This window comes from Variovorax sp. 10L426, assembly GCF_056395305.1.
The window spans coordinates 1-56,240 of the sequence record NZ_JBFTJF010000017.1 but is presented as its reverse complement, the minus strand read 5'-3'; the positions used below and the strand labels follow the sequence as shown (position 1 = coordinate 56,240).

50 protein-coding genes (1 of these 50 running past the window's edge) are annotated in these 56,240 nt (G+C 64.3%); 29 read left to right on the top strand and 21 right to left on the bottom strand.

From position 1 onward, the window contains the following. A protein-coding gene (locus tag AC1DHL_RS22935; protein WP_478163475.1) for an autotransporter outer membrane beta-barrel domain-containing protein crosses the window boundary here: on the top strand, window positions 1-4,045 show its 3' portion. The gene continues 44 nt to the left of window position 1, outside the view; 4,045 of the gene's 4,089 nt are visible here — the last part of the coding sequence; its start codon lies beyond the left edge, outside the window; the stop codon is at window positions 4,043-4,045. Between the two features lie 123 nt (window positions 4,046-4,168). Continuing rightward, a complete protein-coding gene (locus AC1DHL_RS22930) occupies window positions 4,169-4,585 on the top strand; it encodes a hypothetical protein (protein ID WP_478163474.1) in 417 nt (138 codons plus the stop codon). 15 nt (window positions 4,586-4,600) lie between these two features. On the opposite strand, the gene AC1DHL_RS22925 is transcribed toward AC1DHL_RS22930, so the two are convergent. Next, on the bottom strand, window positions 4,601-5,698 hold the full coding sequence (locus AC1DHL_RS22925) for a M14 family metallopeptidase (protein ID WP_478163473.1): 1,098 nt from the start codon (window positions 5,696-5,698) through the stop codon (window positions 4,601-4,603). A gap of 41 nt (window positions 5,699-5,739) precedes the next feature. Next, on the bottom strand, window positions 5,740-7,026 hold the full coding sequence (locus tag AC1DHL_RS22920) for an MFS transporter (RefSeq protein ID WP_478101132.1): 1,287 nt from the start codon (window positions 7,024-7,026) through the stop codon (window positions 5,740-5,742). 199 nt (window positions 7,027-7,225) lie between these two features. Between AC1DHL_RS22920 and AC1DHL_RS22915 the strand changes: the two genes are divergently transcribed. The 7 genes from AC1DHL_RS22915 to AC1DHL_RS22885 all read left to right on the top strand — a co-directional run bounded on the left by AC1DHL_RS22915 (window position 7,226) and on the right by AC1DHL_RS22885 (window position 14,635). After that, window positions 7,226-8,143: a LysR substrate-binding domain-containing protein gene (locus tag AC1DHL_RS22915; protein WP_478163472.1), complete on the top strand. Its 918-nt coding sequence runs from the start codon at window positions 7,226-7,228 to the stop codon at window positions 8,141-8,143. Between the two features lie 10 nt (window positions 8,144-8,153). Further along, window positions 8,154-8,810 carry an alpha/beta hydrolase gene (locus AC1DHL_RS22910; RefSeq protein ID WP_478163471.1) on the top strand — a complete coding sequence of 219 codons (657 nt, stop codon included), beginning with the start codon at window positions 8,154-8,156 and terminating at the stop codon, window positions 8,808-8,810. An 88-nt stretch (window positions 8,811-8,898) separates the two neighbouring features. Continuing rightward, the gene (gene gshA / locus AC1DHL_RS22905) at window positions 8,899-10,476 is read left to right on the top strand and encodes a glutamate--cysteine ligase (RefSeq protein WP_478163470.1); all 1,578 of its coding nucleotides are present in this window, start codon (window positions 8,899-8,901) and stop codon (window positions 10,474-10,476) included. 125 nt (window positions 10,477-10,601) lie between these two features. Continuing rightward, complete coding sequence (locus tag AC1DHL_RS22900) at window positions 10,602-10,976, top strand: response regulator (RefSeq protein ID WP_478101035.1); 375 nt, start codon at window positions 10,602-10,604, stop codon at window positions 10,974-10,976. A gap of 43 nt (window positions 10,977-11,019) precedes the next feature. After that, complete coding sequence (locus AC1DHL_RS22895; RefSeq protein WP_478101037.1) at window positions 11,020-12,432, top strand: MFS transporter; 1,413 nt, start codon at window positions 11,020-11,022, stop codon at window positions 12,430-12,432. An 84-nt stretch (window positions 12,433-12,516) separates the two neighbouring features. Next, window positions 12,517-13,434: an SDR family NAD(P)-dependent oxidoreductase gene (locus AC1DHL_RS22890; RefSeq protein ID WP_478101043.1), complete on the top strand. Its 918-nt coding sequence runs from the start codon at window positions 12,517-12,519 to the stop codon at window positions 13,432-13,434. Window positions 13,435-13,477: 43 nt separating this feature from the next. After that, complete coding sequence (locus AC1DHL_RS22885) at window positions 13,478-14,635, top strand: alpha/beta fold hydrolase (protein WP_478163469.1); 1,158 nt, start codon at window positions 13,478-13,480, stop codon at window positions 14,633-14,635. A 19-nt stretch (window positions 14,636-14,654) separates the two neighbouring features. Here the strand turns inward: AC1DHL_RS22885 and AC1DHL_RS22880 are convergent, their stop codons facing one another. After that, the gene (locus AC1DHL_RS22880) at window positions 14,655-15,779 is read right to left on the bottom strand and encodes an adenylate/guanylate cyclase domain-containing protein (RefSeq protein WP_478163468.1); all 1,125 of its coding nucleotides are present in this window, start codon (window positions 15,777-15,779) and stop codon (window positions 14,655-14,657) included. 115 nt (window positions 15,780-15,894) lie between these two features. Between AC1DHL_RS22880 and AC1DHL_RS22875 the strand changes: the two genes are divergently transcribed. From AC1DHL_RS22875 to AC1DHL_RS22865, 3 genes are read left to right on the top strand one after another with little or no spacing between them, the layout of a single operon-like run. Then, window positions 15,895-17,460, top strand: coding sequence for a sensor histidine kinase (locus tag AC1DHL_RS22875; protein WP_478163467.1), 1,566 nt, complete (start codon window positions 15,895-15,897; stop codon window positions 17,458-17,460). 55 nt (window positions 17,461-17,515) lie between these two features. Continuing rightward, window positions 17,516-17,890, top strand: a complete 375-nt coding sequence (locus AC1DHL_RS22870) for a response regulator (protein ID WP_478101051.1) — start codon at window positions 17,516-17,518, stop codon at window positions 17,888-17,890. Window positions 17,891-17,911: 21 nt separating this feature from the next. After that, complete coding sequence (locus AC1DHL_RS22865; RefSeq protein ID WP_478101053.1) at window positions 17,912-18,358, top strand: desulfoferrodoxin family protein; 447 nt, start codon at window positions 17,912-17,914, stop codon at window positions 18,356-18,358. 5 nt (window positions 18,359-18,363) lie between these two features. Here the strand turns inward: AC1DHL_RS22865 and AC1DHL_RS22860 are convergent, their stop codons facing one another. Continuing rightward, complete coding sequence (locus tag AC1DHL_RS22860) at window positions 18,364-19,047, bottom strand: carboxypeptidase regulatory-like domain-containing protein (protein WP_478163530.1); 684 nt, start codon at window positions 19,045-19,047, stop codon at window positions 18,364-18,366. Window positions 19,048-19,052: 5 nt separating this feature from the next. Next, a complete protein-coding gene (locus tag AC1DHL_RS22855; protein ID WP_478101135.1) occupies window positions 19,053-19,427 on the bottom strand; it encodes an HPF/RaiA family ribosome-associated protein in 375 nt (124 codons plus the stop codon). A gap of 109 nt (window positions 19,428-19,536) precedes the next feature. On the opposite strand from AC1DHL_RS22855, the gene AC1DHL_RS22850 reads away from it, so the two are divergent. Next, the gene (locus AC1DHL_RS22850) at window positions 19,537-20,460 is read left to right on the top strand and encodes an aminotransferase class IV (protein WP_478101055.1); all 924 of its coding nucleotides are present in this window, start codon (window positions 19,537-19,539) and stop codon (window positions 20,458-20,460) included. On the opposite strand, the gene AC1DHL_RS22845 is transcribed toward AC1DHL_RS22850, so the two are convergent. After that, window positions 20,387-21,610: an acyltransferase family protein gene (locus AC1DHL_RS22845; RefSeq protein ID WP_478163466.1), complete on the bottom strand. Its 1,224-nt coding sequence runs from the start codon at window positions 21,608-21,610 to the stop codon at window positions 20,387-20,389. The genes AC1DHL_RS22850 and AC1DHL_RS22845 overlap by 74 nt on opposite strands. Before the next feature lie 184 nt (window positions 21,611-21,794). Here AC1DHL_RS22845 and AC1DHL_RS22840 point away from each other — a divergent pair, with 184 nt between their 5' ends. The 3 genes from AC1DHL_RS22840 (at window position 21,795) to AC1DHL_RS22830 (ending at window position 24,784) form a co-directional block, all read left to right on the top strand. After that, window positions 21,795-22,685 carry a LytTR family DNA-binding domain-containing protein gene (locus AC1DHL_RS22840; RefSeq protein WP_478163529.1) on the top strand — a complete coding sequence of 297 codons (891 nt, stop codon included), beginning with the start codon at window positions 21,795-21,797 and terminating at the stop codon, window positions 22,683-22,685. Window positions 22,686-22,740: 55 nt separating this feature from the next. After that, window positions 22,741-23,688, top strand: coding sequence for a ribosome biogenesis GTPase YlqF (gene ylqF / locus AC1DHL_RS22835; protein ID WP_478101061.1), 948 nt, complete (start codon window positions 22,741-22,743; stop codon window positions 23,686-23,688). A gap of 118 nt (window positions 23,689-23,806) precedes the next feature. Beyond that, window positions 23,807-24,784, top strand: coding sequence for a GSU2403 family nucleotidyltransferase fold protein (locus tag AC1DHL_RS22830; protein ID WP_478101063.1), 978 nt, complete (start codon window positions 23,807-23,809; stop codon window positions 24,782-24,784). A gap of 68 nt (window positions 24,785-24,852) precedes the next feature. Here AC1DHL_RS22830 and AC1DHL_RS22825 read toward each other — a convergent pair whose 3' ends face one another. Beyond that, the gene (locus tag AC1DHL_RS22825; protein WP_478163465.1) at window positions 24,853-25,539 is read right to left on the bottom strand and encodes an ankyrin repeat domain-containing protein; all 687 of its coding nucleotides are present in this window, start codon (window positions 25,537-25,539) and stop codon (window positions 24,853-24,855) included. A gap of 228 nt (window positions 25,540-25,767) precedes the next feature. On the opposite strand from AC1DHL_RS22825, the gene AC1DHL_RS22820 reads away from it, so the two are divergent. The 3 genes from AC1DHL_RS22820 to AC1DHL_RS22810 are packed head-to-tail and all read left to right on the top strand — an operon-like array spanning window position 25,768 to window position 28,664. Then, the gene (locus AC1DHL_RS22820) at window positions 25,768-27,504 is read left to right on the top strand and encodes a PQQ-dependent dehydrogenase, methanol/ethanol family (protein WP_478163464.1); all 1,737 of its coding nucleotides are present in this window, start codon (window positions 25,768-25,770) and stop codon (window positions 27,502-27,504) included. 1 nt (window position 27,505) lies between these two features. Then, window positions 27,506-28,096, top strand: a complete 591-nt coding sequence (locus tag AC1DHL_RS22815; RefSeq protein WP_478163463.1) for a c-type cytochrome — start codon at window positions 27,506-27,508, stop codon at window positions 28,094-28,096. Then, window positions 28,068-28,664 (top strand): cytochrome b, encoded by a 597-nt coding sequence (locus AC1DHL_RS22810; RefSeq protein ID WP_478101071.1) that lies wholly within the window; start codon window positions 28,068-28,070, stop codon window positions 28,662-28,664. The genes AC1DHL_RS22815 and AC1DHL_RS22810 overlap by 29 nt, the downstream gene beginning before the upstream one ends. 11 nt (window positions 28,665-28,675) lie before the next feature. Here AC1DHL_RS22810 and AC1DHL_RS22805 read toward each other — a convergent pair whose 3' ends face one another. Next, window positions 28,676-29,614 (bottom strand): RNA polymerase sigma factor, encoded by a 939-nt coding sequence (locus AC1DHL_RS22805; RefSeq protein WP_478163462.1) that lies wholly within the window; start codon window positions 29,612-29,614, stop codon window positions 28,676-28,678. Beyond that, window positions 29,595-29,900 carry a hypothetical protein gene (locus AC1DHL_RS22800; protein ID WP_478101075.1) on the bottom strand — a complete coding sequence of 102 codons (306 nt, stop codon included), beginning with the start codon at window positions 29,898-29,900 and terminating at the stop codon, window positions 29,595-29,597. Before AC1DHL_RS22800 ends, AC1DHL_RS22805 begins: the two co-directional genes overlap by 20 nt. Before the next feature lie 157 nt (window positions 29,901-30,057). Here AC1DHL_RS22800 and AC1DHL_RS22795 point away from each other — a divergent pair, with 157 nt between their 5' ends. The 6 genes from AC1DHL_RS22795 to AC1DHL_RS22770 all read left to right on the top strand — a co-directional run bounded on the left by AC1DHL_RS22795 (window position 30,058) and on the right by AC1DHL_RS22770 (window position 37,293). After that, a complete protein-coding gene (locus tag AC1DHL_RS22795; RefSeq protein ID WP_478101077.1) occupies window positions 30,058-31,101 on the top strand; it encodes an aldo/keto reductase in 1,044 nt (347 codons plus the stop codon). A 144-nt stretch (window positions 31,102-31,245) separates the two neighbouring features. Next, entirely contained in the window at window positions 31,246-32,475 is a 1,230-nt protein-coding gene (locus tag AC1DHL_RS22790; protein ID WP_478101079.1) for an ABC transporter substrate-binding protein, read from the top strand. Between the two features lie 218 nt (window positions 32,476-32,693). Beyond that, the gene (locus AC1DHL_RS22785; RefSeq protein ID WP_478101081.1) at window positions 32,694-33,569 is read left to right on the top strand and encodes a branched-chain amino acid ABC transporter permease; all 876 of its coding nucleotides are present in this window, start codon (window positions 32,694-32,696) and stop codon (window positions 33,567-33,569) included. A gap of 24 nt (window positions 33,570-33,593) precedes the next feature. Then, window positions 33,594-35,546: a branched-chain amino acid ABC transporter ATP-binding protein/permease gene (locus tag AC1DHL_RS22780; protein ID WP_478163461.1), complete on the top strand. Its 1,953-nt coding sequence runs from the start codon at window positions 33,594-33,596 to the stop codon at window positions 35,544-35,546. A gap of 10 nt (window positions 35,547-35,556) precedes the next feature. Further along, entirely contained in the window at window positions 35,557-36,282 is a 726-nt protein-coding gene (locus tag AC1DHL_RS22775; protein WP_478101085.1) for an ABC transporter ATP-binding protein, read from the top strand. Window positions 36,283-36,336: 54 nt separating this feature from the next. Further along, window positions 36,337-37,293: a hypothetical protein gene (locus tag AC1DHL_RS22770; protein WP_478101087.1), complete on the top strand. Its 957-nt coding sequence runs from the start codon at window positions 36,337-36,339 to the stop codon at window positions 37,291-37,293. Between the two features lie 80 nt (window positions 37,294-37,373). On the opposite strand, the gene AC1DHL_RS22765 is transcribed toward AC1DHL_RS22770, so the two are convergent. Both AC1DHL_RS22765 and AC1DHL_RS22760 read right to left on the bottom strand, forming a co-directional pair. Continuing rightward, entirely contained in the window at window positions 37,374-38,552 is a 1,179-nt protein-coding gene (locus AC1DHL_RS22765) for a restriction endonuclease subunit S (RefSeq protein WP_478163460.1), read from the bottom strand. Then, the gene (locus tag AC1DHL_RS22760) at window positions 38,549-40,198 is read right to left on the bottom strand and encodes an HsdM family class I SAM-dependent methyltransferase (protein ID WP_478163459.1); all 1,650 of its coding nucleotides are present in this window, start codon (window positions 40,196-40,198) and stop codon (window positions 38,549-38,551) included. The genes AC1DHL_RS22765 and AC1DHL_RS22760 overlap by 4 nt, the downstream gene beginning before the upstream one ends. A 128-nt stretch (window positions 40,199-40,326) precedes the next feature. On the opposite strand from AC1DHL_RS22760, the gene AC1DHL_RS22755 reads away from it, so the two are divergent. After that, entirely contained in the window at window positions 40,327-41,283 is a 957-nt protein-coding gene (locus AC1DHL_RS22755) for a M14 family metallopeptidase (RefSeq protein ID WP_478163458.1), read from the top strand. On the opposite strand, the gene AC1DHL_RS22750 is transcribed toward AC1DHL_RS22755, so the two are convergent. The 4 genes from AC1DHL_RS22750 to AC1DHL_RS22735 are packed head-to-tail and all read right to left on the bottom strand — an operon-like array spanning window position 41,284 to window position 46,198. Next, on the bottom strand, window positions 41,284-41,979 hold the full coding sequence (locus AC1DHL_RS22750) for an MAE_28990/MAE_18760 family HEPN-like nuclease (RefSeq protein WP_478163457.1): 696 nt from the start codon (window positions 41,977-41,979) through the stop codon (window positions 41,284-41,286). It lies immediately after the preceding gene. Between the two features lie 11 nt (window positions 41,980-41,990). Next, window positions 41,991-43,121, bottom strand: coding sequence for a GmrSD restriction endonuclease domain-containing protein (locus tag AC1DHL_RS22745; protein WP_478163456.1), 1,131 nt, complete (start codon window positions 43,119-43,121; stop codon window positions 41,991-41,993). Beyond that, window positions 43,118-44,383, bottom strand: coding sequence for a DNA methyltransferase (locus AC1DHL_RS22740; RefSeq protein WP_478163455.1), 1,266 nt, complete (start codon window positions 44,381-44,383; stop codon window positions 43,118-43,120). The genes AC1DHL_RS22745 and AC1DHL_RS22740 overlap by 4 nt, the downstream gene beginning before the upstream one ends. A gap of 18 nt (window positions 44,384-44,401) precedes the next feature. Then, window positions 44,402-46,198, bottom strand: a complete 1,797-nt coding sequence (locus tag AC1DHL_RS22735) for a glutamine--tRNA ligase/YqeY domain fusion protein (RefSeq protein WP_478163454.1) — start codon at window positions 46,196-46,198, stop codon at window positions 44,402-44,404. 135 nt (window positions 46,199-46,333) lie between these two features. Here AC1DHL_RS22735 and AC1DHL_RS22730 point away from each other — a divergent pair, with 135 nt between their 5' ends. Then, complete coding sequence (locus AC1DHL_RS22730) at window positions 46,334-46,654, top strand: hypothetical protein (RefSeq protein ID WP_478163453.1); 321 nt, start codon at window positions 46,334-46,336, stop codon at window positions 46,652-46,654. A 91-nt stretch (window positions 46,655-46,745) separates the two neighbouring features. On the opposite strand, the gene AC1DHL_RS22725 is transcribed toward AC1DHL_RS22730, so the two are convergent. The 6 genes from AC1DHL_RS22725 to AC1DHL_RS22700 are packed head-to-tail and all read right to left on the bottom strand — an operon-like array spanning window position 46,746 to window position 51,452. Then, window positions 46,746-47,579, bottom strand: a complete 834-nt coding sequence (locus tag AC1DHL_RS22725) for a LytR/AlgR family response regulator transcription factor (protein ID WP_478163452.1) — start codon at window positions 47,577-47,579, stop codon at window positions 46,746-46,748. Beyond that, on the bottom strand, window positions 47,576-48,625 hold the full coding sequence (locus AC1DHL_RS22720; protein ID WP_478163451.1) for a sensor histidine kinase: 1,050 nt from the start codon (window positions 48,623-48,625) through the stop codon (window positions 47,576-47,578). The genes AC1DHL_RS22725 and AC1DHL_RS22720 overlap by 4 nt, the downstream gene beginning before the upstream one ends. Beyond that, window positions 48,622-49,512, bottom strand: coding sequence for a sterol desaturase family protein (locus AC1DHL_RS22715; protein WP_478101103.1), 891 nt, complete (start codon window positions 49,510-49,512; stop codon window positions 48,622-48,624). Before AC1DHL_RS22715 ends, AC1DHL_RS22720 begins: the two co-directional genes overlap by 4 nt. After that, a complete protein-coding gene (locus AC1DHL_RS22710) occupies window positions 49,509-50,546 on the bottom strand; it encodes an alpha/beta hydrolase family protein (protein ID WP_478101105.1) in 1,038 nt (345 codons plus the stop codon). Before AC1DHL_RS22710 ends, AC1DHL_RS22715 begins: the two co-directional genes overlap by 4 nt. Continuing rightward, complete coding sequence (locus tag AC1DHL_RS22705) at window positions 50,540-50,821, bottom strand: 2TM domain-containing protein (RefSeq protein ID WP_478101107.1); 282 nt, start codon at window positions 50,819-50,821, stop codon at window positions 50,540-50,542. Before AC1DHL_RS22705 ends, AC1DHL_RS22710 begins: the two co-directional genes overlap by 7 nt. Window positions 50,822-50,849: 28 nt before the next feature. Further along, a complete protein-coding gene (locus AC1DHL_RS22700; protein WP_478101109.1) occupies window positions 50,850-51,452 on the bottom strand; it encodes a DUF6622 family protein in 603 nt (200 codons plus the stop codon). A 155-nt stretch (window positions 51,453-51,607) separates the two neighbouring features. On the opposite strand from AC1DHL_RS22700, the gene AC1DHL_RS22695 reads away from it, so the two are divergent. Together AC1DHL_RS22695 and AC1DHL_RS22690 are read left to right on the top strand one after the other, a co-directional pair. Beyond that, entirely contained in the window at window positions 51,608-52,879 is a 1,272-nt protein-coding gene (locus AC1DHL_RS22695) for an efflux RND transporter periplasmic adaptor subunit (protein WP_478163450.1), read from the top strand. Window positions 52,880-52,892: 13 nt separating this feature from the next. Continuing rightward, a complete protein-coding gene (locus AC1DHL_RS22690; RefSeq protein WP_478163449.1) occupies window positions 52,893-56,018 on the top strand; it encodes an efflux RND transporter permease subunit in 3,126 nt (1,041 codons plus the stop codon). Window positions 56,019-56,240 lie beyond the last annotated feature (222 nt).

Below are 56,240 nucleotides of genomic sequence, written 5' to 3'. Positions count from 1 at the left end.
CTGGGCCGTTGCGTCTGAATTGGCGTCTGGCGCCGGTAAGTCGTCGACCTCCGTGACTTCCGCTGCGAGCGCTCCCGCCCTGAAGGCCGCCGTCGCATCCACGCTGCTCGCCTTCGCGGGGATCGCCGCGGCAGACTGCACGACCAGCGGTACCGCCCCTGTCACCATCACCTGCGCGCCCACCAATCCGCTGACCGACCCGGTGACCCCCACCCAGCAGACGACCATTGGAAACGGTTCCACCACCGCGTCAGGCACGTCGGTCAATGTGCTGCCAGGTGTGCTCATCAGCACTGGCGCACTCACCGCCATCAGCACGGGCGACAACGCCAACATCCGGATTCAAAGCGGCGCGACCGTCCAGAACAGTGCGACGAGCGACAGCGGGGGCAAGTACAGCGCCGGCGCCAACACCATCGAGTTCCGCGACGGCAACACGCTGACGATCGAGCAGGGTGCGCAGGTCCTGGCGAACGGAACGGCGGGCACCGCGGAAGCGATCAATCCCCAAGGGTCAAACAACACGATCATCAACAACGGCACCATCCAATCGCAGGGCGGCGGCTCAGCGATCTGGTACCAGTCGTCTGCCGGTTCCAACACCATCGTGAACGGCACGACCGGCGTGATCCAGTACAAGACCACCACGACGGGCAACATCATGGGTGTGGCCGGCACCATGGCGATCAATTTCACCAACAAGGGCCAGGTCCTCGGCTCGCTGACCTTCGCCGACGGCAACGACACGCTGAACCTCTACGATGGCCAGAAGATCACCGGTTCGATCAATGGCGGCGGCGGCAACAATCTGTTGACGCTGAACGGTACGGGCGCCGGCACCTTCAATCAACCGATCTCCGGCTTCCAGTCGCTGGTGAAGAACGACAGCGGCAACTGGACGATCGGCAACTCGCTGCAAACCTCGGGCATCACCAGCACACGCGTCGCCGGCGGCACGCTGATCCTGGGCGCGAGTCAGATCAACTACACAGGGAGCACGACGGTCGACGCAGCCGGCACCCTGCAGACGACCGCCGAGTTCGCGCCGCCCGCCATCGCCGACAACGGCCTGGTGCGCTTTGCGCAGCCGACCGACGCGACCTACTCGGGGCTGCTGAGCGGCACCGGCGCCGTCGAGAAGACTGGCCTCGGAACACTGACGCTCGACAAGAGCAACACCTATTCCGGCGGGACGATCATTTCCGGCGGCACCTTACAGATCAGCACCGACGCCAACCTCGGTGCGTCGACCGGCGGGCTGACCTTCAACGGCGGCACGCTGAAATTCGGTCCCCCTCCCATTCCCCCTGCCACCATCACCATCAGCTCCTCGCGAGCCATCACCATGGCTGGTGCCGGCACTATCGACGTGGCCGACACCAGCGGCAACACCTTGAGCGGGAGCCTGAGCGGCAGCGGGACTTTGTCGCTGATCAACAGTGCCGCGTTCGACTACAACTACAGCCTCACTCGGCTGACGCTGAGCAGCAACAACAACAGCGCATTCACGGGCTCGACGCAACTCGGCTTGCCCGGCCCCGCCGATGCGACGGCAGGTCGAATCAACGTCTCGGTGACCGGCACCGGCACCCTGGGCACGAGCGGCAACGCCGTCGACATCTACAACAACAGCGAACTCGACTTCGACGGCGCCAACGCCAACGCGGGCAACCTGAAGATCACGACCCACGTCAGCACCAACTCGCTCGGAACGAACTCCGGAGTGACCTTCGCGAATCATGCGAGCGCAGGATCCGCCACGCTGACCAACGAGGCCGAGGGCAGCCTGATCGAGTTCCAGGCAACCACAACGGCGGCGAATTCGATGATCAACAACGGCAGCGGCGCGCGCGTCTACTTCGAAGGAGACAGTTCGGGCGGCAACGCCACGATCAACAACGCCGGCGGTCGCGTCTACCTGCAGGGTCAAGCGGACCTGAGCGGGGTCAGGCTCGCCAATGGCGCCGGCGGGTACGTGTTCATCAACGGCGCGGACGACGGCATCTCGATCGGTGAGCTTTCGGGCGACGGCAGCGTGGTGCTCGGCAAGAAGACGCTGACTGTCGGCGCGCTCGGCACCAGCAGCACCATCGGCGGCGTGATCTCCGACACCGGGCCCGGATTCCTCGCTTTGAACGGCCTCGTCTACAACGACCCCGTCACGGACACCGGCGGCGCACTCGTCAAGACTGGCGCAGGCACGCTCACGCTCACCGGCAACAACACCTATACCGGCGGCACGACCATATCGGCCGGTACGCTGCAGCTGGGCAATGGCGGCATGACGGGCTCCATCGTCGGCGACGTGGTCGACAACGGCACGCTGGCCTTCAATCGTTCCGATGCGGTCACCTTCGATGGCGTGGTCTCCGGCACGGGCGCGGTCACGCAGATCGGCACCGGCACCACGATCCTGACCAGCAACAACACCTACACGGGCGGCACGACCATCTCGGCCGGTACGCTGAAGGCTGGCGCGGCCAACGCCTTCAGCGGCGCGTCCGCGCACACGGTGGCGGCAGGCGCCACGCTGGATACGGCTGGTTTCAGCCAGAGCGTTGCATCGCTGAAGAACGCAGGTACCGTGAGCCTGCTGGGCACGGCACCCGGAAGCACGTTGACGGTGAATGGTGCCTATGTGGGCAACAACGGCGTGCTGAACCTCGGCACGGTGCTGGGTGGCAGCAGCAGCCTGAGCGATCGCCTGGTGCTGAATGGCCCGACAGCCAGCGCGAGCGGCAACACCACCATCCGCGTCACGAACCTGGGCGGCCTCGGCGCGCAGACCACCGGCAACGGCATCGAACTGGTCAGCGCACTCAACGGCGCAACGACGACGGCGCAGACCACGCGCGATGCCTTCACGCTGGCCAACGGACACGTCGACGCGGGCGCGTTCGAATATCGCCTGTATGCGGCCGACGCGCAGCACGCCGGCGAGAACTGGTACCTGCGTTCCGAGACAACGCTGAAGCCGACGGACCCGGCGCCGCCCACTGTGACACCCGACGCCTCCAAACCCCCGGCGTCGGAAGACCAGCAGGTCCCGCCAGCGCCGCAAGCGCCGCAGGTGCCGCAGGTTCCCCCGGTGACCGTGCCGACCTACCGCGCCGAGGTGCCGCTTTTCGCCGCCTTGCCGGCACAGTTGCGTCAGTCCGACTTGGCCATGCTTGGCAACCTCCATCGCCGTGTGGGCGATGAAAACGCGCCGGCCACCGGCGATCGCCAGGCATGGGCCCGCGCCGTCTACACCGACCTCGATATTCGCCAGAACGGCATCGCCGCCGCGCAGAGCGAAGGTCATGTGAGCGGCCTGCAGGCGGGCACCGATCTGCTGGCCGGGGGCAATTGGCGCGCCGGCCTGTATGTGGGCCAACTGGATGGCGGCGCCGACCTGAGCGGCAATGCCCGTGGCACCATCGGCCGCGTCGGCAGCAACGACCTGCAATCGCGCTACCTCGGCGGCTACGCGACATGGATGGATGGCAGTGGCCTTTATGCCGACGCCGTGCTCCAGGGCGGCAGCCATCGCTACACGGTTCGTCCGGACTTGAACCTGGGCGCGTCGGGCAAGGCCGACAGCACCACGGCATCGATCGAGACCGGCAAGTCCTTCCCGCTCGCCGAAGGCTGGAGCATCGAGCCGCAGGCCCAGATCGCCTATCAGCACGGCCGATTCGACGACACCCTGATCAGCGGCGCCGTCGTCCGCCAGGACGCCGACAGCGGCTGGATCGGCCGCCTCGGCGTGCGCGTCAAGGGTGACATCGCGACCAGTGCCGGCCGTCTCCAGCCCTATGGCCGGGTGAACGTGTACCACGCAACCTCCGGCACCGACGTCGCGACCTTCGTCGGCCCGGCGGCGAGCACGTCGATCGCCAGCGCGACCGGCTATACCTCGACCGAAGTGGCAGCCGGCGCGACGCTCGCCTTGACGCCCAGCACCACGCTGTACGGTGAAGTCGGCCAGCTCTTCAGTTCCGGCGGCGATGCCAGGGTGAAGTCCTCCGTGCAGGGCTCGGCGGGTGTGCGACTGAGCTGGTAAGCCGCACCGGCATCGCGCGGGGCGGACAGGGCATCCGGACCGCTCGGGGCTTTCGGTTCAAATACGGGCCCGGCTGTCGATTTGCGGCGGCCGGGCCCTCCAGCTTTTGCCAGACCGAGAACCATGGAATTTCTTCGCCCTCGCATCCTCTTGTCGTCCGCGCGCGTCATTGCGCCGCTGTTGCTTTTCTTCGCCGCGTCGGCCGCGGTCTCCCAGCCGGATGCAAGCCAGTTCCCGACCGCGGCGATGGGCTTCCTGAACGAAGAACTCCCCAAGATGGATGCCGCCGTCGCGGAGCGCGACCGGGACTATTTCGAGAATGCCATGGGCCGCATGCTCGATTTCTCCGAAAGCTGGGGCTTCAAGACACAGGACAACCCTGCGCTCGCGCGCTACTCGATGTGTACCGAGGTCGTGTCGGATTTCCTGGCGGTGGGCATGTGCCGCATCATGACCACCGCCGACGCCTGCGAGCCTGGATTGGCGCAGCGCTTCGATGCCAACCTGAAGAAGTGCCGCGACCTGGCGGCACGGCGCTGACAGCTTGGTCGATCCTTAGGCAGCCTTGAGGCCCTGCACCGTCTGCAGCAGCACCACGCGCGTCTGTCCGAGGATCATCCCTTTCCACTCGTCGTTGTCGCAGTAGAAAGCGTCGCGCAGTTCCTGGCGGATCGTGCGGTGCTGTTCCGCCGGGGCTTCGGGATGACGGCGCAGCCAGGTATCGGCGCGCAGACGGGTCATGACTTCCTGGTCGGGGAGGGTGCCGAACTCCAGTCCCATCAGCGCGGCGCTGGCCTGCGGGCATTCGTCGTACACCGTCGACACCACCGGACCCGAGACATCCGCCGAGGCCGACTGGCCCTCGAAAGGCGCGAACACATCGGCTCCCCACCAGGCGCGGGCCTGTACGAGGTCCGCGGCGGCGTTGCGACCGGCATAGATCTTCTCGCCGTGTCCGTAGGGGCCGAGGCCTGTGTGGACGTCGATCCATCCGATGTGCGTGGCCGACGCGCCGTACTTGCGCAGGATGCCGCGCATCGTGCGGTTGCTCCACGACGGCGCGGTGCCGCCATAGAACACGCCATGGGGCGAGGTGTACTGCCCCGCCGAGACGGCCGTGCGGAAGGCCCACATGCCGTGCTTCTCGACGTAGGCCGCCATCGCCACGTTGTCGGCGGCGGTAGGCGGCCAGGTGGCCGGCAACACGAAGGGCTCGACGTCCGCATAGGCCGCATTCACCGGAAGCGGCGCGTTGAAGTCAATGTGGTTGCGGTTCAGGTCGATGTTGTCTTCATTCGTGCGGTGCAGGTGCGAGAAGCCGTGCGGATTCACCGCGTGCACCATCAGCAGCCCGATGCCGGCCTGTTCGATGCGCGTGAGCAGGTCGGCATCGTTCAGCGTCGCGACCTGGCAGCCCGAGCCGCAGAAGCCCTCCGGGCCGTGCGTGCCGGAGCTGACGATCAGCAGCTTGGTGGCGCCGGGCTTGCCGAGCCAGGCCACGTCGGTGGCGAGCGTCTCGCCGAGCGCGCCGCGATGCTCCGGCAGTTCGAACGATTCGATGGTTGCGCCGCGCTGTGCGGCAGCATCGAGGTATTTGCGCCGCGCTTCGGCGTAGGTGCCCGAGAAATGGCGGGTGGCAGCACTGTTGTACATCGTCGTGAGTCCTTGAGAAGAGGTCTTGTGCATCTTGTGGATCAGGCAGGTTGATGGGCACCGGCCGCATCGATGTCCTTGCCGGTGAAGTCCTTCATCCACAGCAAGCCGATCAACGACACCAGCGAAACCACCAGCAGGTACCACGCGGGCGCCAGCTTGTTGCCTGTGGCGTTCAGGAGCCACGCGCTGATGAAGGGCGAGAAGCCGCCGAAGAGCGCCACACCCACGCTGTAGACCAGCGACATGCCGCTGGCCCGCACGCGTTTCGGAAACATCTCGGGCAGCATCGTGATGCCGGGCACGGTCTGGACCGCCAGCGCGGCGCTCAGCACGCCGACCACGATGAACAGCACGGTCGGCGTCGGCGAGGCGTTGAGCCACAGGAAGCCGGGGTAGATCAGCACCGCGACTGCAACGCGGCTCCAGACGATCAGCGGCTTTCGCCCGAAGCGATCGGACCAGCGACCCACCAGCGGCGCGAGCCCGAACGACAGCAACCCCGTGAGTGCGGCGCCGAAGAGCGCCACCGGTGGTGCCATTCCCAATTCGCGAATCGCATACGTCGGCATGTAGAAGGTGATGACGTAGGCCGCCGCAGTGCCGCCGATCACGGTCAGGATCGCTGCAAGCACGGTCTTGCCGTGTTCGCCGCACACCTCTGCCAGGCTGCTGCGCCGCGGTGGCGCATTGGCAGGCTCTTCGGCGATGTCCAGCGATTCTTCGAGATGCTGGCGGATGTACATCCCGACCGGCGCGATCAGCATGCCCATGAAGAAGGGCACGCGCCAGCCCCAGCTTTCCATGGCCTGCGGCGACAGCGTTGCCGAAAGCACGCCGACCACCACCGCGCCGAGCAGGATGCCCAGGCCTTGGCTCGCGAACTGCCAGCTCGCCATGTAGCCACGATTGGCCGGTGTCGCGTGTTCCACCAGCAGCGTGGTGGACGCGCCGACCTCGCCGCCGGCCGAGAAGCCCTGGATGAGCCGCGCCAGCACGATCAGCAGCGGCGCCGCCACGCCGATCTGCACGTAGGTGGGAGCGAAGGCGATCATGGCGCAGCCCAGCGCCATCATGAAGATCGTCAGCGTCATCGCCTTCTTGCGCCCGGCGCGGTCGGCGTAGGCGCCGATCACGATGCCGCCCAGCGGCCGCATGATGAAGCCGACCCCGAAACTCGCCACCGTCAGCAGCAGTTGGCCGTAGGAATTGAAGGTGGGAAAGAAGAGTTTGCCGATCACGAGGGCCAGGAAGCCATACACGGTGAAATCGAAGAACTCCAGTGCATTGCCGATGGTGGTGGCAACGATGGTCCGGCGCCGGCTCATTGGGGTACCTTCGCGCAGCGGCGCTTCGGTATTCGCCTTCGGAGCGGCCGGGCGGCTCATGGGTGCGCGGCTTGAAGCGGTGGTCATGGGTGTTGAGGTGTGATGTGGTGATGTGGTTATCGCGCCGGCGATGCTAGGGGATCAGTGATGATCGTGAAAAGACAATAATTGGGCTTCAACGATAACTTTTGGTTTTCATATGAAGCCGAACCAGCTTCTGGCCTTCGTGGCGGTGGCCGAGCAGATGAGCATTCGCGGCGCCGCCCGGGTCCTGGGGATCTCGCAGCCTGCCGTGACAAAGATCGTGCGCGAGCTGGAGCGTGCGGTCGGCGCGCCGCTGGTCGCGCGCAGCGTCAAGGGCGTGGAGCTCACCACCTACGGCGAGGCCTTCGCGCCGCGCGCGCGCCTGCTGCTGGCGGACATGCGTCGCGCACGCGACGAAATCGCCCAGATCCGCGACGGCGCGACCGGCAAGATCTCGGTGGCGGTGAGCACGTCGGCCGCGATCACCGTGCTCCCGTCGGCGTTCAAGGAATTCCACACGCGCTTGCCGGCGGTCGATGTGCACTTCAGCGAAGCCGTGCTGACCTGGATGCTTTCGCGCATGCGCAACGGCAGCCTCGATTTCGCCGTGGCGCACGTGACGCCGGAGACGCTCGATGCCGAGTTCGAGGCCATCGAGTTGTTTCAGGTGCAACTGACCGTCGGAATGCGCACCGGCCATCCGATGCGCCACTGCCGCTCGCTGCGCGAACTGCACGCCGCCGAGTGGGTGCTGCCCGGCGAAAGCGAACTGGGCCGCGAGTCCGTGGCACCGCTGTTTTCTCCGATGGGGCTGACGCCGCCGGCCCGCGTGATCTTTGGCGAATCGGTCACCGTTGCGCTGGGATTGGTGGGGGAGATGGACCTGGTGGGACTCTTCGTCGAGCCGCTGGTCGACTTGTCGTTCAAGCGCTACGGCATACGGCGCGTCGACGTGAAAGAGCACGTGCCGGCACTCAGCATGTGCGTGATCAAGCGCCGCGATCAGCGCCTGGGGCCCGCGGCCCAGCAGTTCGTGGAATGCATCCAGCGCGCCGCCGCGCAGCGACGAACCTGGCCGGCATTTCTGCGGTAACTTCGGGGCCATGTCACTTCCTCCCATCGAAATCGAAACCGGCCCGAATCCGACGGCCACCGTCCTCCTCATGCACGGCCTCGGCGCCGACGGCAATGATTTCGTGCCGATCTGCAACGAGATGGACCTCTCGGCGGTCGGTCCGGTGCGCTTCGTGTTCCCGAATGCACCGGTCATGCCGGTCACCATCAACGGCGGCTACCGCATGCCCGCCTGGTACGACATCCTCGGCCCCGGGCAGCCTGAAGACGAAGCCGGCCTGCGCCGCTCGCAGGCCGCGATCGAAGCGCTGATCGCCAACGAAAAGGCGCGAGGCATTCCTTTCCAACGCATCGTGGTTGCCGGCTTCTCGCAGGGCTGCGCGATGACCTTCATGACCGCTTTGCGATATCCGGAGCGTCTGGCCGGCATCGTCGGCCTCTCGGGCTATCTCCCGCTCGCCGGCACCGTCGCCGCCGAGCGCCATCCGGCCAACCAGAAAACGCCGATCTTCCAGGCCCACGGCCTGCGCGACGGGGTGATCCCCATCGCCCGCGCAGTTGCCAGCCGCGACGCGCTTTCGGCGCTGGGCTACGACGTGGAATGGCACGAATACCCCATGGAACATTCCGTCTGCATGGAGGAAATCGCCGACCTCAACCGCTACCTGCTGCGCGTCCTGGCCTGAAGTCGAAAGGCCGCTTTTCAGGCCCCCTGCGCGTCTTTCAAGGTTCTGCTACCTTCCAGCCCCACGAAGAACGACGAGCCATATCGATATGAGCAATTTGAAGGAGCGCCTCGACGCGCTCTCGGCTGCACGGCTGAGGGGCGTGCGGCGGGGGATCGAAAAGGAAAGCCTGCGCGCGCAGCCCGACGGCAAGCTCGCGCTGACGCCGCATCCGGTGGCATTGGGCTCCGCGCTCACGCATCCGCACATCACGACCGATTTCAGCGAATCCCAACTCGAACTCATCACCGGCGCGCACAAGGACGTCCAAGCCGCGCTCGAAGAACTCGTACAGGTGCACCAGTTCACCTACCGCGTGCTGGCCGAAGCCGGCGACGAGCGTCTCTGGGTCTCCAGCATGCCCTGCGGCCTGCCGACGGACGAGACCATCCCGATCGGGCGCTATGGCGCCTCGAACGTCGGTCGCGCCAAGAGCGTCTACCGGATGGGCCTGAGCCACCGCTATGGCCGGCGCATGCAGACCATTTCGGGCATTCACTACAACTGGTCGCTGCCCGACGTGTCGAGCGAGCAGTACTTCGCGCTGATTCGCAACTTCCGGCGTCATGCGTTCCTGCTGCTCTACCTGTTCGGTGCGTCGCCGGCGCTGTGCTCGAGCTTCGTCGACGGCCGGCCGCACGAACTGCAGCCGCTGGGCGAGGGCAGCGTGCACATGCCTTACGGCACCTCGCTGCGGATGGGGCGCCTGGGCTACCAGAGCGAGGCTCAAGCGTCACTCGCGGTGAGCTACAACAGCCTCGATGGCTACGGCGCGTCGCTGCAGGATGCGCTGACGCGCCCGTGGCCCGCCTACGAGGCCATCGGCATTCGCAACCTCGGCGGCGACTACAACCAGCTCGCCACGAGCCTGCTGCAGATCGAGAACGAGTTCTACGGCACCATCCGCCCCAAGCGCGTGATCTACCCCGGCGAACGGCCGCTGCACGCGCTGCGCGAGCGCGGCGTCGAATACGTCGAAGTCCGCCTGATGGATCTCGACCCGTTCGAGCCGGTCGGCATCAATGCGCAAACCATGCGCTTTCTCGATGTGTTCCTGTTGCACTGCCTGCTGACCGACAGCCCGCCCGACACGAAGCAGGAAATCGGCGATCTCGCGCACAACCAGCATCTGACGGCCGCTCGCGGACGCGAACCCGGCCTGCAACTGCAGCGTGGCAACACGCAGATCGCGCTCACCAAATGGGGCGCCGAGCTGCTGCGGGAATTCGAGCCGATCGCCGACGCACTGGACGCTGCGCATGGCGGCTCGAAGCATGCCGAAGCCGTGCGCGCGGCCGGGGCTGCCCTGAGCGACCCGGCGATCCTGCCGTCGGCGCGCGTGCTGGCGGCAATGAAATCGCACAACGATTCCTTCGTCGCCTTCGTGCGCGCGCAGTCCGAGACAACCCGCGAGACCTTGCTGGCACTGCCATTCTCGGCCGAACAGCGCGCGGAATTCGAGCACATGACACAGACATCGATCGACGCGCAGAAACGCATCGAAGCCGCAGACACCATGCCGTTCGAGATCTACCGCGAGCAGTACGTCTCGCCGGCCCGCCTGGGCTTCAAGAATCATTGGGCGGAGACTCCGGCAGGGCCGGTGAGCCAGCGCGCGGCACTCTGAGGCGCCGGCCGGGTAGGTTCCAGCCTACCCGGATTGGCCCCCCGGACTCACGAGGGCGTCACGATTGTTGGAGATGATGGCATCAAGGGCGCACGCCCTGCATTCAGCCTGACTGCCATCGTTCCATGACCTTCAAGACCTACCTGGTTGAAGACAATCCCATCATCCGTGACAACCTCGCTGGATTCCTGGAGGACATCACCGATGCGGTCGTGGTCGCGCACGCCACCGGCGAGGACGAAGCCGTCGCGTGGCTGCGAGGGCATCACGATGACTGGGACGTCGCCATCGTCGACCTCTTCCTCGCACAGGGCAACGGTCTCGGCGTGGTCGATGCGTGCCGCAAGCGCTCGGCGCATCAGAAGATCGTCGTCCTCAGCAACTACGCGACGCCGGACATGCGAGCGCGCTCCAGAGCCATGGGCGCCGACGCTTTCTTCGACAAGTCCGCCGAGATCGATCAACTGCTGGACTACTGCGAGCGCCTGAGCAAGAAGTAGCCCTCGTGCCGAAAGGTGGGCACGCTGCTATCGTCCAGCCTTCATGACCCATTCCTACCGCCGGATCGTTCCGGTGATCGTCGCCTCGCCGCTTTTCCTCCAGAACCTCGATACCTCCGTGATGGCGACCGCGCTGCCCAGCATCGCGCGTGCGCTCGATGTCAGCGTCCTGCACCTCAATCTCGCGATTACCTCGTATCTGCTGAGCATCGCGGTGTTTCTTCCGGTGAGCGGCTGGCTTTCGGAGCGGATCGGTCCCAGGCGCGTCTTCATAGCCGCGGTGGCCATGTTTTCCCTCGGCTCGACGCTCTGCGGCGCCGCGTACTCGCTGCCGCAACTGGTGGCGTTTCGCGTGCTGCAGGGTCTCGGCGGCGCGATGATGCTGCCGGTGGGCCGGTTGATCCTGTTGCGCAGCGTTCCGCCGGAGCAGATGGTTTCGGCGATGGTCTGGTTCACCGTGCCGCCGGCCGTCGGTCGGCTGGCCGGTCCCTTGTTCGGCGGGTTGATCGTCACGCTGGTCTCGTGGCGCTGGATCTTCCTCATCAACATTCCCTTCGGCCTGCTGGCCATCGCCGGCGCGCTGCGGTGGATCGACGATCTGCCGGAGGACAGCACGCCCACGCCGTTCGATGCGGACGGCTTTGTCATGCTGGCGCTCGGCCTCACCGCCTTGCTCGGCAGCCTGGAAATGGGCGGCAAAGCGCTGCTGCCCGCCACCGCGATCTGGGCGATGGCAGCCGTTGGCGTGTTCGCCGTGCTGGCCTATCACTGGCGCAGCCGACGCAAGTCCCACCCGCTGATCGACCTCGGGATCCTCCGGCATCCGACCTATCGCGCCTCGGTGATCGGCGGCACGCCGCTGCGCATTGCGATCGGCGCATCGCCATTCCTGCTGCCGCTCATGCTTCAACTGGGCTTCGGTCTTTCGCCGCTGACATCGGGCAGTCTGACGATGGCGACCGCCATCGGCTCGCTGGCCACGCGCACGGTGATGGCGCGTGCCATCCGCGCCCTTGGTTTTCGCACGCTGCTGATCGGCGCCACCTGCCTGACGAGCCTTTTCTATTTCAGCTGCGGCTTCTTCCGCCCGAGCACGCCGCATGCCGCCATCTTCGTCACGCTGCTGTTCGGCGGCCTGGTCAATTCCATGGCGATGGTCTCACTGCAGACGCTCGGCTTCTCGGAGATCCCCAAGCCCCGCATGAGCCATGCCGCGACGCTCAACAGCATGGCGCAACAGTTGTCGCTGACCCTGGGCGTGACGCTGGCCGCCACGCTGGTTTCGCTCGCCGCGCGGTTCCACGGCAACCCTGCGGATCGCCTCACGACCGATGACTTCCTGCCCGCCTTCGGCGTGATCGGCGCGATGACGCTGCTGTCGCTGTTGTCGTTTCGCAAGCTTTCGAAGGATGAGGGGGCGGGCCTGCGCCTGGCCCCGGGCGAGCGCAAAGGGTAGGGCACTGGCACGCCGGGGACGGGAGCGAGCCTGCTTTTCGGGTAAAAAGCGTCGCGTCAACGACTCCTACGAAAGCATTCCGGAATGAGCAATCTCGATTTCAAGGGCCGCGTGGCCATCGTCACCGGCGCGGGCAACGGCCTGGGCCGCCAGCATGCGCTGGGCCTTGCCGCGCGCGGCGCCAAGGTTCTGGTCAACGACCTGGGCGGCGCGCGCGACGGCTCCGGCGGCTCGGTGAGCGCGGCGCAGGCGGTGGTCGACGAGATCAAGGCCGCGGGCGGCGAGGCGATCGCCAATGGCGCCTCCGTCACTGACTTCGAGGCCGTGCAGGCCATGGTGCGGCAGGCCGTCGATGCCTGGGGCCGCGTCGACATCCTGGTGAACAACGCCGGCATCCTGCGCGACAAGAGCTTCGCCAAGATGGAACTGGCCGACTTTCGCCTCGTCATGGACGTTCACCTGATGGGCGCCGTCCACTGCACCAAGGCCGTCTGGGCGCTCATGAACGAGCAGAAATACGGCCGCATCGTGATGACCACCTCGTCCTCCGGCCTCTACGGCAATTTTGGCCAGAGCAACTACGGCGCCGCCAAGCTCGCGCTGGTCGGCCTCATGCAGACGCTGAGCATCGAAGGCGCCAAGAACGACATCCGCGTGAACTGCCTGGCACCGACGGCGGCCACGCGCATGACCGAAGACCTGATGTCCGAGGAAGTCCTCAACGCGCTCAAGCCCGAAGCCGTGGTGCCGGCGATGCTGGTGCTGGCCTCGCAGGACGCGCCGAACCGTGCCATCCTTTGCGCGGGTGCCGGTGTCTTCGAAGCTGCGCACATCACCCTGACGCAGGGCACCTGGATCGGGCTCGACGCCGATGCGCCGGAGCAGCTTGCCGCACGTCTCGCCGAAGTGACCGACCGCAATGGCGAGATCGTGCCTCAAAGCGGCGCGGCGCAGGGCTCCAACGAGGTGGGCAAGGCCATGGCGAACGCGCGCCGGCACTGACAATCAAGCTTCCGCCCCGGGAGCGGCTTGCAAGGAGAAAGGCATGATCGACGAATCGACACTTGACCCTTTGCCGTTGCCCGCGGGCATCCGTTCGCGCTTCGTCGACAACAGCAACGGCCTCTCGATGCACGTGCTGGAGGCCGGCTTCGAGTCGCCCGACCGGCCGTGCGTGTTGTTGCTCCACGGTTTCCCCGAGCTGGCCTACAGCTGGCGCAAGGTGATGCTGCCGCTTGCCGAGGCCGGCTTTCACGTGGTGGCGCCCGACCAGCGCGGCTACGGGCGCACCACTGGCTGGCAGCAGGGCTTCGAGGCCGATCTCGATGAGTTCCGGATGCTCAATCTCGTGCGCGACGCATGGGGCCTGGTCGCCGCCGTGGGCCATCGCACCGTCGCCGCGGTGGTCGGCCATGACTTCGGTTCACCGGTGGCCGCGTGGTGCGCGCTGGTACGGCCCGACGTGTTCCGTTCGGTCGTCCTGATGAGCGCGCCCTTCGGCGGCGCGCCTGCGATTCCCTTCGATTCGGCCGCCTCCGCGGCGCCGCCTTCCGGCCTCGCGGGCATCGCCACGCTCCACGACGGACTTGCCGCGCTTTCGCCGCCGCGCAAGCACTACCAGTGGTACTACTCGACGCCCGAAGCCGACGGCGATATGGGGCGTGCACCGCAGGGCCTGAACGCATTCCTGCGGGCCTACTACCACGTCAAGAGCGCGGACTGGCCTGCCAACAAGCCGTTTCGCCTGGAGTCGCTCACCGCCGACGAATTGGGGAAGCTGCCCACTTACTACGTGATGGAAGCGGACAAGAGCATGGCGGAAACGGTGGCCGCCGAGATGCCGACGGCCGAGCAGATCGCGGCCTGTCGCTGGCTTCCCGACGACGAACTCGCGGTATACGCCGGCGAATACGCCCGCATCGGGTTCCAGGGCGGATTGCAGTGGTATCGCTGCGCCACCGGCGGGCGATACACGGCGGAACTCCAGATCTGGTCGGGCCGCACGATCGACGTGCCCTCGTGCTTCATTGCGGGCCGGCGCGACTGGGGCATCTACCAGAAGCCTGGCGACTTCGAGGCGATGGAGGCCAGCGTCTGCACGCACTTGACCGGCGTCCACATCGTCGGCGGCGCGGGCCACTGGGTCCAGCAGGAACAACCCGAGGAAGTGACTCGACTTCTTCTTGCGTTCCTGCGACGCTAGCCGCGCGGGCCTTCAGCCTTCAGGGCGCGGGCGCCCTCATCCCACGGACACTGAAGCAGTCAATGGGCCGCTGGAACCCCTTCAGGCTGAGCGCCTGGGGCGGCTCCACTTCCAGCAGCGATTCCAGCTGCGCGAAGACCTTCCGCGAAATCAGGATCTGGTTGGCCTCCGCCTCGCCGCACAGCCTCGCAGCAAGATTGGTGACGGTGCCGATCGCACCGTAGTCCCAGCGACCTTCGAAGCCGATGGCGCCGATCGTGGCAAATCCTTGGGCGATGCCGATGCCCAGGCCGAGCGAATAGCCGCGACGCACCCACGCTTCGGCGATCGAGCCCACCCGTTCGCGGATGGCCAACGACATCCGTACCGCGCGCTCCGCCGCATCGGGAATCGGCACCGGGTCGTTGAAGAACACCATCATCCCGTCGCCCGTGAAGCGCTCGAGCGTGCCTTCATGCGCGAGGATCAGTTCGCCGGTCGCTGCGTGGTACTGGCGCAGCACGCCCATGACGTCTTCAGGCTCCGCGCTCTCCGCGAAGGCCGTGAAGCCGCGCAGATCCAGGAACACCACGGTGATCTCGCGCCGATGGCTTTGCAAAGGGTCTTCGGCGTCGCCGCTGACGATGAGGTCTGCCAGTTGCGGCGAGAAGAAGCGTCGCAGCCGGCCGACGCGTTCGAGTTCGCTGACCTGGGTCGCGACGCGGCGCTCGAGTGAAGCGTTCCAGTCTTTCACCTCTGCCACCAGCGATTCGACCTGGTCGTGCAGCCGCTTGATTCGCAGCATCGAGCGCACCCGAGCGGCGAGCGCGGCGTGGTCCACCGGCTTCGTGAGGTACTCGTCGCCGCCGGCCTCCAGCCCCGCGATGACGTCCTTCAGGTCGGCCATGGCCGTCACCATGATGATCGGCGTGAAGGGAAAGTCCGGGTCTGCGCGCAGGCGGCGGCAAACCTCCAGGCCGTCCAGCTTGGGCATCATCACGTCGAGCAGGATGAGGTCGGGGGCAAGTTCGCGTGCCGCCTGCAGGCCCTCCAGCCCGTCGGCGGCCGAGACCACTTCATAGCCTTCGCTGGCCAGGCGGGTCTGCAGAATCTTGACGTTGGTCGCGTTGTCGTCGACGATGAGGATGCGTGGGGGGGTTCTCACCGTCAATTCTCCCGAGGCAAAAAATGTAGCGGCTTCGTGGTGGATCCACAAGGCAAGGCTGCGGGGCCCGGCGAGGAGGGTCGCCATCAAACTCGAACAGCTTGTAACGCGGGTGTTGAAACAGTCACCTTTTGCCGGGCTGGTGCAAGGGGTCGCGCGCGTTCGTGCCTCCGTGCACACCAAGCTGCTGCTGGCGTTCCTGATCATCACGCTCCTGTTCATCGCGATGGCGGTGGCCAGCCTGCTCATCCTCGTGAACACCACCGAGCAGAGTCGTCTGCTCGACCAGGCGCATGAACGGGTGAGCTGGGCGCAGGAGAGCCAGCATGCGCTGGACCGTCAGATGCACTTCACGGCGCTGGCGCTGCTGTCGAAGGACGAGGCCGCCATCGAGCGTGTCCTGCGCGAGAACAACCGCTTCAACGAAACGCTGGCCAAGCTGGATACGGCCGCCGCCGGGCAGAAGGACCTGATCGACCAGATCCGCGCTTCGCAGGACGACGCCATGGGCGTGGTGGCCGACATTGCCAACGCGATCCGCGACGGCAAGCTCGGGGACGTCACCGCCGATCTGCTGCGGCGCGAGGAAGTGCTCGACAACCAGATCGCGTCGCGCATGGGGCAGCTCGTCCAGGTCGAGCAAAGCCGGATGGCCCAGCTTCGCGACAGCGTCGGCGCGGCCAACCGCCGATCGCTGATCCTCACGTCCGTCTTCGCGGTGAGCGCAGTCTTGCTCGCGTGGCTGTGCGGGTTCGTGATCTCGTGGTCCTTCATCCTCCCGGTGCGCGCGGCGGGTGTTTTCATGGACGATGTCGCAGCCGGAAACTTCGGGCGCAGAATCTCGGTCCCCAACCGTGACGAGTTCGGAGTGCTCGCCGACCGGATGAACCACATGAGCGAGCAACTGAATCGTTTCGACGAATCCCAGCGGCAGGCGGCCGCGAAGCTCGTGGATCTCAATGAGCAGCTCTCGCGCGCGAGCAAGGCCAAGTCCGAGTTCCTGGCCAACATGAGCCACGAACTGCGCACGCCGATGAACGCGATCCTCGGCTTCAGCGAAATGATGATCGACGGAATCTACGGCGACATTCCGCCCGATCTGAAGGAGCCGCTCACGGACATCCAGGTCAACGGCCGCAACCTGCTGCGACTGATCAACGAGGTGCTCGACCTGTCCAAGATCGAGGCCGGGCGCATGGAACTGGCGCTCAACGACTATGCGGTCAGCGATGTGGTCAATACCGTGCGATCGTCCCTGCGCTCCATCGCCGCGGAGAAGGGGCTCGACTTCACCGCGCACGTGCCCGAGGATCTGCCCGTGGCCTACGGCGACAGCGGCCGGCTCGCGCAGTGCCTGACCAACCTGGCCGGCAATGCACTGAAGTTCACGCGGCAGGGTCGGGTCGACATCGCCGTCAAGCTGGAGAGCGACGAACTGATCTACAGCGTCTCGGACACCGGCATCGGCATCGCGCAGGGCGACCTCGACAACATCTTCACGGAGTTTCGCCAGGTCGATACGACCATCACGCGCGAATTCGGCGGCACGGGGCTCGGGCTCAGCATCTCGAAGAAGTTCGTCGAGAGGCTCGGCGGGCGCATCTGGGTCGAAAGCGAACTGGGGAAGGGCTCCACCTTCCTGTTTTCCGTGCCGTTGCGCGCGGGCGAAAGAAATGAATGAGCCGCTGGGCCGCTCCCGAGGCGAATACCGCAGTGCGTAGCACGGAGGTTGGCTTATGACCGAGCGAAAGATCCTCTACGTCGAGGACAACGAATACAACCGCAAGATCGTCCGGCAGTTGCTCAAGCGCTCTGCCTGTCGGCTGATCGAGGCGGCCGACGGCGAGACCGGCGTCGCGCTGGCGCAGCAGGAGTTGCCCGATCTCATCCTGATGGACGTGCAGCTTCCGAAGTTGTCCGGGCTCGACGCCACGCGGCTGCTCACCACCGAGGCGGCGACGCGCCACATTCCGATCATCGTGATCACCTCGTATGCCTTGAGCGGCGACCGCGAGAAGGCGCTGCAGGCTGGTGCCGCCAGCTACCTTGCCAAGCCCTACAGCCCGAGCGAACTGCTCGCGATGGTCAAGCAGTTTCTCCCCGACATCTGAGCATCCAAACGAGGGGGTTTCATGACGACGACCGTTCGAAAAGCGCAGCATCTCGCCATCGTCGCGACGGGCCTGGCCATGGGCTTCGGCGCTCTCGGGGTGCGCGCGGAGGAAGAGCAGGCCCAGCAATTCACGCCGGAGTTCCGCGAAGTTCACAAAAGCTTCGACGCCAAGCACACACCCAAGATCACCGCGCCGGCCAGCGTGCGCCGCGGCGAATGGTTCAACGTGACGATCAGCGTCGGTGCCGATTCACAGCATCCGTCGCTCCAGGAGCATTTCGTGCGCTACATCGCGCTCTACAAGGACTCGGTGGAGATCGCGCGTGCCTACCTGCATCCGGTCTATTCGTCGCCGACCGTGACGTTCACGATCGCGCTCGACGAAGGCGGCTCGCTCCGGGCCGTCGAAGAGCCGACGCACTCTGCGGCCTGGGAGACAACGAAGAAGATCACCGTTGTTCCTTGATGGCGTCAGCGGGGCTTCAGTTCGACCGTGAGTTGCGCGGGCTGCTGATCGCTCACGGTGACGGTCGCCGGCACCGTGCCCAGGCGTTCATGCCATACCTGCAGCTTGTATTGGCCAGGCGGAAGATTGTCGAACGCGAACGTGCCGTCGGCGCCGGTGACCGCATAGAAGCGGTGCGCTGCAACGACCACCCAGGCCGTCATCCAGGCATGCAGGTCGCAATTGATGCGCACGATCTCGGGCTCGGCGAAGGTGATCGGAATCGTCCGGCCCATCGGCTGCGTGCGGTTGAAGGAGACGTTGGCCTTCGGGGTGGCATGGATGTTGTGGAGCAGCCGGTCGCTGTTGAGGAAGTCCACCGTCCCGCCGGCCGGAACCACGACAACCCTCGGGATGAACGCGCATCCCTTCTGGTCGACCTCGACCTTCTGGCTCGCCGGCGGCGTGGCACCGGCGGGCGCGTTCTCGATCCAGACGACGGCGTTGCGGATCTCGCGGTTCGGCGAAACCTGCAGGTCGTCGGCGGGCTTTTCAGTGCCGCACAAGTACTGGTCGATCGTGACGGGCACCTTGGCCGGCGCCGGGGCAGGGCCGCCAAAGACGACCTTGCCCTTCACGCTGCCCGCAAGGCTGTGGCCGGACAGACCGCACGCCAGAAGCAGCGACGCCAGGAGGCCGAGGGCCCGCACACGGTTCAAGGGGCATTCTCCTCGGCATCGGGCGCATCGGCGCCGGTGCGGATGGACTCACGGTGGCGGTGGTTGTAGAGGCGGCCGAGGACGCTCTCGATGGAGCGCTTCAGCTTGTCGGACGCGCCGCGAAACGCTTCGTCGAGATTCGGTGCGTGCTGGGTGACGGCCAGCGGCTGATGATGGGCGAGCCGGGCCTCCATGACACATCGCTTGGCGCCGCCGCTGCTGGCATCGTGGTTCTCGTCGCTGAGATGGATTTCGACGCGCGTGACGTCTTCGATGAAGCGGCTCAGGCTCTGCCGTATCTGGCCGTCGGCCCAACGTTCCAGCGCGTCCTTGTTCTCGATGCCGTTGCTCGTTCTGACCTGAATCTGCATGCTGATCCCTTTCGCGCCTGATGGACGAGCCTCTAGCATGCGGGCAGTTGGCCCTGCGGCTTCAATGTCCACAATGGCCGTGCATTCATTCGAAGGAGCTTCGCGATCCATGAATTCCCTCGTCCAACCCGATTTTTCGAAGGGTGTCGCCTTCGTCCGGGGCCAATATGTGCCCATCGCCGAGGCCGCGATCCCCATCACCGACTGGGGCTTTCTGCGGTCCGACGCCACCTATGACGTGGTCACGGTCTGGGAAGGGGCCTTCTTCAGGCTCGACGCGCACCTCGAACGCTTCATGCGCAGCTGCGAGCGCTTTCGGCTCGATGCCGGCCTCACGCCCGAGCAGATCATCGCGGTGCTGACCGAATGCGTGCGCAAGAGCGGCCTGCGCAGTTCGTATGTCGAAATGATCGCGACGCGCGGGCAGCCGCCGTGGGGCTCGCGCGATCCGCGCCAGGCAGTCAACCAGTTCTACGCTTTCGCTGTGCCCTTCGTGTGGATCGCGAACGAGGCGCAGCGCCAGCGCGGCTTGCACGTGCAGGTGAGCGACGTGCAGCGCATTTCGGCGCGGTCGGTCGATCCCAAGGCCAAGAACTACCACTGGAACGATCTGACCATGGGGCTCCTGGGTGCGCTCGACGCGGGCGCCGACACCGTCGTGCTGACCGACGGGGCGGGCAATGTCGTGGAGGGGCCCGGCTTCAACATCTTCTGCGTGCGCGACGGCGTGGTCGTCACGCCGGAAGAGGGGGTGCTCGAAGGCGTATCGCGCCGCACCGTGATCGAGATCGCGCAGAAGCTCGGCATGCGCGTCGAATTGCGCCATCTTCCTGCCGACGAACTGCGTGGTGCCGACGAAGCCTTCCTGAGCACTTCGGGCGGCGGCGTGCTGCCCGTGACCCAGGTGGATGACCAGGTGGTCGGCCAAGGCTCGCCGGGCCCGGTCACGCAGCGGCTGCTCAAGACCTACTGGGAGTGGCACGGCGACCCGGCCTACAGTCGTCGGATCGACTATCGGGATGAACTGAATTGACCGCGCGCTCCAGTCGTTTGAGCCCGAACAGCGGCCTCAGCCACCGGAGGCGCCGGATCAGCCCGTCGCTCAGCGCCCAGCATCCGAGCACCGTGACGGCGACGATCAGCACCGGCTCCAGCACCGGCCCGAGTTGCATCGATGCCAGCGCCACGGCGCCGATGATGATGAGCGTCTGGTGCAGCATGTGCCACGGATAGACCGAGTCGTTGGCCCAGTCGAGCCAGGGCCACGGACGGTTCAGGTGGCGGTACGCGAAGCCCACAATGGCCGCAATCGCCGTCCAGAGATACGCCGCGCGCAGCACGCGCGTGATCCAGGCGGCGTTCGAGGCGTCGATACCCGACAGCCTGAGCATCACGAAGGCGGCGATGCAGCCCAGCGCGAGCGCCAGCGACCACCGGCGCAGCCTTTCCAGTTCGCGCCAGATGCCTTCGTCGACGCCCATCCACACGCCGTAGAGAAATACCGTGAAATACAGCGCGTGAAGGTACCAGTCGCGCACCAGGTTGTGGGTGGCCGGGAAGCGCGGCGCCAGCACCAGCGTGAACAGGAGCAGCGGAAGGACCGGGATCGCCAGCAGCTGCCAGCGCCTGAGCCCGAGAAAGGCGGCCCGAAGCCTGGCGCCGGGGCCGGAGCGCATCACCGGCGTCAGGAGCGCCAGGATGGCCGTGTAGACGAACAGGTAGGGCAGGTACCACAGGTGGTTCCAGGTCATCGGGAATTCCGAGCCGTCGAAGGCGCCCTTGGGCCACGGGCCGCCCGCGAGGTAATGCACCATGAAGGCGCTGAAGCCCGGCGCCACCAGCCCGTTGGAAACGCCCTGCGCGTAGGCCTGGTAGGGCACGACCACCGCCATGCCGAAGACCAGCGGCAGCAGCAGCCGGAAGGCGCGCAGCCGGATCACCGCCATCGGCGTGCGACCCCGGCTCAGGAAGCCGAAGGCCACGCCCGAAATCAGGAACACCAGGTCCATGCGCCAGACGTTGACGACCAGCATCGGCCACCGCAGCCATTCGGCCGCGTGCGGGCTCTTGAGGTGCCAGGGCCAGCCGGCCACGTAATACATGCCCACGTGGTAGAGGATGAGCAGCAGAAAAGCCAGCGCCCGCAGGGCGTCGATGTCGTGTCGTCGGTTCGTCGTCGTCATGCCGTGCTCCTTGAACGAAGGAGGCGATGCTCCTGCGACAGGCCGGGGTGTGGGGCGGCGGGGGGACGATCGCCGGGCGTTTTGTGACGAACGGTGGCCCCTGAGGGACGAAAAATCCCGTCACGCGGCCTGATTCGTGAGAATCCGGGGCATGAGCACCGCAAGGCCGCACGAAGGTTTGTCAATGAGCGAAGCCGGGATGAACCTGTTCGAGCGTTACCAGCCTTACCGGCGATGGGCCGAGGCGGGCTTCTGGGTGCTCATGATGGCGGTTCAGGCCACCTTCAGCACCGTCGTCGCCGTGATCGACGTGCGTGATGCCGGCCGGCAGATCCCGATCTGGCAACCGGTGACGTGGGAGCTGACCAGCCACCTGGCCTTGCTCGCGCTGGTGCCGGCGGTGATCGCCTTCGAGCGGCGTTTTCCGATCAGCCGCGCGCAATGGCGCCGAAGCCTGGTGGCGCACCTGCTGGGCAGCGTCGTCTTCAGCCTGGCGCACGTGGTCCTGATGGTCGGCCTGCGGCACCTCGTCTATGCCTGGGCGGGCAGCCGCTACGACTTCGGTGACTGGTTGGCCAAATGGCCCTACGAATATCTGAAGGACGCGCGTACCTATCTGCTGTTCCTGGTCGCGATCGTCAGCTACCGGGTTTTCATGCTGCGGCTGCAGGGCGAGGCGCGGGTTCTCGACCCACCGGAGGGCGGGGCGATGCCGGCCGAGGCGCCGGAAGCGTCCGAAGTGCCCGGAACACCGCTACGCCCCGACCGCTTCCTCGTGCGCAAGCTGCGACGCGAATTCCTGATCGCCGCCAGCGACATCGACTGGCTGCAGGCCCAGGGCAACTACGTCGGCCTGCGCGTGAACGGGCATGACTACCTGCTGCGCGCCACGATGACGGACTTTCTCGCGCAACTCGACCCGGCACGCTATGTGCGCGTGCACCGCAGCTACGCCGCCAACCTGGACCGCATCGCCGAGATCGAGCCCCTCGACGGCGGCGACGCGCGCCTGCATATGCGCGACGGCACGCACATTCCATGCAGCCGCCGCTACCGGCCGGCGCTGCGGGCCTGAGGGCCGGGCGGCGACAATCCCCGGTCGTTCCCACAGACAGAGAAAGACATTCGCGATGGCCATCCAGTGGTTCCCCGGTCACATGCATCTGACCAAGAAGGCCATCGCCGAGCGCATCAAGGACATCGACGTCGTCATCGAACTGCTCGATGCCCGCTTGCCCGGCTCCAGCGCCAATCCGATGCTGGCCGAACTCACCGGCCACAAGCCGGGCCTCAAGGTGCTCAACAAGCAGGACTTGGCCGACCCCGAATGCACGACACGTTGGCTGGCGCACTACAACGCGCAAGCCGATACGCGCGCCATCGGCCTCGACGCGGGCCAGACCGCACCGGCCCGGCAACTGATCGACGCCTGCCATGCGCTGGCCCCCCAGCGCGGCGGCATGGCCAAGCCGATGCGGGTGCTGATCTGCGGCATTCCCAATGTTGGCAAGTCGACGCTCATCAACACGCTCACCGGCAGCCGCAAGGCCAAGACCGGCGACGAGGCCGGCATCACCAAGCTGGAGCAGCGCATCACGCTGGCCGACGACTTCTATTTGTGGGACACGCCCGGCATGCTGTGGCCGCGCATCATCGTCGCCAAGAGCGGCTACAACCTGGCCGCGAGCGGCGCGGTGGGCCGCAATGCCTTCGACGAGGAAGAGGTGGCGTTGGAACTGCTTTCGTACCTGAAGCAGCACTATGCGGGTCTGGTCGAAGCGCGCTTCAAGCTCGACCCGATCGCCGGCCTGAGCGACGAGCAGGTGCTCGAAGCCATCGGCCGCAAGCGCGGCGCGCTGCTGGGCAAGGGCCGCGTGAACCTGCAGAAGGCGGCGGAGATCGCGATGCACGAGTTCCGCAGCGGCAACCTGGGGCGCATCACGCTGGAAACGCCGGAAGAGTTCACGCAGTGGCTAGCGGCCGGGCAACTGCTGGACGCGGAGCGCAAGGCTAGGAAAGAGGCGCGAACGGCCAAGAAGCGGGCGACTGAGGGCGATGGCGCGGATTCTGATAGGTAACTATATGAATTTAAACGGTTTTCACTGTAAAAATGAAATCAACAATAATCTAGTGAAAAGCGAGATAAGTTATTGAAAATAATACGTTTTCACTATAAATAATGATTTATATTAATTCATGGTGAAAACGGCAACCGGCATCATCGAAATCGGCGACAGCCAGAAGCGGCAGTACATCGACGCCGAAAGCGTTTTCGATGAACTGCGTCGCGTGCGCAGGGAGGCCGCACAGACGCGTGGCAGCATGATCTGGAGAGAGATCTCCGGCCGGCGATATCTGATTCGGACGTCCTCGAAGGGTAGCCACAAGTCGTTGGGGCCGGAAGGCCCCGAGACACTGCAGATCTTCAAGAACTTCATCGAACGAAAGGCCGCGACGGCCGAGCGGCTGGCAACCATCGAGAAGGCGTTCGACGAGCAACGGCGCCTCAATCGCGCATTGCGGGTCGGGCGCGTTCCGCCGGTGGTAGTCGATGTGCTGAACGCGCTGGACAAGGAAGGATTCTCGGAGCATTTCACCGTGGTGGGCACGCACGCGCTCTACGCGTACGAGAGTGCGTGCGGCGTTCGCTTCATGCCTCAGGCAATGGCGACGAGGGACATCGACCTGTTGTTCGACACGCGCAAGCACCTCAAATTCTTCTCACGCATGAAGGCATCGGAGGCCTCGTTTCTTGGACTTCTCAAGAAAGCTGACAAGACCTTCGTCCGCTTGGAGCGCCAGAAGGAGACAGCCCGGAACGCCGCAGGTTTCGAAGTCGACGTCATACGCCGCATCGCAAAAGACAAGGACCCGCATCCCTTGCGCATGAGCGATGACGAAGGGGATGTCTGGTCAGTGCAGGCCTCGACGGGCGATCGGATCCTGGGTTCGCCGAGGTTCAGCCAGATGGTCGTATCGACGACCGGCGAGATGGCGATCATGCACACCATGCATCCGCTCGACTTCGTCAGCGTCAAACGGGCTCTGGCCGCCTATCCAACACGCGAGCCGCTCAAGCGCTCCAAGGATCTGATGCAGGCGGACTTGATCGAAGAACTCGTGAATGCCTACATGCCCCAGTATCTGCGCGAGCCGCCGCGACCTGCCACGTGAATTGAGCTTCCATGAGGGACTTCCGATTCATGGTCGATGCCAATCGGCCAGGCGCCAGACCTCTCGGCTCAGCGCAACCCTGCTTCTTGCGCCACGGTCCCCTGGCCCGCCCCACGCGCGATGTCGATCGCCGTCAGCCCCCGGTCGTCGCGGATGTCGGTCTTCGCCCCGCGTGTGAGCAACAGCCGCACCGCATCTGCGTGACCTTGCCCCGCGGCCCACATCAGCAGCGTCAGGTTGTGGTCGTAGGTGGCGTTCACGTCGATGCCTGAAGCGAGCAGCGCGTCGAGCGCCGCCGCATTGCCCTGGCCGGCCGCATACACCGGCGCCGACTTGTTCATGCGGTCCACTGCATCGATGCGCGCTCCCGCTGCGAGCAGGCGCTTCACGAGTTCGGCATTGCCGCTGTAGCTGGCCGCCATCAGCGGGGTGACGTGATCGACGGAGGCCAGGTTCACATCTGCCTTGGCGTCGATGAGCACGATCCCCAGTTCGGCGTTGCCTTTCTCGCAGGCGATGAAGAGCGGTGTCTTGCCGACGCGGTTGCGCGAGTCGGCGACGGCGCCCTGCGCAAGCAGCTGCTTCACGCGTTCGACCTGCCCCTGTCGCGCGGCCACGAGCAACTGGGCGTTGGGACTGGGGTCGGTTTCCGGCTGGGCGGTCGCCTCGCGCGGCGACGCCAGAACCATCAGCGCGCAGGTCCACGACATCAGCGCGGACAGCGCTCGCGAGCGCAATGAGGCGGGTCGATTCATGGGTCCGATCTCCAGCGGCGATTGCTGCGGTGCACCGAAAAAATCTTCTATTCAGTGGACCTGAATGTGGCTACGCTTGCAAGCGAGGCGGGGCAGGTCCCTCTCTTCAGGGGCCGGGATCTGCCGCGGTCGCGCATCCACCCTCGCGCCGCTCTGTGCCTTGCGACACCGGTTCCCGGGTCGCCGCGGTGGCATAAAAAGGCATAACAACGCCTGAGGAGACCCGCGATGTTCAAGCAGACCAGGTTCGCGCGCGCGTGGCGCCGTGTGTACGTTGCAGGGCCGGTCATCGGCCTGATCTCGACTGCCGCGCTCGGGCAGGCGGAGAACGCAGGCCAGGCGGCGGCCACGGGCGCGCCGGTGCCGAAGACGATCTCGGTGTCGCAGCAGCAGCTCGACACGGCGGACAAGGGCTCGTCCAACTTCCTGCAGTCGAACATGAGCTATGCACAGACGCGGTTCTATCCGGCGTCGCAGATCAACACGGGCAACGTCGCCAAGCTGCGGCCGGCCTTCACCTTCCAGACGGAGGTGCTCGAATCGATGGAGACCGCGCCCATCGTCGTCGACGGCGTGATGTTCATCACCACCTCCTACAACCATGTGTATGCGCTCGATGCCGCGACCGGCAAGGAGTTCTGGCACTACAAGCACAAGATGGGTCCGGTCACGACCTTCTGCTGCGGACCCAACAACCGCGGCGTCGCGATCATGGGCGACAAGCTCTACATGGGCACGCTCGACGCGAAGCTCCTCGCACTCGACGCGAAGACCGGCAAGGTGCTGTGGTCCACGCAGATCGGCGACCCTGAAGCGGGCTATTCGGAGACCATGGCGCCAGTGGCCGTCAACGGCAAGGTGCTCATCGGCACCAACGGCGGCGAATACGGCATCCGCGGCTACGTGAAGGCCTTCGATGCGAACGATGGCAAGCTGCTCTGGACCTTCGACACCGTGCCCGAGAAGGGCAGCGAAGGCGTGTGGGCCACCAAGGACGCGACCCAGCGCGACCTGCACCGCAACATCGATGCAGAGAAAGCCCAGCTCGCCAAGGGCGGCGACTTCTACAAGACGCTCGGCGGCGGCGTCTGGATGGCACCGGCGATCGACAAGGAAACCAACACCGCGTTCTTCGTCGTCGGCAATCCGAGCCCCGACCTCTATGGCGCGGAGCGGCCCGGCGACAACCTCTACACCGACTCGATGGTGGCCGTGGACCTGAACACCGGCGCCTACAAGTGGCACTACCAGTACGTGCCGCACGATGTGTGGGACCTCGATGCCGTGTCGCCCGTGATCCTGACCGATGCGAAAGGCAAGGACGGCAAGATGCACAAGGTGGCCATCCACGGCGGCAAGACGGGGCACATCTATGTGCACGATCGCGCCACCGGCGAGCTGATCCGCTTCAGCGAGGCGATGATCCCGCAGGAGAACATGTGGGTGCTGCCGACCAAGGACGGTGCGCGCATGCTGCCCGGCGCCAACGGCGGTGTCGAGTGGAGCCCCATGGCGGTCAACCCGAAGCTGCGGCTGGCCTATGCCGCCAACCTGCACCAGCCCATGACCTACCACGTCGAGGAGGCCAAGTACCCAGGCGGCAAGCTGTGGCTCGGCGGCGCCTTCAAGGTGATTCCGTCTGAGAAGCAATGGGGACGGCTCGCGGCGGTCAACATCGACACCGGCAAGATGGCGTGGAAGTTCGACACTGAACAGCCGCTCATCGGCGGCGTGCTGGCCACGGGCGGCAATCTGGTCTTCAACGGCGAAGGCAACGGGCTCTTCCGTGCGTTCGACGCCAAGACCGGCAAGAAGCTGTGGGAGTACCAGTGCGGGGCCGGCGTGAATGCGCCGCCCGTGTCGTACACGACCGGTGGCAAGCAATACATCGCCGTAGCCGCAGGTGGCAACACGCAGCTCGACTTCAAGCGCGGCAACTCGGTCATGGTGTTCGCATTGCAATAGGATGAAGCCCAACGCCGTTGCCTGCGCACTTCGAGTACTGGCCGTTGCGGCAAGCGCGCTGCTTGCCGGCGGCGCCAATGCGCAGCAGGCAGCGGCGCCCGCGAAGGCGGCGGCCTGCGCGGCCTGCCACGGTGCGAATGGGCAACCCATCCTGCCCGTCTATCCGATCATCGCGGGGCAGACCTCGCGCTACCTCTACCTGCAACTGCGCGACTTCCAGGAAGGGCGGCGGTCGAACGAACTCATGACGCCGATGGTCGCGGGTCTGACACGCGACGAAATGCACGAACTGTCGGATTACTTCGCGGCGCAGAAGCCGCCGCCCCAGCGCTTCGTGCCCGATGCAGCGAAAGTGAAGCTGGGCCGGGCGAAGTCCGAGGAGACGCTCTGCACCATGTGCCACCTGGGGGGCTTCGCGGGCCAGAATGAAGTGCCTCGCGTAGCGGGCCAGAACCATGACTACATCGTCAAGCAGCTCACCGACTTCAAGGAGAGGCGCCGCACCAACGACGCCGGCACCATGACCAGCGTGGCGAATACGATGAGCGCGCAGGATATCGAGAATGTCGCGCACTTCCTCGCGGGCCTCTGAGAACCCGACACCGAAGATGCCGGGCACGCCCGGCACGGAAGCGCTCTTGCGCTACACCCGCGTGGCCGTCTTGCTCCACTGGTTGATTGCGCTGGCGCTGTTCGGGCAGATCGCATTCGGTTTTCTGCTGGACGACATCGCGCCACGCGACACGCCTGCGCGCTCTGCCGTGGTCAACCTGCACAAATCCTTCGGCATCGTGCTGGGCGTGCTCATCATCGCGCGGCTGGCCTGGCGGCTTTCGCATGCGCCGCCGCCATGGCCGGCCTCCATGACGATCGGCACGCGCCGGGCCGCCCGGGCGGTGCACATCGCGCTGTATGTGTGCATGGTCGTGATGCCGCTGTCGGGCTATGTCGGGTCGAACTTCAACCGGTTCGGTATCACCTTTTTCGGGTTCCAATGGCCGCCGTGGGGGCCGCCGTTGCCTGCTGTCTATGACTTTCTGGGGCTCGTGCATGGCGTGACGGCCTTCGTGCTCTGCACCCTCATCGTGGGCCACGTGCTCGCGGCGCTGAAACACGCCTGGATCGACCGCGACCATGTCTTTTCGCGGATGTGGATGTAGCGAGGCCGCGTTCAGTCCGCGAGTTCCATCGCGGCTTCCTCGGCGATGTACGCCACGTGGCGGAAATCCCGGATCAGGCTCACGCGGCCGTCGCGCCATTGCAATTCCATGAAGTAGCCCGGGCGCGTCGCGTCGGGCGCGCGCATGACGGCCAGCACCTCGCGTCCTTCGAGCCATGCCGGCACCAACCGCCAGTCGTCCTGGCGGCTGTAGTTCGTGTAGTAGATCTCGACCTCGCGCCGGCCCGCCGCCTTGCGTCGCGAGACGAGGTCGAGGCGGACTTCATCGGCCAGCATTGCGCGGACGCCGTCCCAGTCACGGGCGTTGAACAGATCCGCATAGCGGCGCAGCGCGGGCGAGATCGCAGGCGCGGCACGCGGCGTAGGCGCATGGGTCGTCGCTTCTGACAACTGGCGCAGCAGCGTCCGCCCCCGGTGCAGCGCTGCCTTGACGGCCGGCACGCTCAGCTCCAACTCGGCGGAGATTTCCTCCAGCGAATGTTCGAGCACGTCCTTGAGGATCACGCATCCGCGCTGCGCCGGCGCGAGTTGCAGGAAGCACGAGAGCGCCGCACGCACGGCCTGGTGGCGCGCGAGCGCGTTATCGGGTTCGTGCGCTTCGTCGTCGGCGATGCCGAGCACCGATTCGATCGGCTCGGCCATCCGGTGCACATCGCGCCGCCAATGGTCGATCGCACGGTTGTGCGCGATGCGAAACAGCCAGGGTCGCAGGGGCGGCAGTTCCTTCAGTTCGGGGAGCTGGTAGTAGGCGCGCGCGAGCGTGTCCTGCACCACGTCTTCGCCATCGGCGACAGAGCCGGTCATGCGCGTGCAGTAGCGATGCAGGTCGGGCCGGATGTCGTCGACGAGCGCCAGGAACTGGCGCCGGCTCTCCTCGAGCGTGGCGATGATCGCGTTGGCGGGCTCAGGCTCAGTCGCCGAAGAATCCATACGAGCCGATCTCCTTCAGTTGCGTGTTGACCGGCGGCTCTTCGCAGCGATCGCGCACGCCTGCCGTGAATTCCTTGAACACGGGCAATGAGGTCAGCGCGTTGCTGCCATCGGCTTCTTCGTGCGAAACGAGGTGGACGAAGCTCACGCCGTCGTCGAGCCGGAAGGTGGCGTAGCGCAGGCCCTGCGGCTTGAGGCGGTGAAGTTCCTCGTAGACCTTGGCGGCGAGGCGCTCGTTTTCGGCGACGCGGTCAGCCTTGACCTTGTATCGAACCATGTGTTTCACGTTTCAGTCCTTTCACCGGCGGCGCCGGAACCATTCTGTGACAAGCACAAGACGTTCGGGCGACCCGAAAGGATGCGGTGCCGGCGCCTGCAGGATTTTCCGCAGACGCCTATGCTCGCGTCCGGTTCTTTCGTTTCGCTTCAGGAGTTGTTTTCCCATGCGTCACCATCCCCTCGGCCGTACTGGCCTCTTCGTGTCCGAGCTGTGCCTCGGCACCATGACCTTCGGCGGCGGCGAAGGCATCTGGGCCCAGATCGGCGACCTGCAGCAGGCCGACGCCGAACGCCTGATCGGCTCGGCCCTCGATGCCGGCATCAATTTCATCGACACCGCCGACGTCTATTCGGGCGGCTTGTCGGAGCAGATCACCGGGCAAGCCCTCAAGAACCTCAAGGTGCCGCGCGAGAACGTGATCGTCGCCACCAAGGTCTTCGGCGAGACCGGGCCCGGCCCGAACGCACGCGGCGCCACGCGCGGCCACATCATGGACGGGGTCAAGGCCAGCCTGAAGCGGCTGCAACTCGACCACATCGACCTCTACCAGATCCATGGCTTCGATCCGGCCACGCCCATCGAGGAGACGGTGCGTGCGCTCGACCAACTGGTGCGCCAGGGCCATGTTCGCCATGTCGGCGTTTCCAACTGGGCCGCGTGGCAGATCGTGAAGGCGCTCGGCGTAGCGGAGCGGTGGGGGCTGTCGCGCTTCGAATCGTTGCAGGCCTACTACACCATCGCGGGGCGCGATCTCGAACGCGAGTTGGTGCCGATGCTGCGCAGCGAAGGCGTCGGCCTGATGGTGTGGAGTCCGCTGGCGGGCGGCCTGCTCAGCGGCAAGTACGGCCGCGACCAGCAGGGCGAGCAGGGCAGTCGTCGCACGGCCTTCGACTTTCCGCCGGTCAACAAGGATCGCGCGTACGACTGCGTCGACGCCATGCGCCCCATCGCGCAGGCACACGGTGTGTCGGTCGCGCAGATCGCGCTGGCGTGGCTGCTGCATCAGCCGCAGGTGACGAGTGTCATCATCGGCGCCAAGCGGCCCGATCAGCTCGCCGACAACATGGCGGCCACCAAGGTCGAATTGAGTGCGGCCGAACTGGCGCAACTCGACGAGGTCAGCCGACTGCCGGCCGAGTACCCGGGGTGGATGTTCGTCCGGCAGGGCGAATACCGCAGAAAACAACTGTCCGATGCGGGACGTTGAGACAGCTGTCCGGGATGCAGCGAATTGGTCTGCGCAAACAGGCCCAATGCGGCCAGTCAGCGTCCATTTAGGGTTGTCACTCTCTTCGGTTTTCCCTCTTGTAGTTATGGTTTAGAAACATTCAGACACTTGGAGATTTTCGACATGCCTTTGAGTTTCAAGCTTCTCGCCGTGGCAGGTGCCATCGCCTTTTCCGCGGGAGCGTTCGCCGCCGATCCGATCAAGATCGGCGTGGACGGACCGTTCACCGGCGGATCGTCCTCGATGGGCGTGAGCATGCGCGACGGCGTCCGCCTGGCCACCGACGAAATCAACAAGGCCGGCGGCGTGCTGGGCCGGCAGATCCAGCTCGTCGAGCGCGACGACGAGGCCAAGAATGAACGGGGCGTGCAGATCGCCCAGGAATTCATCAACAAGGAAAAGGTCGTGGCCGTTGTCGGCTACATCAACACCGGCGTGGCGCTGGCTTCGCAGCGCTTCTTCCAGGACGCCAAGATCCCGGTGCTGAACAACGTGGCGACGGGTTCGATCATCACGCACCAGTTCGACAAGGACCCCGAGAACTACGTCTTCCGCAATTCGGCGCATGACAGCATCCAGGCGCCGATGATCGTCGAGGAAGCGGTCACGCGTCGCGGCTTCAAGAAGGTGGCGATCCTGGCCGACTCGACCAACTACGGCCAGCTCGGCCGCGAGGATCTCGAGAAGGCGCTCAAGGCCAAGGGCATCACGGCGGTGGCGGTCGAGAAGTTCAACATCAAGGACGTCGACATGACGGCCCAGTTGCTGAAGGCCAAGGAAGCCGGCGCCGAGGCGGTGCTGACCTACGGCATCGGCCCCGAGCTTGCGCAGATCGCCAACGGCATGACCAAGCTGGGCTGGAAGGTGCCGATGGTCGGCAGCTGGACCTTGTCGATGGCCAACTTCATCGACAACGCCGGCCCCGGCGGTGACGGCGCGCGCATGCCGCAGACTTTCATCCAGGAGCCGACCACGCCGAAGCGCAAGAGCTTCATCACCAGCTACGTGGCGACCTTCAAGCCGAAGAACAACCGGATCGATTCGCCGGTCTCGGCCGCGCAGGGCTACGACTCGATCTACCTGCTGGCCGCCGCCATGAAGCAGGCCAACAGCACAGAAGGTCCGAAGATCCTGGCCGCGCTGGAAGACCTCAAAGCGCCGGTGGAAGGTGTGGTGACGACCTACAACAAGCCTTTCGCCAAGGGTGATCATGACTCCATCACCGCGAACATCCCGGTGTTCGGCGAGGTCAAGGGTGGTCGAGTGATCTACGCCAGTGCGGACGACATGAAGAATGCGTCGCAGGTGCGCCTCAAGAACAACGCCGCCAACGACGCACTGCTGAAGCCCTGATCTGCGCCTCCATCTCGGCGCCGCCGCGGGATCTTTCCCGCGGCGGCGTCTTTTCATGAGTAATGAACCCACCCCCGTTGCTTGCTCACTGCGTGTAGCCGCCTCCCCCTCAAGGGGGCAACACCGGCGGCCCGGCAAAGCCGGCTCCGCGGTGTTTCCCGAATGGGCGCCGCTTCCTTGGTTAACTGTTCTCACGCGATGCGCCGGGAAAAACTGATATGCAAATCCTGACCCAACTCATCTTCAGCGGTATCGCGCTGGGCATGATCTATGCCGTGATCGCGTTCGGCTACCAGCTGACTTTCGCGACTTCCGACACCCTCAACTTCGGGCAGGGCGACGCGCTGATGCTCGGCGCGCTCGTCGGCCTGACGCTGGTCACGCTGGGCGTGAACTACTGGTTGATGATCCCCATCGTCTGCGTGTTCGGCGCAGTGCAGGGCGCGGTGGTGGAGCGCATCGGCGTGCGGCCCGCGATCAAGATCAAGTCGGAGTTCGGCTGGATCATGTCGACCATCGCGCTCGGCATCATCTTCAAGAACGTGGCCGAGAACGTCTGGGGCCGCGACGACCTGAGGTTCCCTTCGCCGCTGCCGGAAGCGCCGATCAAGTTCCTCAACGCCAACGTGCTGCCGATGGAAATCCTGGTGGTGGTCGGCGCCATCCTGATGATGCTGGCGGTGGAAGTCTTCAACCGCCGCTCGATCTACGGCAAGGCGGTGGTCGCGACCTTCAACGATCGCGATGCGGCCAAGCTGATGGGCATCAACACGGGGCTCGTCATCACCTTCTCGTACGCGCTGTCGTCGCTCACCGCGGCCTTTGCCGGCGTGCTGATCGCTCCGCTCACGCTGACCGGCGCGACCATGGGCGCGGTGCTCGGGCTCAAGGCCTTTGCCGTGGCGATCATCGGCGGGCTGACCAGCGGCATGGGCATCGTGGTGGGCGGGATCATCCTCGGTATCGCCGAGACCACGACCGGGTTCTATCTCAGCACCGGCTACAAGGACGTACCCGGCCTGGTGCTGCTGCTGATCGTGCTGGCCGTGCGGCCCGCGGGCTTGTTCGGCAAGACGGCCATCAAGAAAGTCTGAGCGCGAGGCATCGAAGTCAACACAATGAAAACTGGTCGCCTTCTTCTTGCCATCGCGGGTTTCGCAGTGCTGATGCTGTTCCCGATCGGCATCGACAACCCGTACTACATCCACCTGCTCGAGACCATCATGATCTACGCGATCCTGCTGTTCGGGCTGGACATCGTGGTGGGCTACACCGGGCAGGTGTCGCTCGGCCACGCGGGGCTCTTCGGCCTCGGCGCCTATACCGCCGGCGTGCTGGTCTTCAAGATGGGTGCGCTGCTCATGGTGTCGCTGGTCGCCGCCATCGGCGTCACTGCGGTGTTCGGCGCCATCCTTGCGCTGCCGGCACTGCGGGTGACGGGGCCCTACCTCGCCATGGTCACGCTGGCCTTCGGCACCATCATCCAGATCCTCATCAACGAGATGGGCTTCATCACCGAAGGGCCGATGGGCATCAAGCTCAGCAAGCCGCCGCTCTTCGGCCACAAGCTCGACGAACGCGAGTTCTTCTGGCTCGTGGCGGTGATGCTGGTGCTGTCGCTCATCGTGGTGCACCGCATCCTTCGCTCGCATCTCGGACGCGCCTTCGAGGCGCTGCGCGGCAGCCCGGTGGCGTCGGACTGCATGGGCGTTTCGGTGTACCGCTACAAGGTCTACGCCTTCGTGATCAGCGCCGGCTTTGCCGGCCTGGCGGGCAGCCTGTATGCGTATTCGGAGCAGTACATCTCGCCGAACACCTACAACTTCGAGCTGACGGTGCTGTTCCTGCTGGCCGTGATCATGGGCGGGCGCAAGAGCCGCACCGGTTCGATACTCGGCGCGGCCATCATCGTGCTGCTGCCCAAGCTGCTCGATGACGTGGAGCTGTTCCGCTACGTGTCGGTCGGGCTGGCCGTGCTGGTGATGATCACCGCGGTGGTCGGCATCCAGCGTCAGCGCGTGACGCCGAAGCAGATGGCGATCCCGGTGGCCGGCAGCATCGCGCTCGCCGGACTCGCGTTCTGGCTCGACACCATGACCGACTGGCGACTGTCGATCTTCGGTGTGATCATGCTGTTCGTCGTCTACTACCTGCAGGACGGCATCGTCGGCTTCGTGCGCAACGCGCTCAATCTGCGCCGGCCCAAGGCGCAGGTCGAAGTGGTCGATCCGGCTGCGGCGCCGTCCGATGCGGTGAGTGTCGCGGCATCGGGCAGCGGCGGAGCCGAAGTGCTCCAGGCCGCGGGCGTGCTCATGCAGTTCGGTGGTCTGAAGGCGCTCAACAACGTCGACCTGACCGTGAAGCGCGGATCCATCCATGGCCTGATCGGGCCCAACGGCTCGGGCAAGAGCACGATGATGAACGTGCTGACCGGCATCTACGTGCCCACTGCCGGCAGCATCGAATTCGGCGGGCGCTCGCTGGTCGGGCGCACGTCCGCGGACATCGCGCTGTCGGGCATCGCGCGCACCTTCCAGAACGTGCAGCTCTTCGGCGAGATGACGGCGCAGCAGAACGTGCAGGTCGGCCTGCACCACACTTTCAAGAGCAATCTGTTCGACGTGGCCGTGCACACGCCGCGTTACCGCCGCGAGAACGCCGCGGCGGCCAACCGCGCGCTCGGCTTGCTGAAGTTCGTCGGACTGGAGGAGTTCGCGGCGGAAGAGGCGCGCAACCTGCCTTACGGCAAGCAGCGCCTGCTGGAGATCGCCCGCGCGCTCGCGCTCGACCCGCAACTGCTGCTGCTCGACGAGCCTGCCGCGGGTCTCACGGCGCCGGACATCAAGGAACTGATCGCCATCATCCGCAAGATCCGCGAACATGGCGTGACGGTCATCCTGATCGAACACCACATGGACGTGGTGATGAGCATGTGCGACACCGTCTCGGTGCTCGACTTCGGCCAGAAGATTGCCGAGGGCGGGCCGGCCCAGGTGCAATCGGACGAGAAGGTCATCGAGGCCTATCTCGGCGGACAGGATGCAGCGGAACCTGCCGCGCAGGCCGCGTGAGGATCATCAGATGCTGACCATCCAGAATCTTTCGGCCGGCTACGGCAAGGTGCAGGTGCTGCACGGAATTTCGATCGAAGTGCCCAAGGGCAAGGTCGTGACGCTCATCGGCTCCAACGGCGCGGGCAAGACGACGACCATGCGCGCGGTGTCCGGCATGATCCGCGCGACCGGGGGCGAAATCACGCTCAACGGCAAGCGCATCGACGGGCTGGAGTCGTATCACATCGCCAAGCTGGGGCTTGCGCATTCGCCCGAAGGCCGGCGCGTATTCGCGACCATGAGCGTCACCGACAACCTCACGCTGGGCGCGTTCCCGCGGTTGACAGGCAGCCGCCCGCGCGGCGATGTGGCCGCCGATCTTGAGCGGGCGATGGAACTGTTTCCGCGCCTGAAGGAACGCCGCACGCAATTGGCCGGCACCTTGTCGGGCGGCGAGCAGCAGATGCTCGCCATGGCCCGCGCGGTGATGCTGAACCCCGAGGTCGTGCTGCTCGACGAGCCGTCGATGGGCTTGGCGCCCATCCTGGTTGCCGAGGTGTTCCGCATCATCGAGCGGCTCAAGGAGCAGGGCGTGACGATGCTGCTGGTCGAGCAGTTCGCAGCTGCCGCGCTTGGCGTGGCGGACTATGGCTACGTGCTGGAGAACGGGCGAATTTCGTTGCACGGGCCGGCGGAGAAGCTGCGCAACGAGCCGGGGGTGAAGGCGGCGTATCTGGGGGGTGGGCACGGTTGACTCGTACCGCTCACCGCTTGCATAGTCGGCCCCGACAACCAACCGGGATGCGCTATGGACACCAACAGCAACTACCTCGGACACAAGACCGGATTCGGGACGCAAAGCGCGTCTCTCGATTTTGGTGTGGACGTCTTCGGGAATGACACGGGGGTCCGAGGCTCGAGCGATACGGGGCACGGCGTCGTCGGTCGCTCGGAAAGTGCCACCGGTGTTCGCGGTGAGGGCAAGGTCGGCGTACAGGGGAACGGCGTATTGGGGCCAGGTGTCGTGGGTGTCGGCGGCGTCGATGGGGTCGGATACGCGACAGCGGGCGTCATTGGCAGGGGTGCTACCCGACCATCGGGCGATGATGGCGTGAAAGGACCCGGACTGGTCGGTCTCGCCGGGGGCGAAACACCCTTGCCCACCGAGAGGGTCACCGGGAATGTCGGAGTCTTCGGCAAAGGCGCTTCCGGTCAGCCAATACTTGAACATGGGCGTCAGAGTGCAAGTTCGAATCCTGGTCCCGGAGTGGTTGGCATCGGCGGTGCCGCGGACCTTGGAGGCTTCCAGATCAGCGCACCCGGTGTCGTCGGTTTTGCCGGAAGCGTTGCGCGTCCGGACCTGGCTCAGGTGGACATGCTGGCGAACTCCGGTGTCTATGGACTGGGGCCGGTCGGGATGACCGGCGAAGGAGAGATCGGCGTCAAGGGCGTCGGCAGTGGAGACTGCGGCGGCGTCTTTCAGTCCGAAGCGGGGCCACAGATACGGCTGGCTCCATACCGCGCCCACGATCCGAACAACGAGCTATCTCAGGTGGTGCCGGCCGCCGCCATGGTGATCGGCAGACCGCAGGATAGCTTGCCGCCAGTCGGACAAGCCGGCGACCTCATGTCGATCATCGATGGCCATGGTCGTTGCACCCTCTGGTTCTGCGTCCGCGCAAGCATGGAACAACCATTCGACGCCGCCCAATGGGCACAAGTCCTTCTGGGTCCATCGATCAATCACTTTGGGCAGTCCGGATAGGCCGGCACGATATCCGTTGAGAGAGCTTCTCTATCTCGGCAGGGGCAGTCGGTCATGAGCCGTAAATGACGATTTGCGGCTCAGCCGAGCGTGCGCGCCAGCAGCGAATCCAGGGTTTCCTCGGCGCGCTTCAGCATCAACGCCTCGATGGCCTGGGCCGCCGCGGTGGCATCCGCATAGCGTGCGAAGGGGATCTGCTTCGCCATCGGCGGCAGCATCAATGGCAGCGACTTCAGGTCCTGCTGGTTCAGGCTGGCCTGGTTGATCGCGCGCTTGGCGTTGATCTGGAAGTGCCGCCAGGTCCGCCGCGTCTGCAGCGCAGCGAAGATGTATTGCGGCAGCGCGCGCTCGGCGTCGGGCACCAACCGCATCATGTTCGATTCGAACACTGTCGGCTCGGCCAGCGTGCGGATCAGCACGCTCTTGCCGAGATGCTCGGGGCTGTTGACGCGGTTCACCAGGATATCTCCCTCCGCCAGCCCGTAGCGCCCGGCTTCGTCTTCCTCGACATGAAGGCGCTTGAGCAATGCGGGCTCGCGCAGTTCGCCGTCGCGAAAGCTGTCGATGCGCACGATCGGCGTGCCGGTGCCGTAGGCCGACTTGTGCTTGTACAGGCCGTTCTGCGGACTGATTTTCAGCAGGCTTCCGAGCGGCACCACAGGCCACTGCTTGGGGTTACGCATCGCGTCGCCGAACACATCGGCGTAGAGCGCCGGCACCATTTGAACGGTTCGCTCGCGGATCTCGCGCCGCAGGCGAATCGCGCTCTGCGCGCACAACAGCAGGTCGACGATGCGACGCTGTTCATTCAGATCGGGCAAGGGCAGCTGCTGGTCGAGGATGCGTGCATCCGACACCGCCGGATACAGCGCGCCCGTGGCCAGCTTGCACACGCCCTGGATGAACTTCCTGGAGCGCACGAAGAAATAGATGTACTCGGGCAGCACGCGCGGTGTCGCGCGCAGCACGCAAAAGGCGGTGCTCGCGACCTCGCCGTCGAGTTCCGGCGGCACCAGCGCCACGGCATTGAGATTCGGGCGGACGGTCGACACCAGCACGTCGCCGGTGCGCATCAGCTTGCGCGCACGGCTCGGCGCCTCGGCGCCCTTCAAGGTGCGCGCACCGGTGATGGTCTTCTTCTTGTTGTCGACGGCGGCGACATCGACATAGGTGAACGGATCGTCGGGCCAGGCGGACGGGTTCATCGTGCCCGTTTTCGCCTCGACCACCTCCCGCAGCGCGACCCGTGGCGCCTTCATTTTTCCCACTCCGTGAGCAGGATTCGCAGCGTTTCCATTTCCTTGGCGAACTCCAGTTCGAGCGCGATGATCTCGTCGACCAGTTCGCGCGGGTTGCGATGCTCGGCTTGCGCTTCGGTCAACGGACGATAGCGTGCCGCCGAGAGATTGAAGTCGTTCGCGCGCAGCGCGGCGGCGTTGGCAAACCACCATTTCTCGTCCCATTCGGCATCGGGCTCGCGCGCCTCCCAACGCGCCAGCGAGGCGTCGCGCTGCGCGTAGGCCTGGGCCAGGCGCGGCAAGTCGTCGGCCTCGACGGGCCTGTCGTGGTTGGCGTCGAGCGCGTAGCCGTCGTCCTCGACATGCAGGAACAGCACGTGCTCGGTGTTGCCGCACTTGCGGAAGAAGAGCACCGATGTCTTCACGCCCGAATAGGGCTGGAACACGCCGCCTGGAAGACTCAGCACCGCATCGACCTGGTTGTTCTCGACGAGCTGCCGGCGCAATTCCTTGTGTGCCGCCGTGGAGCCGAACAGCACGCCTTCCGGCACCACGACAGCGGCGCGGCCCTCGGCGCGCAGGCTGTCCATCATGTACTTGAGGAAGAGCAGTTCGGTGCTGCTGGTGGTGCCGACTCGCACGTCGTCGACGATGCGGTCCTTGTCGACCCGGCCCGAGAAAGGCGGATTCGCCAGCACCACGTGAAAGCCTTCGGGTGGCAGGTCGAGCTCGGTCTTCTTCGCGTCGTCGAGCACCGAGGTCAGCACATTGCGCTGAAGGATGCGAACGTTGGCCAGGCCGCGCAACGTGAGGTTCATCGTCGCCAGGCGGACCATCTTCGGATCGACGTCGTTGCCGAAGAAGGTCTTGTTCTGAAGCGTCGCGAGGTCTTCGGGCGTGAGCCTGTCACCGAGACCGCGCCGCAGGGTCTTGCCCTCGGCTTCGGCCTCCACGACGGCATCGGGCGACGAATGGGCGAGACGGATGTGGTTGTAGGCCGCCACCAGGAAGCCCGCCGTGCCCGCTGCCGGGTCGTAGATGGTCTCGCCGATGGTCGGGTCCACCATCTCGACGATGCCGCGGATGATGTGGCGCGGCGTGCGGAACTGCCCCAGTTCGCCGGCCTGCCTGATCTGGCGCAGCACGTGCTCGAAGAGGTCTCCCTTGGTGTCGGAGTCCGCATCGGCGAGCCCGAGGCCATCCACCAGGTGGACGACCTGCGACAGCACCGTCGGCTCGCTGATGCCGAGGCGCGCCCCGCGCATGAAGTCGTGCGCGCCGGCGGCACCGATTTCGGAGAAGAAGGGGAACACCTCGTCGCGCACGAAGTGCACGAGCGCATCGCCCGTCAGCTCGTTCGCCCAGGCCGACCAGCGAAACCGTGCGCGCGGGATGGCGGGCGTGCCGGTCTGCAGCACGGTGGCCGTCAGGACGCCCTCGTGGGCCGAGGGCAGGGAGGCGTTCGAGGGGTTCCTCAGGATCCAGTCGCCGCTGAACATGCTCGTGTAGGGCTCGTTCAGCGTCTTCGCGCGCATGGCGTTTTCGTCGTCGATGGTCTCCAGGAGATAGAAGAAAAACAGGAACGACAGCTGTTCCGCGTTGCTGACAGGATCGGGGTAACCGCCGCCAAAGAGGTAGTCGCGAATCTGGTCGATCGACCGTCGCATTTCAGCGGTCAAGGGCATGGGGACAGGGCTTGGGCGATGCGCATGGTGAGCCCACGAGTCTAAGAGGCAAATTGGAGGAAACTCCGGGGACCCGGCGGATGCCGACATGTTCCGAGAAACCCAGCCTCATGACCCAGGATCTCCCCGAGTTCGAAGTGCTCCCCCGCGACATTTCCGCCTACCGCCAAGGCAACACCGGCATCGACTACGTCCACCGCTTCGAGTCCGGCAAGCCCGGCCCGCACGTACTGATCAACGCCTTGACCCACGGCAACGAGATCTGCGGCATGGTCGCTGCGACCCATCTGCTCGACACGGGCGTCAGGCCGAAGATCGGCACGCTGACGGTGAGCTTCGCGCACGTGGAGGCCTACAACGCCTTCGCGCCGGAACGGCCCTACGACAACCGCCAGATCGTGCACAACCTGAACCGGGTGTGGTCCGACGAATGGCTCGACGGGCCGGAGGACAGCCCCGAATTGCGCCGTGCCCGCGAACTGCGTCCTGTCGTCGCGGCGGCGGATCACATCCTGGACATCCACTCGACCAGCCAGGACGTGGTGCCTTTCTGGGTCTACCCGGCTTTCGAGCGCAATGCCAGGGTGGCGATGGCCATCGGGCTGCCGCCTGTGCACCTGGTGATGCCGAGCGGGCTGGGTTCGGGCACGCCGCTGATCCAGCACGGCCAACATGCGGGGGAGAACGCGCCGGGCGCTGCGATGGTGGTCGAGTGCGGCCAGCACTTCAAGCAGGCGGCGGCCGATCTCGCGACCGAGGTGGCCCTGCGCTTCCTGGCGAATTTCGGCCTGATCGAGAGAGGCCCGATCCACGCACCCGAGCCGCAGCGGCGCTTCGAGCTGCTGCAGACGCACGTCATCCAATCGGAAGACTTCCGCTTCGTGCGGCCACTGATCGGCTTCGAGACTTTCGCGAAGGGCGAACTGATCGCCGCGAACGGTCCGGACGAGATTCGCGCGCCGTGCGATGAATGCACGGTGTTCATGCCGGCGCAGCGCGCGATCGTGGGGCGAGAGGCGGTCTACCTGACGAAACCGCTGGTGGTGATGAATAAGGAGAACGAATAATTAATAAAGGCTCTTGGACTTGAAATATGCCTGTTTTTGAAATGCCTCAATGAGGGTTGATTTGATGAATTTGGCTACCCCTTTGTAAGCCAGAAAACAAATATCATACCTTGATTGATCAATTCCATTTCTAAAATCTCCGTGCGCAATCTTGTTCCTGAAATTGAGTAAAGTCGTCAAATTTCCAGAGAATTCTTTTGGGATTTGGTAGCGGAGCCCTAGAAGATATAGATTTTTTGATAGTACTTCTGGTTTAAGATTTGATTCCAAGTCCACGACTGAGTCGATTATTTGAATGGTCAATTTGGCAATGCTTTTTTCGTATTCTTCGACGAACTGTCGATCGCGGGCAAGTCGATGTAAGTTGGTATCGTCCGGCAGTATTGATCTGAAGTACTCTTGCTTTTTTTCCGGATTTCTCAATTCCTTGAAGAGCTTTGAGCAGGACGCGGCAACTATGCTATGGCTAGCTTCGCCAATCTTGATCTCTTTCTTGTTGACTGCAGAAATGTAATGCAATAGACAGAAGCGACCGAAACCCTCAAGATGCGAATAAAGCATAACTACGGCTGGCTTTCTGAGAATCGCCTGCAGCGCCGGGTCACTCTTAACCAGAGATTTGAGAAGTACTCCAATTTCCTCTTCTCTCCATTCTAAATCCTGCTCAATCTCGAATGCAAATTCGTCGAGTGTCATCGCTGTGCCGGCTAAAACAGATTGTCCAAACGCTGAGCAACAAATCCGATGCGCCCTAGCAAAGGTCCCGGTGAATTCTTGCCGCCGCCTGTTGTTAGTCCGATAAATTCTGAATCTTTCTTGATTTCGAGAATTTTCTCTTTAAAAATCCCGATTTGAGTGGAATCGCTGGGATCAATTTTGGATATGCATTTTTGAGCGCCTATTGAAATTGACTCGAAATGATAAATCATGAACGATCTGCTCAGGGTATTCGTGTCTTTTTGTTTTGTCCGTGAGAATATCCCGTTGCCCCAGGATTTGTTGAAAACTTCGAACGTTTTGTTAAAGATTTCTCGTTCCGTATCATAGTCGAAGTTCGCCGGCGCAATAGGGTCGGATACTTCCTCTAGATATTCGGTCAAGAAGTCGGCGACATCATGTTTGAAACGGTTAATATTATTTTTCAACGCAAAAAATCTCAGTACAAGTTCTTCGTCAAAGGATCCAAGTACTTGCTCTTCGGTTAGGTTGTCAATGCAGGCCTTGAAATCTGAATTTTCGCTTAGCTCGTGTATGAAGTCCAGGAAAGTCTCATCGAGCATTCGCGCTGTGCAATTTCTCAATTGCTGATTTGTAAGAGGGATGCCTCCAGTGTTCAATCGCTTGAACAAGTGATATTTGAATCGAGGATCACTGCTCTTCCTTATTACTTCAACTCTTACAAAGGCGCGTTTAATTCTCAATTGAAGTGTAGTGCCTAGGGAATCGTATGTGATTCCGTTTAGCTCTTTGACAATATCGCAATCGCTCAACTCCAGTTTATCGCCAGGCTTGATTGGAGGATCAAAATGAGGAGCTGACAAAAGCCCGCGGAAGTGAAGGTAGGACGAAATTCTCTGGAGCCCATCGATAAGCTGATATCGACCATCCTCGTCCTCCACAACATAAATAGGAGGAACCGGTAGCTCGAGGAGAAGCGTCTCGATGAATCGGGATCGAGCCCCCTCACTCCAACGGAATACACGCTGAAACTCTGGATTGATGTTTAGCTCATTCTCAGAATACATGCTTGCAATCTCATTGAATGAGAGATCAAGACTCGTGGTTGTGAGTTTTTGACTATTAAGTTCGAGCGAAGAGATTATTTTGTCGGTGCTCAATTTCTTTTCCTTACATGCAAAACATGCTCGTTGATCGAATTTTCTTTTCGATATTTTCGTGAAGAGGTGTTGATGTTTCCGATGTTCAGAGAGACGGGAAATGCAAGAGATTGCTGCTCAAAAAGTCCCGCAAGTTCACAAAGTTCTCTGGTGGCTTGATGAAGGGAAATTAAGATATCTTTGTAAAATGAGTCCTGAATCACTAAATAGCAATTTCCACCGGGGCGAAGCACGCGTGCAATCTCTTTGATGGATTTATCTAATCCCTGAAAATATTGAAGAATATTTTTGTAATAGTAGGAGTGAGATGCTTTGGAGTTGTGGCATCTTATTTTCTCCAAAAGATCTTTGCAGTACGAGCTTTCGGATAGTTCGATTGAGCTTGACTTTTCGACGGTTGTTGTTCCCAGCAGTGTGCGTCTTAATTGTTCGAAGCCTTGATCTCCAAATGCTGTGGCGTATTCGATAGATGTTTTGACAGCGTAGTCGATTCGTGTGCAATAGGGAGGCGAGCTGATGACCAAATCAATACTGTTGTCCTTTAAAGGAATTGAACGAGAGTCTGCTGTCAGGATCTTTGGGGTCTTCGATTTTGAGTGTTTTCCTAAGTCTGTTGAGCTCAACATCGCGAGTTGGTGCAGCACGGAATCCTGTAGTTCATCCTTGGAAATTTCGATGAGATTTTTGCCATCTTTGTTTTTTTTAATCCAAGTCGGATTCGAGGTGCGGTGGCTTGATGCCTTATATTTGTACTTAAGATGGGAAAAGGTGCAATATAAGATCAACGCTAAGGGGCTATCTAGGTCTTGCGCGTTATTGGGGGCAATTATTCCATCATTTGTACCAAATATGGTCGCCAAAAAGCCTCGAATATTTGCAACAGATTTTTGATCAAACCAAGATCGAAGCGGGTCACTTTTCGATGCGGTGATGTACTTGACGGGGTGGCTTGCGATGCAAGATTGCGCTTGCAAGATTGCATTGCTTGATCTCCCGGCGAAAGAGGCCTTCGCAATTGTTGTCATTACCGGATTTAGATCAAGGCCGATCGATTTTATTGAAAGACGGCCGGCACTTGTTGTCGTTGTTCCGGCGCCATTCCAAGGATCAAGAACAGTAGGGCCGTCTTCTTTATTGTTCTGCAGTATTTTCTCGACAAACTGCTCGGAATATCCGGCATAGTAGTCGTACGCGGAAGATACTGCATTGCTCCCTCTTTTGGGATTGGAGAATTCAATATCTTCGAAGAGATTTTGCTGCATTTCTTTTGATCGTCGGGGTCATTTCCTTCTGGAGTCTTTCAGTTCTGTAACTCTATTGAAGATTAATGAATATTGGCTACTTTCTACGAAGAAGTATCCGTGGCGCTCAAATTGGTAGTGCGTTGGAGCAGAAGTTTGAGATACGGTCGGCTCGGCGTATGCCTTGCATGTGGTCAAGCTCCTCTTATTGAGCTCGTTGGATAGTTCTCCCTCGCCCGGTTGTACAACGGAGAAAAGTTGTTCGTAGAGACGAACTTCCGCCCGCACGGCATCGGCCGCGGCGACCCAGGTGATGTTGCCCTTGACCTTGATCGCATCGGCGCCCGGTGTGCCGCTCTTGGTGTCAGGCACCAGCTTGGCCTGCACTTCGACCAGAATGCCTTCCGCATCGCGCGTGCCGCCGGTGCATTCGATCACGTGCCCGTACTTGAGCCGCACCTTGTTGCCGGGGAACAGCCGGAAGAAGCCCTTGGGCTGTACGTCTTCATAGTCCGTGCGCTCGATCCAAACTTCGCGACCCAGCTTGAAGTCACGACGACCCATCTCGGGGTGATGCGGATGCACGGGCGCCGAGCAGTCGTCGAGGACGTCGTCGCCGCCCATCAGTTCGCCCCAGTTGCTGATGACCAGCTTGACCGGATCGAGCACCACCATGGCGCGCGGCGCGATCGGGTCCAGCGTGTCGCGCAGCGCGGCTTCGAGGCTGGCGTAGTCGATCCATCCGCCCGACTTGGTCACGCCCGAACGTTCGCAGAACAGCTTGAGCGCCTCCGGCGTGTAGCCGCGGCGGCGCAGGCCGGCGAGGGTGGGCATGCGGGGGTCGTCCCAGCCGTCGACGTGGCCTTCCTCGACCAACTGGCGCAGCTTGCGCTTGCTGGTGATGACATGGGTGACGTTGAGTCGCGCGAATTCATACTGCCGCGGATGCGGCGTGGCGATCAGCCCGCCTTCGGCGAGGCGGTCGAGCAGCCAGTCATAGAAGGGCCGCTGGTCTTCGAATTCCAGCGTGCAGATGCTGTGGGTGATCTGCTCCAGCGCGTCCTCGATCGGGTGCGCGAAGGTGTACATCGGATAGATGCACCACTTGTCGCCCGTGTTGTGGTGCGTCGCGCGGCGAATGCGGTAGAGCGCCGGGTCGCGCATGTTGATGTTGGGGCTCGCCATGTCGATCTTGGCGCGCAGCACCGCGGCGCCGTCTTCCAGTCGGCCGTCGCGCATGGCGCGGAAGCGCAGAAGGTTCTGCTCGGGGGTGCGGGCGCGGAAGGGGCTGTCGGTGCCGGGGGTGTTGAAGTCGCCGCGGGTGGCGCGGATTTCTTCGGCGCTCTGTTCGTCGACGTAGGCGAGGCCGGCGCCGACGAGGTATTCGGCCGCGCGGTACATGAAGTCGAAGTAGTTGCTCGCGAAATACACGTGATCGTTGGTCGCCCCGGGATGGGCCGGATCGTCGGTGAGCGTCGTGCTGTAGCCCATCCACCTCACGGCGTCACGGATGGCGTCGACGTATTCCTGTTCTTCCTTCTCGGGATTCGTGTCGTCGAAGCGCAGGTGGCACACGCCGCCGTATTCCTTCGCGAGTTCGAAGTTGAGCCAGATGCTCTTGGCGTGGCCGATGTGCAGGTAGCCGTTGGGTTCTGGAGGAAAACGCATGCGGACCTTGGCCGGGTCCTGCATGCCTTGGGCATGATGTGCGGCATCGCCAGGGGTGCCGCCCCACTGGCGGCTGGAATAATTGCCCTGTTCGAGGTCGTTTTCGATCACGTGGCGCAGGAAATTGCTAGGCTTGGCGGCGTCGTTGTCGGCTGCAGGGGAAGTCATCCGCTCATTCTAGGTGGCGCTCTGCAGGCGTTACTTTTGGCAACCTTCTTCACAGAGCGGCGTACACCAGATTGACACTTGCCGCGTTCAATACAGACATGGGCGGTCAACGCCCCTTCAACAGGAGATCCAGACATGAATATGACCCGATCCACTCTCTATCAATGGGCTGCCGCCGGCGCGGTGGCTGCGGGCGCACTTTTGGGCGCGGCTTCGGCCAACGCAGCTGCATGGTCGGTCGGGGTCAGCGTCCCAGGAGTCGCGGTCGGTGTTGCGTCGCCGCAACCGTATTACGCCCCGCCGCCGGTCTACTACGCACCGGCCCCGGCGTATGTCGCGCCTGCTCCGGTGTATTACCGGCCCGCTCCGGTGTACGTTGCGCCACCACCCGTCTATTACCGTCCGGCACCCGGGTACTACCACCGTTACCACCACGGGCCTTATTACCGCTATTGAGCGGCAGGCCATCAGTCATTTGCCTGCTGTCACATGAAAAGCCGGCCCCTGTCAAAAGGGGCCGGTTTTTTCATGGGCGCCTACTTTCTGATTACATCGCCCGGAAAAGGTGAGCGTAGAGGCGGCTGACGGGGATTTTTTCCGAGCGGCCGCGCAACGTCAGGTGCTGCCGGCCGGTGTCGTCACGGTGGACCGATTCGACGGCGTCGCTGCGCACGACCACGGCGCGGTGCACCTGCCAGAAGATGTTGGCGTCGAGTTGGGGCAGCAACTGCTTGAGGGGCGTGCGGATCAGGTATTCGTGTTTCGCAGTCAGCACGCGCACGTATTTGTCGGCTGCCTCGAAATATTGCACTTCGTCGATGGGCACCATGCGCACGCTGTTGCCCGACGAGCCGGCCTCGCTGGCCGCGATCAGCTTGAGCGGGGCGCCGGCGCCAGGGGACGGCGCGCCTTCGCCGGCGGCGGCCAGGACCTTGCGCCATTGGGCCAGCGTGCTGGCGATCGCATCGGCGGCCGGCAACGCGGGCGATGCGGCCGATTCCGTCAGCTTCTGCAACCGGTCCACGGTGCGACGCAGGCGATCGGGCTGCACGGGCTTGAGCACGTAGTCGATGGCCTGGGCGTCGAAAGCGCGTGCGGCATATTCGTCGTAGGCAGTCACGAAGACCAACTGCGGCATCGGCGCCTCGTCGGTTGGCCAGGTATCGGCGAGTTCGGCCGCGACGCCCAGGCCGTCCAGGCCCGGCATGCGGATGTCGAGGAAGAGCACCTGCGGCAGTTTGGCCAATGCCTCGCGCACGGCGCTGCGGCCGTCGCCCACCATGGCGACGATGTCCAGTTCAGGCCACGCGGCGGCCAGTTCGGCATGCAGGGCTTGAGCCAGCAAGGGTTCGTCTTCGGCAATGAGGGCTGTCGTCTTCATGCGGGCGAGGGAAAGCTGATGGCGGCGCGGGTGCCGCCGGTGGAAAGCGGAGTCAGGGTCATGGCGCTCTGAGAGCCGTACACCGTGTTGAGTCGCTCGCGCACCTGGGCGAGGCCGAAGCCGCCTGTCTCGGAGCATGTGACATCGCCGTCGATGCCCACGCCCGTGTCGCTCACTTCGATGACGAGTCGCGCGCCTTCGCGCTTCGCGTGCACGGTGATTTCGCCGCCTTCCACCTGGGGCTCCAGGCCGTGTCGGATACTGTTTTCGACGAGCGGCTGCAGCATCAGCGGCGGCACGGGCACGTCGCGGAGTTCGTCGGGCAGGTCGAGTGTGTAGCGCAAGCGCTCGCCCATGCGCACCGACATCAGTTCGAGGTAGTCGCCGAGCCGGTCGAATTCAGCCGACAGCGGATGCGCAAGCGCCCGAGACCCTGTCAGCGTGACGCGCAGGTAGCTGTTGAGGTGGTCGAGCATCGCCACTGCGCGCGGCGGGTCGGCCGTGATGAGCGCGCGCAGATTGGCCAGCGTATTGAAGAGCATGTGCGGCTCGAGCTGCGTTTCGAGCAGCTTCAGCTTGGCCTCGGTGGCATCGCGTTCCGCTGCGCTGATCTGCGCGGCCAGCGCGGCGGCCTGTCCGCGCGCATGGAAGAAGAAGCTCGCCGCGGCGCCTGCGAAGACGGTGATGGCGAGGCTGATCGAGTTGTCGCGCGGCGAACTGACAACGCCGTCGCCGAAGATGAGATCGGCGATGCGGTCACCGAAGAAGAAGCCGCAGCCGATGCCGGTGGCGGTCAGGACCATGCCGCGCCAGCCCTTCGGCCAGCCATGTCCGCCGCTGCTGCTGCGGTGGCAGTGGCGCTCGTCGACCAGATAGCGGCCGAACTCGATCACGCTCCAGGAAACGAGCCCGATCGTCAGGGCATAGCCGACCTGTACCAGATAGCTCTTGCGCGGCCAGATGAGTGTCGTGAGCACCGCGACCGCGCAGCAGAACGCCGCCACCTGGAGGCAGTGGCGGGCGGCATCGCTCCAGCGGATGTTCATGCCGCGGCCCCGCGCCGGCGCAGCGCCTCGGTGGTTTCGCCCGGACCGTCGGGAGACCATCCCGGCGGCTTCCACAGATAGCTCCATGCTTCCCGAATCGATCGGGCGCCGCGCAGATCGCGCCATAACGCCTGCCATTGGCCGAACTCGATTTGCAGCAGGTTGTATGTCCTGATCGGCGTCACCAGGCCGTAGCGGATCGGGACATCGTCGCGCTCGGCGATGTAGGTGCCGAACAGCCGGTCGAAAACGATAAGCACGCCGCCGTAGTTGCCGTCGAGATACTCGAGGTTCGAGGCGTGGTGGACGCGGTGGGCGGACGGCGTGTTGAGAACCCACTCCAGCGGTCCGAGCCTGGGGATCCAGGTGGCATGGATCCAGAACTGATAGAGCAGATTGAGCGACAGCATGATGAGCACGATCTGTGGCGGCATGCCCAGCAGCGGCGCCAGCATGAAGAAGGCCAGCGTGCCAGTGAGCCTGCCGGTCCAGCCGAAGCGATAGGCCGCCGAGAGATTGAGCTGGTTCGGCGAATGGTGGACGGCGTGGGTGCACCAGAACCAGCGCACGCGATGGGCCGCCCGGTGGTACCAGTAGTAGCAGAACTCCTGCCCGATGAAGCAGGCCACCCAGCCCGACCAGTGCTGCATCGGCAGCGTCCACAGCCGGTGGGCGTAGACCCAGTCCATGGCATGAACCCAGAAGAGCAGCGGCAACAGCCAGCGCAGGGGGTATTCGCGCACCAGGAAGTCCGTCAGCGAGATGCCTGCGGCCTTCCAGTCGTAGCCCCCCTTGCCACGTACCCACGAGAGCACGAGCGCTTCGGCCAGCGAGGCGAGGAGCACGGTGACCACCGCCGTCTGGAGGATCAGGATGAGGACGCTCATGGCTGGAGATTCTGGACGAAGAAATGCGTGATCGCGGCGTAGGCGCCCGGCAGGGTGGCGCGGTCGAAGCCCGGCGGGTCGTCCAGCAGCGCGGCAGCGCGCGCCGGCAGATCGGGCGGTTGCGGCGACAGCGTCGAGCCGTGGCCGCCGTTGGGCATGTCGACGATCAGCACACAGCGCTTGCAGGCGGCGCGCACCGCATCGATGTGCCATTGAGGCGCCAGCCAGGCGTCCTGGCCGCCACGGACCAGTCCTACCGGGATGCCGGGCGTCGCGAGCGAAGCCATGTCGATGGTCGCGGCCATGGGCACAGCGGCCACTGCAGCAGTGATGCGCGGCTCGGTCCAGCTTTCCAGCGTCGTCTGGCCAGCCAGCTTGGCGTTGATCACGCGTCGGGACACGGCCAGACGCAATGGGTCGAGCATGCCGCCGGTGAGCGAAGTCGCCAGTCCCACGCAGGCGGGGAAGTCCTCTGCCAGATGCGCCTGGCAATGCGTGTTCAGCAGGGCGGGCGACCAGCGCGCACCTGCCAGCGTCAGTGCGGTGAGACCGCCGGCCGACATGCCATAGACACCCACATGGCGGAAGTCGAGCAGCGGCGCAAAGCGCGCATCCACCGCCATCGCATCGATGGCTTGCGACACTTCCTTGGGACGGTGGCGCCAGGTCCTGGGGCCCACATCGCTCATGTCATGAAAATTGTCGCCAGCATGTTCGGGCATGGCCACCGTGAAGCCCGCGTTGACCAGCGTGATCGCCAGATCGGCGTGCGGCCACGGAGCGCCGCCGGAGCCGTGAGAGATCACGATCAGATGGCCGTTGCCGCCAACCGGCGCGGCGTCGACGGCGGCGCTCAGCGTGAACGGGCCGCGACGCACGGTGGCGGCAGGCGCGTCGGTCGGATAGAACACCGTGATCGGTCCGGAACCTGCGGGCGCCGCAAGCACGGTCAGCCCGGTGGCTGCTTGCGCCGCCGAAGCCAGCGCGCAGATCGTGACCAGCGCGAGTCTGCAAACGAATGAGGCGCTCACCATGGATCCCCCTTGGCTCCGGAGAGCCTGGCGCGTTCGCGCTCGACCATGCGCTCCAGCATGTTGCTGCCCGGTGCGAAGAGCCAGACCGATGCGCCATGCAGGATCAGGCCCACGCCCCAGCCCAGCAATGGAAAGATCGCCCACCGATGGCCGGTCGCGAGCGAGAGCACGACCAGCATCAAATTGACCGTCAGATAGGCGGCGAGATGAATGAACCAGCCGATCTTGGCCTTGGCGCGCCGGCGGGCCAGTTGTTCGATGTTGCTTGCGTCCATGGCGAGTTCCTCCGACTTCATCAGGTTGTCAGGCGGTGACGGCAGCAGCGCGGTCGCCCTGGATTGCAAGGCGCCACAGGCGGATCCCCCGGCCGGCGAAGATCCCCGTGAAGGCGCCGTAGAGCGCGCTGATGCCGATCTCGAAAGTGGCTTGATGCCCGAGTTCGGGATGGATTGCAAGCAGCACCCCCACCGTGTATTTGGTCAGGAAGATACCCATGATGAGCGTCAGCGGCACGGCGGAGCCGGCGACATGGAACCGTCGTGTGGCGGCGTCGTAGCGCGTGGTGGCCTGCAACGGTCGCTGAAGCACGAGGGCGAGCACCGTGAGCGCCGCGGCGCCCCAGGCGGGCAGGGCCATCGGGGAATCGCCGAAGGCCGACGCGACCCCGAAGAGCGAAAGGCCGATCATCACGACGGGCATGAACGTCGCCCGCGTCAGGCTCACGCTGCTCGTGAGCATTTGCCGCGCGCCGAACCACAGCAGGGCGGCGAAGCAGACGAACACCCACTTGGGTGTGTGGATCAGGATCTGAGTCAGCATGAGGGTTCTCCGTGCGAAGAGGGTGAAGGAAGAGTAGGTTTCGATGGGCGGACTGTGCCGATACCTCCGGCGGCCCGCCACGCCCATGCGATGAAACGCACCTTGGCGGCGCCAGTTGCAATGCGCTGTCGCGAGATGCAGACGTGGATGTCTGCTTTACAGTGCCTTTACGGTTCGTAACGTCGGAGCGCTACGATTCGACGATCCACTACAGGGCAACCTGCAAACCGCCCAACGCACCGATGTCGTCTCCCTCCACCGAGTCCAGTCCCGCCACCGAATCCGCCATTCGTCCTCCCACTCGCCGGCGGCGCTGGTTCGGCAGCCTGTTGGCCCTGCTGGTGGTGCTGGCGCTCGTCGGTGGTGCGGTGTACTTGGTCAAGCGCCCGGCCACGCCGGCCGGCGGGCCCGGTGCCTTCGGCGGCGCGAGTACCGTCGGCCATGCCGTGGCTCGCCGTGCAGACCTGCCGATCCTCATCGACGCCCTGGGCACCGTGACGCCGCTGGCGACCATCACGCTGCGGCCTCAGGTCGGCGGCGTGCTGACCGAGGTGCACTACACAGAAGGCCAGATGGTCGCCAAGGACCAACTGCTGGCGCGCATCGATCCACGTCCCTACGAGCAGGCGCTGGCGCAGGCCCAGGGCACGCGCGTGCGCGACGAGGCGCAACTCGAGGCGGCGCGCGTCACGCTGTCGCGCTACCGCACATTGCTCACGCAGGATTCGATTGCCCGTCAGGACGTCGACACGCAGGCCGCGCTCGTCAAGCAGCTCGAAGGTGCGGTGATCACCGACCGCGCCGCCGAAGCCGCGGCCAAGCTCAACGTCGAATACACCCGCATCACCGCGCCGGTTGCGGGCCGCATCGGGCTGCGCACGGTCGACCCGGGCAATACCGTCACGGCCAACGCGACCACGGGCATCGCGATGATCACGCAGATGAACCCGATCGACGTGCAGTTCGCCGTGCCGCAGGATCGCATTCCGGACATCCAGGCGCAGCTTGCCAAGGGCGAGAAGCTGTCCGTCAAGGCGATGGACCGCGTGCGCAGCTCCACGCTCGATACGGGCTACTTCTCCACGCTCGACAACATCGTCGACACCAGCACCGGCACGGTCAAGGCCAAGGCACGTTTTGCCAATGCCGGCCTGCCGCTGTTTCCCAATCAGTTCGTCAACATTCAGATGACGCTGCGCACCGTGAGCGCCATCGTCGTGCCGGTGACCGCCGTGCGCACCGGCCCCAACGGCAACTTCGTCTACGTAGTGAACGACGACCGCACGGTGTCCATGCGCGCGGTGAAGCGCGGCGAGGCCACGACCGATCTCGTGGCGATCGCCGATGGCGTCAAGGAAGGCGACATCGTCGTGACCGAAGGCGGCGACCGCTTGAAAGACGGTGCCCGCGTGCAATTGCAGGGCGACAAGCCCGCCGTGGCGAAGCCGGCCGGTCAGCGTCCGCGCGGCGAAGGCCAGGGCCAAGCCCGTCGCCAGCGTCCGCCGCCGCAGTGAGAGGACAGAGATGATGAGTCCATCGCGCGCTTTCATCGAGCGGCCGGTGGCGACCGCGCTGCTCATGGTCGCGATCGTCCTCGCGGGCCTGGTCGGTTTTCGCTTCCTGCCGCTCGCGGCGTTGCCTCAGGTCGACTACCCGACGATCCAGGTGCAGACGCTCTATCCAGGCGGAAGCCCGGAGGTCATGAGCCGGACCGTGACGGCGCCGCTCGAGCGTCAGTTCGGCCAGATGGCGGGCCTCGACCGCATGAGTTCGACCAGCGCCACCGGCGTGTCGATCATCACGCTGCAGTTCGCGCTCGACCAGACGCTCGACGTGGCCGAGCAGCAGGTGCAGGCCGCGATCAACGCCGGCGGTTCGCTGTTGCCGGCGGATCTGCCCGCGCCGCCCGTCTATGCCAAGGTCAATCCAGCGGATGCGCCCATCCTCACGCTGGCCGTAAGCTCCGAGACCATGCCGCTCACCGAGGTGCAGAACCTCGTGAACACGCGGCTCGCGCAGAAGATCAGCCAGGTCAGCGGCGTAGGGCTGGTGTCGCTCTCGGGCGGCCAGCGGCCGGCGGTGCGCATCCAAGCCAATACCGACGCGCTGGCATCGGTGGGCATCGGCCTGGATACGCTGCGTACCGCCATCGCGGCGGCCAATTCGAACAGTGCGAAGGGCAGCTTCGACGGCCCGAAGCGGGCCTACACCATCAACGCCAACGACCAGCTCGCGACGGCGGCCGACTACAGGAACCTGATCATCGCGTGGAAGAATGGCGCGCCCGTGCGCATGAGCGACGTCGCGCGCGTGGTCGACGGCGCTGAGAACACGCAACTCGGCGCATGGGCGGCCGTGCGTCAGGATGCGAAGGCGAAGGATGGCGCGCAGGAACCGGAGACCAAGCTCTATCCGGCAATCATCCTGAATGTGCAGCGACAACCCGGCGCCAACGTGATCGGCACGGTTGACGCCATCAAGAAGCAGCTGCCCGAGCTCGAATCCTCGCTGCCGGGCTCGGTCAAGGTCGAGATACTGAGCGACCGCACGACCGGCATCCGCGCATCCGTGAGCCACGTGCAGCTCGAACTCGCGCTGGCGGTGGTGCTGGTGGTACTGGTGATCTTCTTCTTCCTGCACAGTCTGCGAGCGACGGTGATTGCGAGCGTCGCGGTGCCCATCTCCCTGATCGGCACGTTCGGGCTGATGTATTTGCTGGGGTACAGCCTCAACAACCTGAGCCTGATGGCGCTGACCATCGCGACCGGTTTCGTGGTGGACGACGCGATCGTGATGATCGAGAACATCGCCCGCTACCTGGAGAAGGGCGAGCCGCCGTTCCAGGCCGCGCTCAAGGGGGCAACGCAGATCGGCTTCACGATCATTTCGCTCACGGTCTCGCTGATTGCCGTGCTGATTCCGCTGCTGTTCATGGGTGATGTGGTGGGACGGCTGTTCCGCGAGTTCGCAGTGACGCTGGCGATCACGATCCTGATTTCGGCGGTGGTCTCGCTGACGCTGGTGCCGATGATGTCGGCGCGCTGGCTCAAGCCCGAGTCGGAAGAGGGCGGTCGCTTCGGCGCCAGCGTGCAGCGCTTCTTCGACCGCGTGATCGCGCGCTACGACCTGTGGCTGCAATGGGTGTTTCGTCATCAGCCGCTGACGCTGCTGGTGGCGGGGCTGACGCTGGCACTGACGGTGCTGCTCTACGTCGTGATTCCCAAGGGGCTCTTCCCGACGCAGGATACGGGTCAGCTCCAGGCGCGGATCGAGGCGGCGCAGGAGGTGTCGTATGTACGCATGGCCGAGTTGCAGCAAGCAGCCGCGAACGCGATCCTGGCGGATCCGGATGTGCAGACCCTGAGTTCGGTGGTCGGCGTGGATGCGGCCAACAACACGGCGCTCAATACCGGCAGCATGCTGGTCAACTTGCGCAAGGGCCATGATTCGCAGAGCACGGTGATGCAGCGCTTGCGAGACCGCGTCCACGACAACGTCGCTGGCGTGACGCTGTATCTGCAACCGACGCAAGACCTGACCATCGACGCCGAGACGGGGCCGACGGAGTTCCGGCTGTCGCTCGAAGGCGTGGATACAACGACGGTGAACGACTGGGCCCGCAAGCTGGTCGAGCGTCTGCGCACTGTGCCGGAGGTGCGCAACCCGACGACCGATGCGGGCGCTCAGGGTCTGGCCGCCTATGTGGATATCGACCGCAACACGGCTTCGCGCCTGTCGGTGACGGCAAGCTCGGTGGACGATGCGCTCTACAGCGCCTTCGGGCAGCGGATCGTGTCGACGATCTTCACGGAGACGAATCAGTACCGCGTGATTCTGGAAGCGCAGCGCGATGCGTTGTCCTCGCCTGAGCTTCTGGGCAATCTGCAATTGCGCACCGGCGCGGGCACCCCGACACCGCTGTCGTCGCTGGCGACAGTGCGCGAGCAGTACTCGCCGTTGCAGGTGACGCGAGTCGCGCAGTATCCGGGCGCCACGGTGGGTTTCGACACTGCGCCGAACGTGGCGTTGGGCAAGTCGGTGGCCGCGATCCGCGCGGCGGCCAAGGAGATCGGCATTCCGGCGAGCGTGAGCATGACTTTCCTCGGCGCCGCGGGGGCTTACGAGAAGTCGTTGACGAATCAGTTGTGGCTCATTCTTGCCGCGGTGGTGTGCGTGTACATCGTGCTGGGCGTGCTGTATGAGAGCTACATCCATCCGCTGACGATCCTGTCGACGCTGCCGTCCGCGGGTGTGGGTGCGTTGTTGGCGCTGATGGTGACGGGCAACGACCTGGGGGTGATCGGAATCATCGGGATCATCCTGCTGATCGGCATCGTGAAGAAGAACGCGATCATGATGATCGACTTCGCGATCGATGCCGAGCGGAACCAGGGCAAGTCGCCGGAGGAGGCGATCCATCAGGCGGCGTTGTTGCGCTTCCGGCCGATCCTGATGACGACACTGGCTGCGCTGTTCGCTGCATTGCCGCTGATGTTCGGATGGGGGGAGGGCGCGGAGTTGCGGCGGCCGCTGGGTCTGGCGATTTTTGGCGGGCTGGTTGTGAGTCAGGTGTTGACCTTGTTCACTACGCCTGTGATCTATCTTGCCTTTGATCGCATGGGGCGGCGGTTTGGGCAGAAGGCGGCGGCATGAGTTTTTTGACTGGTTGCTCGTTGCTTTGGAGGGTCCGCCCGGTATGCGGTGCGGGCTGTGCGACCCCGCTGCGCCGGCCCTTCGGGCTTCCTTGCGGTGCTCGCTTCAGGCGGGGTCCGCGTGAAACTCGCTGCGCTCAAACACACGCGGCCCTGATCCGCCTGAAGCTGCGCTCCTCAGCGGCGCAGAAGGGTCGCACAGCCCGCACCGCATACCGGGCTC

Excerpts from the sequence above, each read along its gene's own strand:
- AC1DHL_RS22805 (WP_478163462.1), bottom strand. The coding sequence starts at position 29,614 with ATGGATTCTTCGGCGACTGAGCCTGAGCCCGCCAACGCGATCATCGCC.
- AC1DHL_RS22750 (WP_478163457.1), bottom strand. The coding sequence starts at position 41,979 with ATGACACTCGACGAATTTGCATTCGAGATTGAGCAGGATTTAGAATGG.
- AC1DHL_RS22755 (WP_478163458.1), top strand. The coding sequence starts at position 40,327 with ATGACCCAGGATCTCCCCGAGTTCGAAGTGCTCCCCCGCGACATTTCC.
- AC1DHL_RS22830 (WP_478101063.1), top strand. The coding sequence starts at position 23,807 with ATGGTGAAAACGGCAACCGGCATCATCGAAATCGGCGACAGCCAGAAG.
- AC1DHL_RS22730 (WP_478163453.1), top strand. The coding sequence starts at position 46,334 with ATGAATATGACCCGATCCACTCTCTATCAATGGGCTGCCGCCGGCGCG.
- AC1DHL_RS22720 (WP_478163451.1), bottom strand. The coding sequence starts at position 48,625 with ATGAACATCCGCTGGAGCGATGCCGCCCGCCACTGCCTCCAGGTGGCG.
- AC1DHL_RS22850 (WP_478101055.1), top strand. The coding sequence starts at position 19,537 with ATGAATTCCCTCGTCCAACCCGATTTTTCGAAGGGTGTCGCCTTCGTC.
- ylqF (WP_478101061.1), top strand. The coding sequence starts at position 22,741 with ATGGCCATCCAGTGGTTCCCCGGTCACATGCATCTGACCAAGAAGGCC.
- AC1DHL_RS22930 (WP_478163474.1), top strand. The coding sequence starts at position 4,169 with ATGGAATTTCTTCGCCCTCGCATCCTCTTGTCGTCCGCGCGCGTCATT.
- AC1DHL_RS22855 (WP_478101135.1), bottom strand. The coding sequence starts at position 19,427 with ATGCAGATTCAGGTCAGAACGAGCAACGGCATCGAGAACAAGGACGCG.
- AC1DHL_RS22710 (WP_478101105.1), bottom strand. The coding sequence starts at position 50,546 with ATGGTGAGCGCCTCATTCGTTTGCAGACTCGCGCTGGTCACGATCTGC.
- AC1DHL_RS22765 (WP_478163460.1), bottom strand. The coding sequence starts at position 38,552 with ATGAAGGCGCCACGGGTCGCGCTGCGGGAGGTGGTCGAGGCGAAAACG.
- AC1DHL_RS22785 (WP_478101081.1), top strand. The coding sequence starts at position 32,694 with ATGCAAATCCTGACCCAACTCATCTTCAGCGGTATCGCGCTGGGCATG.
- AC1DHL_RS22790 (WP_478101079.1), top strand. The coding sequence starts at position 31,246 with ATGCCTTTGAGTTTCAAGCTTCTCGCCGTGGCAGGTGCCATCGCCTTT.
- AC1DHL_RS22825 (WP_478163465.1), bottom strand. The coding sequence starts at position 25,539 with ATGAATCGACCCGCCTCATTGCGCTCGCGAGCGCTGTCCGCGCTGATG.
- AC1DHL_RS22715 (WP_478101103.1), bottom strand. The coding sequence starts at position 49,512 with ATGAGCGTCCTCATCCTGATCCTCCAGACGGCGGTGGTCACCGTGCTC.
- AC1DHL_RS22695 (WP_478163450.1), top strand. The coding sequence starts at position 51,608 with ATGTCGTCTCCCTCCACCGAGTCCAGTCCCGCCACCGAATCCGCCATT.
- AC1DHL_RS22775 (WP_478101085.1), top strand. The coding sequence starts at position 35,557 with ATGCTGACCATCCAGAATCTTTCGGCCGGCTACGGCAAGGTGCAGGTG.
- AC1DHL_RS22735 (WP_478163454.1), bottom strand. The coding sequence starts at position 46,198 with ATGACTTCCCCTGCAGCCGACAACGACGCCGCCAAGCCTAGCAATTTC.
- AC1DHL_RS22770 (WP_478101087.1), top strand. The coding sequence starts at position 36,337 with ATGGACACCAACAGCAACTACCTCGGACACAAGACCGGATTCGGGACG.
- AC1DHL_RS22915 (WP_478163472.1), top strand. The coding sequence starts at position 7,226 with ATGAAGCCGAACCAGCTTCTGGCCTTCGTGGCGGTGGCCGAGCAGATG.
- AC1DHL_RS22700 (WP_478101109.1), bottom strand. The coding sequence starts at position 51,452 with ATGGGCGTGGCGGGCCGCCGGAGGTATCGGCACAGTCCGCCCATCGAA.
- AC1DHL_RS22840 (WP_478163529.1), top strand. The coding sequence starts at position 21,795 with ATGAGCGAAGCCGGGATGAACCTGTTCGAGCGTTACCAGCCTTACCGG.
- AC1DHL_RS22740 (WP_478163455.1), bottom strand. The coding sequence starts at position 44,383 with ATGCAGCAAAATCTCTTCGAAGATATTGAATTCTCCAATCCCAAAAGA.
- AC1DHL_RS22820 (WP_478163464.1), top strand. The coding sequence starts at position 25,768 with ATGTTCAAGCAGACCAGGTTCGCGCGCGCGTGGCGCCGTGTGTACGTT.
- AC1DHL_RS22890 (WP_478101043.1), top strand. The coding sequence starts at position 12,517 with ATGAGCAATCTCGATTTCAAGGGCCGCGTGGCCATCGTCACCGGCGCG.
- AC1DHL_RS22810 (WP_478101071.1), top strand. The coding sequence starts at position 28,068 with ATGTCGCGCACTTCCTCGCGGGCCTCTGAGAACCCGACACCGAAGATG.
- AC1DHL_RS22870 (WP_478101051.1), top strand. The coding sequence starts at position 17,516 with ATGACCGAGCGAAAGATCCTCTACGTCGAGGACAACGAATACAACCGC.
- AC1DHL_RS22920 (WP_478101132.1), bottom strand. The coding sequence starts at position 7,026 with ATGAGCCGGCGCCGGACCATCGTTGCCACCACCATCGGCAATGCACTG.
- AC1DHL_RS22865 (WP_478101053.1), top strand. The coding sequence starts at position 17,912 with ATGACGACGACCGTTCGAAAAGCGCAGCATCTCGCCATCGTCGCGACG.
- AC1DHL_RS22690 (WP_478163449.1), top strand. The coding sequence starts at position 52,893 with ATGAGTCCATCGCGCGCTTTCATCGAGCGGCCGGTGGCGACCGCGCTG.
- AC1DHL_RS22925 (WP_478163473.1), bottom strand. The coding sequence starts at position 5,698 with ATGTACAACAGTGCTGCCACCCGCCATTTCTCGGGCACCTACGCCGAA.
- AC1DHL_RS22845 (WP_478163466.1), bottom strand. The coding sequence starts at position 21,610 with ATGACGACGACGAACCGACGACACGACATCGACGCCCTGCGGGCGCTG.
- AC1DHL_RS22910 (WP_478163471.1), top strand. The coding sequence starts at position 8,154 with ATGTCACTTCCTCCCATCGAAATCGAAACCGGCCCGAATCCGACGGCC.
- AC1DHL_RS22725 (WP_478163452.1), bottom strand. The coding sequence starts at position 47,579 with ATGAAGACGACAGCCCTCATTGCCGAAGACGAACCCTTGCTGGCTCAA.
- AC1DHL_RS22780 (WP_478163461.1), top strand. The coding sequence starts at position 33,594 with ATGAAAACTGGTCGCCTTCTTCTTGCCATCGCGGGTTTCGCAGTGCTG.
- AC1DHL_RS22795 (WP_478101077.1), top strand. The coding sequence starts at position 30,058 with ATGCGTCACCATCCCCTCGGCCGTACTGGCCTCTTCGTGTCCGAGCTG.
- AC1DHL_RS22900 (WP_478101035.1), top strand. The coding sequence starts at position 10,602 with ATGACCTTCAAGACCTACCTGGTTGAAGACAATCCCATCATCCGTGAC.
- AC1DHL_RS22815 (WP_478163463.1), top strand. The coding sequence starts at position 27,506 with ATGAAGCCCAACGCCGTTGCCTGCGCACTTCGAGTACTGGCCGTTGCG.
- AC1DHL_RS22705 (WP_478101107.1), bottom strand. The coding sequence starts at position 50,821 with ATGGACGCAAGCAACATCGAACAACTGGCCCGCCGGCGCGCCAAGGCC.
- gshA (WP_478163470.1), top strand. The coding sequence starts at position 8,899 with ATGAGCAATTTGAAGGAGCGCCTCGACGCGCTCTCGGCTGCACGGCTG.
- AC1DHL_RS22895 (WP_478101037.1), top strand. The coding sequence starts at position 11,020 with ATGACCCATTCCTACCGCCGGATCGTTCCGGTGATCGTCGCCTCGCCG.
- AC1DHL_RS22760 (WP_478163459.1), bottom strand. The coding sequence starts at position 40,198 with ATGCGACGGTCGATCGACCAGATTCGCGACTACCTCTTTGGCGGCGGT.
- AC1DHL_RS22885 (WP_478163469.1), top strand. The coding sequence starts at position 13,478 with ATGATCGACGAATCGACACTTGACCCTTTGCCGTTGCCCGCGGGCATC.